Below are 54741 nucleotides of genomic sequence, written 5' to 3' on the forward strand. Positions count from 1 at the left end.
CGATCGCCGTGTCGGAGACGTCCTGGTACATCCGCTGCCTCTTGCGCTCGCGCAGCCCGCTCTCACCCATGCCCCGAGCCTCGCACACCGTCCGTCCGGGCCGCCCTTGACCTCAAGCCGACTCGAGGTCGAAGACTGCTGCGCACAAGCCGATCAGCGGCACGCCCGTCCACGAGGAGAGCACGATGCTGACAGCACAGGTGACGAAGTTCGGCGGCCCCGAGGTCCTGGCACCGGTGGACGCGCCCGACCCGGTCCCGGGCCCGGACGAGGTCGTGATCGACGTCGCCTACGTCGACACGATCTTCGTCGAGACCCAGATCAGGAGCGGCTGGGGGCGCGAGTTCTTCCCGGTGGTCCCGCCCTACGTGCCCGGCGGCGGGGTGGCGGGAGTGGTGAGCGCCGTCGGGCCCGGGGTGCCGGCCGAGTGGCGGGGCCGCCGGGTGACCGCCTTCGTGACGGGCGCCTACGCGGAGCGTGCGGTGGCGGCGGTCCCCGCCGTGGTCCCGGTGCCGGACGGGCTCGACCTCCGTACGGCGGCGGCCCTGATCCACGACGGCGTGACGGCGGCCGGCCTGATGGAGCTGACGGCCGTCGCCGCCGGCGACCGCGTGCTCGTCCTCGGCGCCTCGGGAGGCATGGGCACCCTGCTCGTCCAGCTGGCGCACGCCCGCGACGCCCGGGTCGTGGCGATGGCCCGGGGACCGGAGAAGCTCGCGCTGGTACGGGAGCTGGGGGCCGACGCGGCCGTCGACGCGACCCTCCCGGACTGGACGTCGGCCGCCGCCGCGGCCCTCGGGGGCGACGACCGCGCCGCCGACGTGGTCCTCGACGGCGTCGGCGGGAGTCTCGGCACCGCCGCCTTCCCGCTGACGGCGGACGGTGGGCGCTTCTCGGCCCACGGCGCCCCCACCGGCGGCTTCACCCCGGTCGACCCCGAGGAGGCGGCCCGCCGCGGCATCACCCTGTTCGGCATCGGCGACCTCCAGTTCGACACCGCCGGGCGGACTCGCCTCGCGACGACCGCCCTCGCCGAGGCGGCGGCGGGCCGGCTGCGCCCGGTGATCGGCGGGACGTTCCCGCTGAGCCGCGCGGCCGAGGCCCACACGGCGATCGAGGAGCGGGGACTGGTGGGGAAGGTGGTGCTGAAGGTCTGAGGCCCCCCTGGTGCCGGCCGCCCCGGACACACCGCCCGTAGGGGACCGCTCACCCCCGCCGCCAGCACCGCTCACCCCCGCCCGGCAGCAGCCCAGCGGGGTCTCTGGCGCCGCACCAGTGCCAGTACCGGTAGCAGCGAGTTGACCAGCGGGCCCGCGCCCGCCTCGCGCAGCGCCTTCTCCTTCGCCTCGTTGCGCGCGTAGCCGAGGAAGGCGACGCCCGCCGCCCGCGCGGCCGCGAGGTCGGCCGGGGTGTCGCCGATCATCAGGGCGGCGGCGGGATCCGCCGCGCCGAGGCCGTCGAGGGCGCTGTTCAGGCAGTGGGGGTCGGGCTTGAGCAGGCGCAGGGCGTGGGTGCGGCCGTGGACGTGCGGGCCGAAGCAGTCGGCGAGGCCCCGGGTCCGCAGGTACGCGCGGGCCGCCACGGGGGAGTTGTTCGTGGCGACGGCGAGCCGGGCGCCGACCGCCGTCCACGTGCGGACCAGCGGATCCGCGTACGGGGTCGGCATGGCGGAGGCCGCGGCGCGCAGCTCCTCCCGGGTGAGGCGCTCCTCCAGCTCCGCCACGAGGTCGCTCCCGGGGTGGCGGCGGTCGACGGCGCGCAGCACCTCGTGCGGGTCCGGCGACTCCCGTTCCCCGTCCGTGAGCAGACCGCCCAGCCCGCGCTCCTCCAGCCGGCTCACGAGGCCGGCCGCCACCCGCTCGGCCCTGTGGCCGGCGAACAGCGCGCAGATCGGCCCGTCGAAGTCGAAGAGCACGAAGCGCGCCTTCTCGGTCAACTCCCGCAGGGAATCCGTCTCTTCCGTCACTCGAACAGTCTGCGTCGACGCATCAGAAGTCACTAGGAGAGTGTCAGGTCCGTCGTGATGGTTTCCCAGAGGGCGTCGAACCACTTCTGGGATTCCTCCACGAAGGCCGCGTCCCGCTGCCCGGCGCGCTTCTCGAAGGAGAACAGGAGGGACTTGCCGCCGAGGGCGTCGTACATCTCCAGCATCCCGCTGCCGACCTCCTCCTCGCGCCTGGTCACCATGTAGTACGCGATCAGCGCCTCGGCCTCGTTCAGGAGGTACAGCTTCACGGGCGGGGTGAAGGGCAGCGCCCGGAAGGAGACGCGCACCTCGATGCCGTGCGAGGCGCGCAGCGACCGCAGGTTGTGCCGCAGGACCTGCACCTGGGCGTCCCGCTGGGCGAGCCAGCGCCGGTGCACCGGGTCGGGGTCGCCGTCCTCCCGGCTCTCGACGGGGACCGGGAAGGCGAGGTTGATCTCCCGGCTGGGCAGCAGGATCCGTACGTCGATGGACCGCGGGCGGATGCGGCCCTCGTGGATCAGCCGGACCGGTTCCGCGAGGGCCAGCATGAGTGTCTCGGCGGTGAGGCAGGCCGCGTCCACGCGCACGTGCGGGGAGGCGAACGCCTCGGCCAGCCGCGGGGCCAGCCCCACCATCGTGGGCTGCGGCGCCTCGGGGCGCGTGGACGCCTTGGCGATCCTCGGCGGGCTCCCCTTGCTGACGTTGCTGAGCAGCCCGTCCTCCTGGAGGACCCGCAGTGCCTGGCGGACGGTGCCCCGCTCGACGCCGAACTGCTCGGCCAGCTCGGCCTGCGTCGGCAGCCGGTCGCCGGCCTTGAGGTCGCCGCCGCGGATGCGGTCGCGCAGGGCCTCGGCGATCTCCTGGGGCGAACGCCTTCTGTCGCCGTTCACGGCACCGTTCTCCTGGGTCACGACCAAACGCTACAACTTCAGTCCATCTATGGGGAGTTGTTTGAAAGTTGTTTATAAGTAGCTACCAAGTGGGGACAACTCAATCAGAGTTGGCAGCCAACTTCCAGGAGTTGGCGGAAGGTTTGCCTCCTCTCGCGCACGCTTCGCAGCGCAGCCCGCACCGCAGTCCCGCGCAAGCCGTCGAAGGAGGAACCACCATGCCCGCCCTCGCCCTCATCTCCAGCGTCTTCGTGCTCGGCTTCGAGCAGACCGTCCAGTGGCGCTACGGCCCCATGGGCATCGTCGGACTCCTGCTGCTCACCGTGGGCCTCAAGGCGAAGAGCCCCGCCTGCAGCTCCGCCGGCGCCGTCCTGCTCGCGCTGATCGTCGCCGCTCCGGCCCTCTGACCCCCAGGACCTCAGTCCGAGATCCGCAGCTCCGAACTGATGGTCTCCCAAAGGGCGTTGAACCACAGGTGCGACTGCTCGACGAACGTCGTGTCCCGCGCTCCGGCACCCTGCCCGAAGGCGAACAGCATCGACTGCGTGCCGGTGGCGTCGTACATCTGCAGCGGCTCGTGGTCGATCTCCGCGTCGCGCTTCGAGAGCGTGTAGTACGCGAAGAGCGCCTCGGACTCGTTGAGCAGGTACAGCTTCACGGGCGGCGTGAAGGGCAGCGCCCGGAACGTGACGTGCACGTCGATGCCATGCGTGGACCGCAGCGCCAGCAGGTTGTGGCGCAGGACCCGCACCTGCGCGTTGCGCTGGGCCAGCCAGGAGCGCTGGAGGCGGTCGTCGCCGGTGTCGTCCACCCGCGCCGGGAACGCGAGGTCGATGTCGCGGCTGGGCAGCAGCACCCGCACGTCCACCCTGGCCGGTTTCGTACGCCCGGCGTGGATCTGGAGCAACGGCTCGCTCATGGCGAGCGTGAGTGACACCGCCGTCAGGCACAGCGCGTCGATCGCCACGTGCGGGGTCGCGAAGGCGGCGGCGATCCGCGGCGCCAGGGCCACCATCGTGGGCTGCGGCGGGGCCTCGGGCGCGGCCGGCCCACCGCCCGCGGCGGGCGCGACGATCGCCGGGCTGCCCTTGGACACGTTGGCGAGCAGGTCCTCCGCCTGGAGGATGCGCAGGGCCTGGCGCACGGCCCCCCGCTCGACGCCGAACTCGTCGGCGAGCCGGGCCTGCGTGGGCATGCGCTGGCCGGGCCGCAGCTCGCCGGACCTGATCCGGCTGCGCAGCTCGTCGGCCACCTCGCGGTGCGACCTCGGTGGCCGTGACGACCTCTCCCGCCCACCCGCGGCGGCCTGTTCCGGCTCCACGCCCGAACCCTACAACTTCGGGCCATCTTGCGGCAGTTACCAGGAAGGTGGTTATGAGACGCATCCAAGCGGAGATAACTCAGTTGGAGTTGGTCACCAACTTGAGCAACATGGTCAAGCTTCAGAGTGGTTGGCCGCCTCGGACGACGTACTCGACCAGGCGGCCGGCCCCTCACGGGGGATCCGTATCCCCATCCCGAAGGCGTCCCACAGACGTCCCGAAGGAGGGACCGTCATGCCGCTCCTCGCCCTCGCCGCCGCCGCACTCGCCATCGGATTCGAGTACCTCGTCCAGTGGAGGTACGGGCCCATGGGCATCATCGCGTTCGTCGCGCTGTCCGTCGGGCTCAAGGCCAGGAACACCGTGATCAGCGGCATCGGGGCCGTGATCCTCGTGATGCTGCTCGCCCAGTCCGGCTGACCGGACGCACCGTCCGGCAGTCCGGCCGGCCGGACTCCCTTCCGGAGGGGAGCCGGGAGCCCGGACCGGTCGCACCACCGCGCCGCCGCACCCCGTGCGGGGGCGCACCGCACCACGGGCGAACCGCGAACAGCCGGTTCGCCGCACCAGGGAATCGCCACGGATACGCACCACCGCCCACCGTCCGCCACGACGGGAAGGAGTCAGCGCCACGGCCGGCCGGGGGCCGCGCCGCACCACCGTCCGCAGTCCGTCAGAAGCTGTCCGGGCACCACGGTCGCCTGGACGTACGCAGCAGGGCGTCGGCCAGCACGGCGGCGCCCGCTCGTTCCTCCCGCACCCGGCCGAGCGCCGCGAGCCGCACCGCCGACTCGTCGCCCAGCCACAGGGACGCCAGCTCACGGACGTCCAGCGTGAGTTCGGCGTCCCGCGCGGTGGACACGCAGGACGCGCCGTCCGGCGCCGCGTCGAGCCGGTACCGCCCGGCCGACAGCCCGTCCGGGTCGGTGACCTCCAGGACCAGCGACCCGGTTCCCGCGTACGTACGCGCCTCCAGCGCCCGTACGACGTCCAGGATCCGCACCCACAGCCAGTCCGCCTGCGTCGTGATCCGGGCGGCCCGCGGGTCCGGCAGGAGGTGCGGGAGCAGGTCGTCGGGTGCGCGCCGGCCCGTTTTCACGCGGGTGATCCAGTCGATGGAGCACAGGTACCGCCACAGGGCGCGTTCCGCGGCCGGCGTCACCGCCGTCAGCCACCTCACCGACGCCGTGTTCAGCGGCTGCTTGGCGTCGCCCCAGTTGTCGTCCGCCTCGTACGCGGCCATGCCCTCGACCTCGCCGGACGCCGAGCGGTACACCGCGTAGAAGGGCTCCGTCCAGGGCGCGCGGTCCAGTTCCAGCACCCCGGTGTTCGCCTGCCACCAGCGGGCGTCGCGGCTGACGGCGCCGGGCTGGACGCGCCGGAGCCGGTCGTGCAGCTCGGGCCCGGCCTTGCGTACGTCCTCGCCGTCCACCAGGTCGACGCGGCCGCCGTCGCCCGGCCCCGACCAGTGGGGGTCGAGACCCGTCCGCGGCACGTCGACCGTCCACTCCGCGACGGTCGTGGCGGGCCCGAAGCCGTACCGTCCGTAGATCCGGTACTCGGCGGCGATCAGGGTCGCCACCACGTCACCGCGCTCCTTCGCCGCCGCGAGCTCGCGCGCCATCATGCGGCTGAGCAGGCCCCGGCGGCGGTGAGTGGCCGTGACGGTCACGTTCGTGATGGCGTCGGCGGGCACGGCCGTCCCGCCGACGGCGGTGAGCTCCTGCGGGAACGAGCGGAACGTCGCCACGCACCGGCCGCCGTCGAAGGCGCCCAGGGTCCGCTCCGGCACGATGTACGACGCCCGGTCGGCGATCTCCCCCTCCGAGACGGCCGGCGACCGGAGGAACCCGGTGTTCAGCGCTCGGATCCAGTCGGGGAGGTCGGTCTCGGTGATCGCTCGTACGTCGATGTCGTCACGATGGGTCATGAGGTCACGCTAGGTCTCCGGCCGGGCGGGTGTCGCCGGGTTTTCGCCGCCCGCCTCCGGTCCGGTGCACCACCGGCTGCCCGGCCCCCGCCCCGGCCTCGGCACCCCGCCCGACACCCGCCCCGGGACTCCGGCCCGCGCGCCCCGCAGCACCCGGACCGGCCCTGACCGGGACACCGAACGGGCAGGCCCCGGACCTCCGCGGTCAGAACGCCGCGCGGATCTCCCCCACCTCGCGGCCCGCGCCCAGCAGCGGTGCGTGGCCGATGCGGGCCAGCACCGGCGCGTCCACTCCCAGCAGGGCGAGCGCGCGGGACAGCACCGGGCCGAGCGCCCGGGTCGAACCGTCGTCGATCTTGAAGGCGAGGGCGCGGCCGTCGGGCAGGGCGACCGCCTGGACGGCCTCGGCGCCCATCTTGGACAGCGTGCCTGGCACCTCCCGCATGAGCCAGGTGTCGGGGCGCCGGGTGCCCGCGACGTACTCGGGGTGGGCGCGCATCGCGTCGGCGACCCGGCGCTCGGCGGTGCCGGGCGCGGCCAGCACGAAGGAGCGGAAGGCGCGGGCCAGACCGGTGAGGGTGACCGCCATCAGCGGGGCACCGCAGCCGTCCGTGCCGACGGCGGCGACCCGCTCGCCGGCCGCCTCCTCCACCACGGAGCGGATGAGCTGCTGGAGGGGGTGGGCCGGGTCCAGGTAGGAGTCCACGGGCCAGTCGCGCTGGACGCAGACCGCGAGCATCGCGGCGTGCTTGCCCGAGCAGTTCATGGTCACCCGGTCCCGGACCCCGCCCGCCGCCAGGTACGTCTCCGCCTCGACGGGGTCCAGCGGCAGGTCCGCCGGGCACTGGAGCTGCTCGGCCCGCAGCCCGTGCTCGGTCAGCATCTTCAGGACGAGGTCGCGGTGGAAGGGCTCGCCCGAATGGCTGGCGGCGGCCAGCGCGAGGCGCTCACCGCCGAGATCGAGGCCCGCCCGCAGGACACCGGCCGCCTGCATCGGCTTGTTGGAGGAGCGGGGGAAGACGGGCGCCGTCACGTCTCCCAGGGCCAGCTCCACCGAACCGTCCGCGGCCAGCAGGACCAGGCTGCCCCGGTGGCGGCCCTCCACGAAGCCGGAACGGACGACCTCGGCGAGGACGGGGGGTATGGCGGGGACGGACATCAGCGGCGGCCTTCCGGGGCGGGACCCGCCCCGGCGACGGCGGGGCGCGCTCCACGGGCGCCCGGTCGGGGCGCCGGGGTCACTCCGGCCGGGGGCGCCCGGGATCACCGGGGCCGCCGCGTCACATGAGCAGGTCGTCTACTTGTGCTTCTCCCTCACGGTACCTGCGGGCGATCTCCGCGCTGCAATCGTCCGCCGTGCGCTGGAGCCGCTGGCGCCGCCGGGAGACCTGCTGCTCGTAGCGGACGAGCCGGCCCATCCCGTCGTTCAGCTCGTCGTCCGTGCGGGCCTCCAGGTCCGACAGCTCGACCTCGGACAGCATGTCCGCGGCCAGCCGCCGGTACTCCTCGCCGTGCGGGGTGCCGACCGTCACGTGGCGGGCGGAGGAGCGGTGCCGGGCGGGTGCGTCGGTGAGGATCTCCGGGAGCCGGTCGACGAGCGAGGGCACCGCCAGGAGCCCGGGCGGCGCCGGAAGACCCCCGCGGCGCGCGAGTTCGGCCCGCAGGATGTCGATACGGCCCTGGAGCAGCCGCCGGACGTAGCTGAGGTCGGCCTCGTCCCGCTGGGCGTCGCGGCGCAGCGTGCGCAGCTCGGGCAGGCCCAGCACCGTGAGCTCCGGCTCGGGCGGGTCCACGGCCAGTGGGCTGTCGGTGCGCTGCACGGGTGGCCGCAGGGCGGCGCCCGTCTCCGCGGCGCCCCCGCGCGGGCTCGTACGGGTCAATGACACGGTCCCGGGCGGTCGCCCGGTGCTGCTCGGTGTGCTCATGTGCCTCTGCCGTCCCCTCGACCGGTGCGGTCCACCGCGTATGAGCTTCGCGGTACCCGCATGGTGCCACCCCAAGGGCCCGCTATGTGACCGAGTGCCCCCGAACGGCCCCAGATGGGGGGTTCGAACCCCCCGGAAATCACGCGAAGGGCCCGCACGGCATGATGGTCGGCATGCGAGCGGTGGTGCAGCGGGTGGACGGCGCGAGTGTCGTCGTGGACGGCGAGGACGGACCGGAGACGGTCGGCGCGATCAGCGGCGAGGGACTGTGCGTCCTGGTGGGGGTGACCCACGACGACACCAAGGAGAAGGCGGCCCAACTGGCCCGCAAACTCTGGTCCGTCCGGATGCTGAGCGAGGAGCGGTCCTGCTCGGACATCGACGCGCCGCTGCTGGTCGTCAGCCAGTTCACGCTCTACGGCGACGCCCGCAAGGGCCGCCGCCCCACCTGGAACGCGGCGGCCCCCGGGGAGGTCGCCGAGCCCCTGGTGGACGAGGTGGTCGCCCAACTCCGGGCGCTGGGCGCCACGGTGGCGACGGGCCGGTTCGGCGCGCGGATGCGCGTCTCGCTGACGAACGACGGCCCGTTCACGGTCCTGCTGGAGATGTGACCGGCGCGGGGCGCCCTACGGCTCCACGACGACTTCCTGGGCGGCCGCCGTGGTGTCGGCGAGGAGCCGCGCGTCCAGCGGGACGTTCCGCTTCACCAGGGCCAGCGCGATGGGGCCCAGCTCGTGGTGGCGTACGGCCGTCGTGACGAAGCCGATCTTGCGGCCGTCGGGGCCGTCGTCCGCGAGCCGCAGCTCGGTCCCGTGCGGCGGCAGATGGACCTCGCTGCCGTCCAGGTGCAGGAAGACCAGCCGGCGCGGGGGCTTGCCCAGGTTGTGGACGCGGGCGACGGTCTCCTGGCCGCGGTAGCAGCCCTTCTGGAGGTGAACGGCGCTGCCGATCCAGCCCAGTTCGTGCGGGATGGTGCGGTGGTCGGTCTCGAAGCCGAGCCGCGGCAGGTGGTGCTCGACGCGCAGGGCCTCGTACGCCAGCAGGCCGACCGCCGGGCCGTGCGCGCCGGTGTCCGCCGCGAACGCCTCCAGGTCCCCCCGCGGCAGGAACAGGTCCCGCCCGTACGGCGTCTCGCGCACGACGACACCGTCCGGGGCCTCGGCGATGGAGCCGGCGGGCAGGTGCACGACCGCGAACTCCTCCGTCCGGTCGGCGACCTCGACGCGGTAGAAGAACTTCATGGACTCCAGGTACGCGATCAGCGCGTCCTGCGTGCCGGGTTCGGTGTGCATCCACACCGTCTCGCCGTCGTCGACGAGGTACAGCGCGTGCTCGATGTGGCCGTTCGCGGAGAGGATCAGCGCCTCGGTGGCACGGCCGGCGGGGAGGTCGCTGACGTGCTGGGTGAGCAGCAGGTGCAGCCAGCTCAGCCGGTCGTCGCCGGAGACGGCGACGACACCGCGGTGCGAGAGGTCGACGAAGCCGGTGCCGTCGGCGAGGGTCCGCTGCTCGCGGAACAGATCGCCGTAATGGGCTGCGACACCTTCGTCCACGCCCTCGGCGTCGACGGCGCCGGGCAGGGACAGCAGGGGGCTCTTCATACGCCTAAGCCTACGACTCGGTAGTTGAAGTCTTGAGCGCGCAGGTCTCGCAGCGGCCGAAGATCGCGAAGTGCTTCATGTCCGTCTCGAAACCGAAGGTGTCCCGCAGCTTGGCGGTGAACTCGGCGGCCACCTCGATGTCGGCCTCGATGACGTTCGTGCAGTCCCGGCAGACCAGGTGGATGTGGTGGTGGCGGTCGGCCAGGTGGTACGTCGGAGCGCCGTGCCCGAGGTGCGCGTGGCTGACCAGACCCAGCTCCTCCAGGAGCTCCAGGGTCCGGTAGACCGTGGAAATGTTGACCCCCGACGCCGTCTTCCTCACCTCGATGAGGATGTCGTCGGGGGTCGCGTGCTCCAGGGTGTCCACTGCTTCCAGGACAAGCTGGCGCTGCGGCGTCAGGCGGTAACCGCGCTGCCGAAGATCGCTTTTCCAGTCGGTGCTCACCACACCACAGAGTCTAGGGCCTGCCGTTTGGGTCAAGCCGGCGTCGCGGGGTCTGGCACGCACATCTGCGGCGTTGTCGTCGGTCCTCGACGCTCCGCGTCGACTCCCTCCTCCGCCTTGCAGCTGCACGCACCAGACCCCGCTCGGGTCAGCCGGGAAGAACCGTCGGTCACGGCCGGCCTGACCCAAACGGCAGACCCTGGGCCTACTTGAAGAAAGCGATCCCGTCGTCCGGCATGTCGTCGGGGAGTGCCTTGGCCCAGCGCTCGACGTCCTCCGGGCTGACGACCTTCTTGAGGTGCGCCGACATGTACGGGCGGAGCTCGACGTCGGGCGTCTGCTTCTCGCCGACCCACATGAGGTCGCTCTTCACGTAGCCGTACAGGCGCTTGCCGCCGCTGTAGGGGCCGGAGGCCGCCGTCCGGGCCACGGCGTCCGTGACCAGGTCGATCTGCGGCTTCTTGTCGGCCAGGTCGCCGTACCAGATCTCGACCACGCCGTCGTCCCGGGTCATGACGACCTCGACCTTGCGGCTGCCGTCGATCCGCCAGAAGCCGGACTCGCTCTCCAGCGGCCTGACCTTGTTCCCGTCGGCGTCGAGGACCCAGGTGTGCGAGTGGTACTCCAGGAAGTCGCGCCCGTCGTGGCTGAAGGAGACCTCCTGCCCGAAGTTGCACTTCTCGGAGCCGGGGAAGTCGTGGACGCCCGCGCCCGCCCAGTTCCCGAGCAGGAAGGCGAGCGGGACGAGGTCCTTGTGGAGGTCGGACGGGATCTCGATCATGAGCAGCTTTTCGTCGGGGGCGTCTGGGGCGTCGTGGAGGTCAGGGACGGCGCGGGATCAGCGCTGGCCCTGGTAGAGCTTCTTCACGGTCAGCCCGGCGAAGGCGAGAACGCCGACGCAGACCAGGACCAGCAGGGCTTCGAAGAATGCCTCAAGCACGGGGTGCTCCTCGATTGAGCGGGGTGGAAGTACAAGAGCCGGGTCCCAGCTTAGTGGGCGGGGACCCGGCTCTCTCTGTGAGGTCGCCCTCGGCGGGGTCAGCTCAGCAGCTGGCCCTGCAGGGTCACCGTCTGCTGGAACGGCACGGCCTCGGCGTGCCCCTTACGGGACTGCACGATCAGCGCCATGGTGTCCCCGGCGGAGAGGTACGCATGCCTGACCTGCTCCGGGCCGTACGGCTTCGTCTCGGTGTAGACCGTGCGGCGGACGTCCTCGACGCGGGCGGCTGCGGGGTAGGCGTCGTCGGTGCCGGATTCGGTGGCGCCGCGCACGGCGTACTTCGGGGCCCGGAACGCGGTGAGGCCGTCGCCCCGGTAGACGTTCTCCTCGACGGCCGCGGTGCCGAACTGCAGCAGGTAGATCCGTGTGTGCGTGCCGTCCGGCGTGGTCCAGCCGCGGGCCGCGACGTGCCGCAGGCCGTTGTCGACGAGGGTCTGGGCGAACTCCTCGCGGTCCTCCTTCGAGGCGTACTCCGCCACGAAGTCCTTGGTCGGCAGCCAGCCGTCCTCGCCCTTCAGCGCCGGGTCGGTCCTGGCGCCGCGGGGCGCGGGCAGCACCAGTTCGCGCAGGTCGGCGAAATGGGCGCCGGCGAGGTTCTCCTCGGCGAACGGCCGCGGGCTGCCCTGCGGCAGCGGCGGCCGGGTGAGCCGCGGGTAGTCCCAGCGTCCGTCCGACTCCGTCGCGAGACCGGGCACGTCGGTGCGCTCCATCCGCGTGATGCCGTACGCCGTGGAGGCGCCGAGCGCGGCGAAGACGGTGACGGCGGCGGTCCAGCGCAGGACGGCCCGCAGCACCCTGCGGTCCTTCTTGACGGCCGGCGCGGGGGACGGCTGCCCCTCCGTGTACGGGGCGGGCGGGAGCCCGGGCATCGGCGGAGCGGCGAGAGGCGCGGGCTGCGGAGCGGGCGCCTCGACGGCCGGCGTCCCCGTCGCCCCGGCCGGCGTGGGCTCCCCGGTCGCGGGGGCCTGCCGTACGGTCGTCTCCGTGCCGGACACCTGCTGCTCGGTCATACCGCCTCCCCGGGGTCGCTGACGAGGTCGAGCTGCTTGCGGAGCAGTTCGGCCACGCCCTTCTTGTCCAGCGACTTGGTACCGGTCGCCGTGGCGCTGATCAGGATGTCGCCCTCGTAGGCGGAGCAGACCATCATGTCGAGCTTCTCGTCCGCGTCGGTGGGCGGCAGGAAGCACTGGGCGTTCTTGTGGCCCTCGATCTTCGGTCCCTTGCGGAAGACGCGCAGGGCGTCGAAGAAGTCCTGCTGGGCGGTGGCGACGGAGCGCACGGCGCCCCTGCTGCCCATCTGCGACAGCACGACGTCGACGACGAACAGCTTGTCGCCGTCGAAAGAGGACCCGGCGCTCGCGGTGCCGAGGTAGCTGCGCATCGCCATGCCCTTGATCCGCTGCCGGTCGATCTCCCGCTCCAACTGCCGGCGCTGGGAGCGCGGCAGGTCCTTGATCGACTCCTTGCGCAGCTCGGTGGCCTGGCGGCCGCTCAGCTCGGCGTCCGAACCGAACTCACCCATGTCGGGGCCGCGCCCGTAGCCGCTGCTTTCGCCGTAGGGCAGGAGCAGGCTGCCGAGGCCGGTCCTGTGGGCCTCGGCGGGCTTCTCGTCCGCAACCGCCTTCGGGAACTGCCACGCCGGCCGGCCGGGATCGCGGTCGGCGTCCCGCACGGTCACCACGGTGTACCCGGTGCCGCCCAGGACCGCGAGCAGCAGGATCCCGGCACCGGCGAGCGCGGCGACGCGGCCGCGTCGACGGGGCGTGCGGGGTGCCGACTGCGCTTCCGGGGCGGGCTCCGCCGCACCGGGCGCGTCGGCGTCGGCTTCCGCGGGGACAGGCGCGCCGGCCTCGGTTTCCGTGGCGTCCGGCGCGGGGGCCTCTGCTACCGCGGCGTCCGGTGCGGCTGCCTCGGGTGCCGGGGCTGGTGCGGGTGCCGCGGGTGCCGGGGCCGGTGCGGGTGCCGCGGGTTCCGCCGGAGCCGGGGGGACCGCGGGAGCGGGGGCCGGTGCGGTGTTCGCGGGCTGTACGGGCTCCTCGGGCCCGTTCCGGTCGTCCGTCACAGCCGCTCCATCTGCCGCTTGGCCAGGTCCATGATCCTCTTCTTGGGAATCGGCTTCGTGTCGTAGATGTAGATCTCCAGCGCCACGTCGCCGCGCCAGGCGTGCGCCTCGGCCGAGTACATCGGTACGTAGCCGGGCTTGGTCTCGGGCTTGGTGTCGACGTAGACCTCGCCGTCGCCGGTGCCGGGGATGGGCCAGCTGTCGGCGCCGCCCTTGCGACCCGCCCAGTAGTGGCCGTTGTCGGCGGAGCCGAGGGCCTCGGGGGCCTCCTCCTGGCGGAACTGCACGAGACGGACCTCGACGAACCGGGTGGAGTCCTCGCGCCAGCCGACGACGGCGGCGCGGCGGAACTCGTCCTCGTAGGACCGGTCGAACGCCACCTCGGGCTTGTTGAAATTCTCCGCGTAGCCGGCCAGGCTCATCCAGCTGTCGTCGCTGTGCTCGCCCAGCGGGTCCCGCGCTCCCTTCGGCCGCTTCACCAACAGCTTGCGCAGGTCGCCCTCGGTCCTGACCCGGCGGTCCTGCGCCGCGGACAGGGGCTCGACCTCGCCCTTGGCCTGCGGCATCTTCGGCTGCGAGAGCGGGGGCAGGGCGGTGGGCTCGCGGTCCGCCTGGACCAGGTAGCCGGCGCAGGTGCCCGCGACGACGCCGAGGACGGCGGCCGCGGCGATGAGCAGGGTGGTGCGTCCGCGCCGCCGGGGGCGCGTGCCGGGCGCGGCGGTGCCGGCGTCGTCGGCCGCCCCGGACCCGTCGGCCGGGACCGCCGCGACGAGCGTGACCTCGACGGCGGGCTCGGCGCCGGGCGCGTGCGGCTGCGGCTGCGGCTGCGGCTGCGGCTGCGGCTGCGGCTGCGGCTGCGGCGAAGGCTCCGGGGTGTCTCCGGGTCTTTCCGGCACTCCGGATCCTTCAGGTGATCGGGGTTCTATCAAGACGTCCCCCCACAGAACGTGAAGCACGGATTCCGTATCCGCGCGCACAGGAGACCCGTGGATGGTGCACCGAGTTGTACGAGGTTTGATCACGATTCGGACTACCATTCGGCCATGGCGAAAAAGCTCGTGATCAAGGTGACCGCGGGGGCCGATGCCCCCGAGCGCTGCTCGCAGGCGTTCACGGTCGCGGCGGTGGCCGTGGCCAGCGGCGTCGACGTGTCCCTCTGGCTGACCGGTGAGTCCGCGTGGTTCGCCCTGCCGGGCCGGGCGGCGGAGTTCGAGCTCCCGCACGCCGCCCCGCTGCCCGAGCTGATCCACTCGATCATGGCGGCCGGCCGCATCACGCTGTGCACCCAGTGCGCGGCCCGCCGGGACATCACGGAGAACGACGTCATCGAGGGCGTGCGCATCGCGGGCGCCCAGGTGTTCGTGCAGGAGGCGATGGCCGACGGGACGCAGGCGCTCGTCTACTGAGACACCCGCGGGGTACGGACGTGAACCCGGGAACGGGCTACGGCTGCCGGCGCCGCTTCCCGTCGAGTTCGTCCCACCACTCGTCGGACGTCGGGTCGCCCGAGGGGTCGTCCCACCAGCGGTCCTCGGGCCCGCGGCGGTTGGCCACCATCGCGGCCACCGGCGGGATCACCATCGCGACCACGCACATCCCGACGGCCACGGGGACGGACCAGAGCCGGACGACTCCCCAGGCCAGGACGAACAGGCCGATGCACGTCGCCATGAGGGCGAAGTAGGCGTGCCGCCGTCGCGCGTACATACGTCCAGCGTAGGACGGGAACAGCCGAAGGGCCGCACCCCGAGCGTCCAACCCGGGGGTGCGGCCCTCCGGCCGTTCATGTGGTGTCGTCAGACGGCGATCGCGACCTCGGCGAGGCCGCCCGTCTGCGCGACGACCGTGCGGTCCGCGGTGCCGCCGGGGACCAGCGCCCGGACGGTCCAGGTGCCCTCGGCCGCGTAGAAGCGGAACTGTCCGGTCGCCGAGGTGGGCACCTCGGCGGTGAACTCGCCCGTCGAGTCCAGGAGCCGGACGTAACCGGTGACGGGCTCGCCGTCGCGGGTCACCTGGCCCTGGATGGTGGTCTCACCGGGCTTGATCGTCGAGGCGTCGGGGCCGCCGGCCTTCGCTCCACACATAAGTTCTGTCCTTCGGGTGATGAGAGGGGTCGCGGAGGCCGCGGGTTACTTGTTGGCGCCGAGCTCGATCGGCACGCCGACCAGGGAGCCGTACTCGGTCCAGGAGCCGTCGTAGTTCTTGACGTTCTCGACACCGAGCAGCTCGTGCAGCACGAACCAGGTCAGCGCGGAGCGCTCGCCGATGCGGCAGTAGGCGATGGTGTCCTTGGCGAGGTCGACCTGCTCGGCGGCGTAGAGCTCCTTGAGCTCGTCGTCCGACTTGAAGGTGCCGTCGTCGTTGGCGTTCTTCGACCACGGGATGTTGCGGGCGCTCGGGACGTGGCCCGGACGCTGCGACTGCTCCTGCGGCAGGTGGGCCGGGGCGAGCAGCTTGCCGGAGAACTCGTCGGGCGAGCGCACGTCGACCAGGTTCTGCGAGCCGATCGCGGCGACGACGTCGTCACGGAAGGCGCGGATCGCCGTGTTCTGCGGCTTGGCCTTGTACTGGGTCGCCGGCCGGGTCGGGACCTCGTCGACCAGGTCGCGGGAGTCGAGCTCCCACTTCTTGCGGCCGCCGTCGAGCAGCTTCACGTTCTCGTGGCCGTAGAGCTTGAAGTACCAGTAGGCGTACGAGGCGAACCAGTTGTTGTTGCCGCCGTAGAGGACCACCAGCGTGTCGTTGGCGATGCCCTTCTCCGACAGGAGCTTCTCGAAGCCCTCCTGGTCGACGAAGTCACGGCGGACCGGGTCCTGGAGGTCCTTGGTCCAGTCGATCCGGATCGCGTTGCGGATGTGGTTCTTCTCGTACGCGGACGTGTCCTCGTCGACCTCGACGACGGCCACGTTCGGGTCGTCCAGGTGCTCCTGGACCCAGTCGGCGTCTACCAGGACGTCGCTGCGGCTCATGCTCGTTCTCCTCCGGGGCAGTTGCGGCGGGGCGGTGCGGTGGGGCGGAGTGCGCGGTACACGGTCACGACAGCGGTGGCGTACGCGGCGCACGAGTGGCCCTGACGGGGATGGCCGAGGGCCGGGAATGCGGAAGTACGCGGGCTTCCGCTCAGAAGGTGCGACAGAGCATGGCGGCGACGCGGCACAGGTCTACTGCCCGCCGCTTCGTGAGATCCGCCTGTCGCTTCATGACTGCGATCGTAGGGACGGACGGGCGCGGATGTCACCGGGGTGTCGCATGGTGAGACGCGATCGTCCGCATTGTGGGATGTGCGGCCCCGCCGGGTCCGCGACGCCCGTAAATCCCGGGCCCTCGGCGGTGGTCCGCGCCGCCGGCCGGACCGGGCATCTCGCCCTTCGGACACCTGTCCGAACGCGCCGGGGGCGGCTCGCGGCGCCTTCCCGGGTCGTACTCCCCTAGCCGACGAGCCGGACGTCCGAGCCCTTCACCTTGATGTCGACGCCGTTCTCGGCGGCCTCGACCTTGTCCAGCTCGACGCCGCCGGGGAGTTCGTCGATCTTCTGCTGGAAGTCGGTGATGGCACGGATCTTGCCCTCGGCGAGTTCGACACCGAGCTTGGGCAGCGAGTCGGCGTGCACCCGCACCTTGTCGCCCGCCACGCTGACCGAGCTGAGCACGGCGACCGGCTGGGGCAGCTTGGTGCCGAGGACGGTCGCCTCGACCTTGACCTTGATCTTGCCGTTCCCGCCGTCCGAGAGCCCGACGACCTTGGCGGTGACCCCGGGAGCCACCTGCACGGGCTCCGACTTGGCGGCCTTGAGCAGTTCGTCGTAGGCGATGGTGGCGGTGCCGGTGGCGCTGTCGGCGGTGGCCGAGCTGTAGTCGCCGCTGAACTCGACGCCGTGCATCTCGGCGTTCAGGTCGTCGATGCGGATCGAGTCGCCCGCGGCACCCGTGCCGTCGGTCGAGGCCTCGTAGTTCTGGATGCCGATCTCGACGTCGTCCAGCTTGCCGCCGGCGACCTGGGTCAGGAACGGGAAGCCCTTGATGGACACGTCCGGGGTCTCGGTCAGACCCTCGCTGCTCTTGATCCGGTCGGCCGCCTCGTCCTCGGCGAAGCCGACCGCGACACGGTCCGCGATCACGAAGAGACCGCCCAGGATCACGGCGACGATCAGAAGTATTCGCAGTGCGCGCATGCTCGGTGTTCTCCCAGTCGGCGGCCGGCCGACGACCTGGCCGGCCGTCCAGCGTGAGCCTAATCCCGCGGGGCCCCGGATCGGAGGGCCCCGCGGAGTTGTCGATCAGCTGTGACGAACACCCCTACTGACCGAGGGCGCGGCCCAGCAGGTAGACGGCCGGGGCCGCCGCGGTGAGCGGGAGCGCCACACCGGCCGTCATGTGGACGAAGCGGGACGGATAGTCGTACGAGGCGACCCGGTGGCCGATCAGCGCGCAGACGCCCGCGCCGAGGCCGAGGAGCGCGCCCCCGCTGCCCAGGTCCGTCAGTCCGCCGACCGCGATGCCGGCACCGGCGGCGGCCAGCAGCGCCACCACCACGGAGGCGGCCGTGGGCAGCGGCAGGGCGCGGGCCAGGACCGCGACGGCGACCGAGGCGGCGCCGACGGTGACCGCGTCCGGCGCGGCTGCGAGGTGGCCGGTCGCGACGATCGCCAGGGCAGCCGAGACGACCGTCGCCATCAGCCCGTACATCCGGGTGTCCGGGTCGGCGTGGCTGCGCAGCTGGAGGACGAGGGTGAGCAGCACCCACACGCCGAGCGTGCCGAGGATCGCCGCCGGCGCGTTCTCCCGCCCGGCCGCGAACAGCGCGGCGTCCGCGGCCAGCGCGCCGGCGAAGGCCAGGGCGATGCCCTGCCGGGCCGGCCACATGCCGTTCAGCCGGAACCAGCCGGCCGCGGTGACCGCCTGGAGCAGCACCAGCGGGACGGCGAGCGCGTACTGCCCGACCGCCGCGCCGCCGGCGAGCAGCAGCCCGAGCAGGGCGGTCAGGGCGGCGGGCTGCATGCCCGGCTCGATGACCGGCGAGCGGCCCTCGGCCCTGGCCCGCTGGGCGTCGGTGATCCGGGGGTTGCCGGTGACCGTCGGCGGCCCGTAGCCGGGCCCGGCCTCTCCGGCGGCCTGCGAGGCCGCGCCGACGGGCGGGACCGGATCGGCCGGGCCCTGCGCGCCGGCCGCCTGGTGTGCGTTGCCGTAGCCCGGCTCGGCGGACCCGTAGCCGGACCCGTCGGCGCCCGTCCACTGGGCGCCGGGGTCCGCGGCGCCGGTCCACCGGCCGTCCGCCGGGGCGCCACCGCTCCACTGCGCACCCGGGTCGCCCGCGTCGCTCCACGTACCGGCCGGGGCCTCCGGCGGCAGGGGCCGGCCGGCCGTGCCGTACGGGGACGGCTCGGCGTATCCCTGCGGGGGCAGGTAGGCGGTGTCCGCGGCGACGTGGGGCTGCGCCTGGGTCTCCCAGGTCCGGCCCTCCCACTGCTGGGTGTACTGCTGGGACTGCTGCGCCTCGTCGTACCCCTGCTGCCCGGGCCAGCCGGACTGCTGCGGCGCCGGCTGCTGCTGCTGCTGAGCCTGCTGGTACGGGTCGTACCCCTCGTACGGGGGCTCGTACGGGGGTTCGTACGGCTCGTAGGGCTGGTTGCTCATGCTCTCGGTCACCCTCCTGCGAACGGCGGGAGCACCTCGACCGTGCCGCCCTCGGCCAGCCGTACCGTCTCATGTGCGCGGGTGCCCACCGGGTCACCGTCGATGAGGAACGAGCACCGCTTCAGGACCCGGACGAGTTCGCCGGGGTGTCGCTCGCGCGCCGCGTCGAGCGCCTCGGCGAGCGTGCCCGCCTCGTACGGCTCCTCGGCGACGCCGGCCGCGGCCTTGGCGGCGGCCCAGTACCGCACCGTGCCCTTTGCCATCTGGTTCCTCGATCAGTGGATGAAGTCGGCGCCGGCGTCGTCGGTGACACCGGCACCGCCAGGCTAGCCCGCGTGCTTCGCGACCCAGCGCCCGATACGGTCCAGCAGCTCGTCGCCGGCCGCGTTCTCGGCGTGGCCCATCCCGTGCTCCAGCCACAGTTCGGCGTTGTCGCCGGCCGCCTCGGCCAGCATCCTCGGGTGGTCGACGGGGAAGTAGCCGTCTCGGTCGCCGTGCACGATCAGCAGCGGGGTGGGGGCGATCCGCGGGACCGACTCGACCGGGGACGGCGGGACCGGGTCCCAGTCGCGGTGATGGATGCGGGTGCGCAGGCCCACCCGGCCGACAGCCCGGCCCACCGGACGGGTTACCAGCCAGTGCAGGCGCCGCATAGGGGCCGTACCGCGGTAATACCAGCGAGCGGGGGCACTCACCGCCACCACGGCGTCGACCCGCGCCTCCGTGCGCCCCTCGTGCTGCGGGGCCGCCGGGGCGTCGTCCACGGCGGCATGGCGCAGGACCACCGAGCCACCCATCGAGAAACCGACGGTGGCGACCCTGGTGTGCCCGAGTTCACGTGCCCAGGCGACCGCCGCCGCGAGATCGAGGACCTCGCGGTCGCCGACCGTGGAGCGGCCGCCGGAGGCTCCGTGGCCTCGGAAGGAGAACGTCACGACAGCCGCGTGACCGGCGAGGACGTCCGCCGCGCGGCGCAGGTGCGGGCGTTCCAGATCGCCCGTGAATCCGTGCGCGACGACGATGACGAGCTCCTCGGACGTCCCCCTTCCGGGGGTGTACGCCGCGTCGATGCTGACGCCGTCGGAGGTGCGCAGAAACCTCCGCAAAGGGGCGGGAGCGCCTGTCTCACCTGGTGGAATTCTGTGAGATCGCGTCACACGACCTGCCGGACCTGAGCTCATGTGGGCTATTCTGCTGGGCAGAGGACTCGGGCAGTGAAGCCCCCGGGTCCTTTTGTGCTTTCCGAAGCGTTGTATACGAAGCCGGTATACGAAAGCGTTTCGGTTCCGGTGCAGCGGATTCCAGGGCGCGGGATCCGCATCGCAGTACGAAGCAGTGCCGCAGACTCCCCCACCGCCCCCAAGGCGTGGGAGGTGCCCCCATCAGGGACCGAGGAGGAACCAGACGTATGGGCGAGCGAACCGTGCACGAACGTAGGACGACCCAGGCAGGTGGGGCGCGATGAGTTCTCTGCTGCTCCTGACGAACGCCCTCCAGCCGTCGACGGAGGTGCTGCCCGCTCTCGGCCTGCTCCTGCACACCGTGCGCGTGGCTCCGGCGGAAGGGCCCGCACTGGTCGACACCCCGGGTGCCGACGTCATCCTCATCGACGGGCGCCGCGACCTCCCCCAGGTCCGCAGCCTGTGCCAGCTGCTGCGGTCCACCGGGCCCGGCTGTCCGCTGATCCTCGTCGTCACCGAGGGCGGCCTCGCGGCCGTCACCGCGGACTGGGGCATCGACGACGTCCTCCTCGACACCGCGGGACCCGCGGAGGTCGAGGCGCGGCTGCGGCTGGCCATGGGCCGCCAGCAGATCGTCAACGACGACTCCCCCATGGAGATCCGCAACGGCGACCTCTCGGTGGACGAGGCGACGTACAGCGCCAAGCTCAAGGGCCGGGTCCTGGACCTGACCTTCAAGGAGTTCGAGCTCCTGAAATACCTCGCGCAGCACCCGGGCCGCGTCTTCACCCGCGCCCAGCTGCTCCAGGAGGTCTGGGGCTACGACTACTTCGGCGGCACCCGCACGGTCGACGTCCACGTACGGCGGCTGCGCGCCAAGCTCGGACCCGAGCACGAGTCGCTGATCGGAACCGTCCGGAACGTCGGTTACCGGTTCGTCACCCCGGAGAAGGCCGACCGGACCGCAGCGACCCCTGCCCGGCCGGGCGCCGCCGAGAACGGGGGCGAGAACACGGCGGGGACGGCGCGCTCAAAGGCGGACGAGGCGGACGAGACCGCCCACCTCGACGCCGTGGACGCCCCCGAGGTCGCGGCGACGGCGCAGGAAGCGGCCGTACGGCCTGCCCAGAGGTAGGTCCATCCGCGTAGACTCCGCCCGTGGCCAAGGTGACTCGGGATGACGTGGCGCGACTGGCGGGTACCTCCACCGCCGTCGTCAGCTATGTCATCAACAACGGACCCCGGCCGGTCGCCCCGGCCACGCGCGAGCGTGTCCTCGCCGCGATCAAGGAGCTGGCGTACCGCCCGGACCGGGTCGCCCAGGCCATGGCCTCGCGCAAGACCGAGCTCATAGGCCTGATCGTCCCGGACGCGCGCCAGCCCTTCTTCGGGGAGATGGCGCACGCGGTCGAGCAGGCGGCCGCCGAGCGCGGCAAGATGGTGCTGGTCGGCAACTCGGACTACATCGCGGAGCGCGAGGTCCACTATCTGCGGGCCTTCCTCGGCATGCGGGTCTCCGGGCTGATCCTCGTGAGCCACGCCCTGAACGACAACGCGGCAGCCGAGATCGAGGCGTGGGACGCCCGGGTGGTCCTGCTGCACGAGAAGCCCGAGGCCATCGACGACGTCGCCGTCGTCACCGACGACACGGGCGGCGCCCAGCTCGCCACCCGCCACCTGCTGGAGCACGGCTACGAGTACGTGGCCTGCCTGGGCGGTACGGCCGAGACGCCCGCGGTGGGCGACCCCGTCTCCGACCACGTCGAGGGCTGGCGGCGCGCGATGCAGGAGGCCGGCATCCCCACCGAGGGCCGCCTCTTCGAAGCCCCGTACAACCGCTACGACGCCTACCAGGTGGGCCTCCAGCTGCTGGCCGGGCCCGACCGTCCGCCGGCCATCTTCTGCTCCACCGACGACCAGGCGATCGGCGTGCTGCGGGCCGCCCGCGAGCTGCGCATCGACGTCCCCGGCGAGCTGGCCGTGGCCGGCTTCGACGACGTCAAGGAGGCGGCGCTCACCGACCCGCCGCTGACGACCATCGCCTCCGACCGCTCCGCGATGGCCCGCGCCGCCGTCGACCTCGTCCTGGACGACGGTCTGCGGGTGGCCGGATCGCGGCGGGAGCGGCTGAAGCAGTTCCCGTCCCGGCTGGTCGTACGACGCTCCTGCGGCTGCGAGTAGCGGGGACCCGCGGGGCCGGTCACGGCCGTCCGCGGATCCCCGGCACCCCTAGAACAGCAGGTTGTACTGGTTGAAGCCGGTGCCCAGGGTGATCCGCGTGCCGAACAGGCCGCTGGACGCCTTGTTGGTGCCCGGGTAGAGCCAGAGCGTGCCGCCGGAGTCGCGGGCCATGACGTCGGCGATGCCGTCGCCCGTCACGTCGCCGTTCGCCACGTACGAGGTGAAGTTCCAGCCGGTACGGGCCTGGATCCGCGCGGACCACGGGGTGTGCTCCTGCTGGGTGCCCCGGTACAGGTACAGGACGCCCGAGGTGTTGCGGACCAGCAGGTCGGCCCGGCCGTCGCCGGACAGGTCGCCGTGACCGAAGATCTTCACGTTCTTCCAGGCCCGGTCCACGACCTTGACGCGGGCGTAGAACTGGCCGTTGCCCTTGCCCGGGTACAGGTAGACCGAGCCGTCGGCGTCCACCGCGACCAGGTCGGGGCGCGCGTCACCGGTCATGTCGCCGGGGATCGCGTACGACTTGTAGCCGCCCCACACCGAGCTGACCTGCATCCAGGCGTACTCGCCGGAGGCGTGGTCCAGGTACTCGCGGTAGATCTTGCCGTCGGTCTTGTCGCGGACGATCCAGTCCTGGAAGAAGTCGCGGTCCAGGTCGGCCTGGAGGCCCCAGCTGATGGTCTCCCAGCCGCTGCCCAGGAACTTCCGCTGGGTGAGCGAGGTGCCCCTGCTGTCCTGCTCGAAGAGGCCGCCGGACGGCGTACGGGCCAGCAGGTCGGCGCGTCCGTCGAACGACTCGTCGGTGTCGTCGATGCGCGGCTGGGCCGCCCAGGTGTACGACGAGACCTTGGTGAACACCGGGTAGGCGCCCTCCGCGGTGCAGCCCGCGACACCCCAGGAGACGATGCCGACGACCTTGCCGCCGACCACGACCGGGCCGCCGGAGTCACCGTTGCAGGGGCTCTTGGTGCCCTCGTCGGTGCCCGTCGCCGGGGTGCCGGCACAGAACATCGAGCCCTCGATGAAGTCGTCCTCGCCGAGGACCGACCGCATCGCGGAGTCGCAGGTCGCGTCGGCGACCACCGGCAGGCTCACCTTGCGCAGCGTCGCCGACAGGTCGGCGTCGGGGGCGCCGGAGGTCAGGCCCCAGCCGTAGACCGTGGCGTTCTGCCCCGGGGCGTACCAGGGCGTGTCGTTGGCGGCCGCCAGCCGCATCCAGGGCTGTTCCAGCGGCCGGTCCAGGGTGAGCACCGCGATGTCGTTCTGGATGGTGTCGGGGTTGTAGCGCGGGTGATTCCACTGGCGCCAGACGCCCGCGACGGTGCCGTTCGTGTCGTCGAGGAGACCGGCGGTGCCGGCCACCACGGCGCCGTTGCCGACCCAGTCGAGGTCCGCGACGCAGTGCGCGGCGGTGAGGACCTTGTTCGGGGCGACCAGGGTGCCGCCGCAGAAGTAGCCGTCGCCGGTGGCCGGGTCGTAGTAGGAGAGCTGGACCATCCACGGTGCCGCCGAGATGCCGGTCGTGCCGCCGCCGATGATGAACGGGGTCTTCAGGGGCGTCTTCGCCGGGGTCGCCTGGTCCCGGACGGCGTTCAGGTAGCGGGCGCGCAGCTCCGCGTCGGAGGCGGTGGGCGCGGGGGCCGCGGGCTGGGCGAGGCCCGCCTCGGGCAGTCCGGGCGGGGCGTCGGCCGCGGTGGCGGGCTGCGCCGCCAGGACTCCGGCGCAGCTCAGCGCCAGCGCGAGTGCGGCCGCGGGAAACGCCGTGGCGGGGCGTCTCAGACGGGCGCGCAGGGCACGTATCACTCAGGGCTCCTGGTGGGTGGGTGCGTCCGGGCCCTTCGAGAGTGCGGGCCCGGGAAAGGACTGACGGGACCCGAGAAGGGCGTACGACGCACCGGCCCGGACCGCGCATGGCAGTCGGGCGAAACCGCGGAGCCCCCCTCCGGCGCGGTGATCGTAGGCCGCGCGCACCACCAAGCACACGGGCCGCACAGCGGGCAGACAAGTATTCGCCCCGCGCGTTCCGTGCCATCACGCCCCCGCAACCCGCCGTTCGCCCGGCCGGAGCGTCTTCATATCGGGCATACGAGGTTCTGTCGGGCTTCTCAGCGGTCCCTCAGCCGCCTCTCATGATGGGGAGCGAGTCTGCTTTCCATGACCGAGAGCTTCCGCCGCAGCGGCGAGTACGAGCACCCCCAGCAGGGCGACCAGTCCGGGTACGTGCAGGGCGGCCACCAGCCCGCGTACCCCGGGCAGCAGCACGCCTCCTCCCCCGTCGACCCCGAGTGGCCGCCCCCGCCGGCCCACGCGCCCGGCACCCCGGTCGCCGTCGCGCCGGGCACCACGGTGTGGCCGGGCGCGGGCCACCGGACCGGCGACGCCGGCCACGGCGGCGCGGACGGCTTCGGGCACCCCGGCCCCCCGCCCTTCCCGCCGGCCCCCGGCGCCGGGCCCGCCCCGGCCCCCAGGAGGCGTGCCCGGGGCCCGCTGGCCCTGCTCGCCGCCGTGGCGATCGCGGCGGCGGCCGTGGGCGGCGGCACCGCGTTCGCCTTCCAGGAGCTGACCGGCCCGGACACCGTGGCGAGCGCTACGAGCACGACCGTGGTCCCGGCCGCCAAGAAGGGCACCGTCGCCGGGGTCGCCGCGGCGGTCAGCCCGAGCATCGTGGAGATCAGCGCCACCTCGAACGCGGGCCGGTCCACCGGCTCGGGCGTGATCATCACCTCGGGCGGCGAGATCATCACCAACAACCACGTCATCTCCGGCGCATCCTCGATCAAGGTGACGACGAGCACGGGCAAGACCTACACCGCGAAGGTCGTCGGCACGGACAGCAAGAAGGACCTCGCGCTGATCGGGCTGGAGAACGCGCCGTCCGGGCTGAAGGCGGCGAGCCTCGGCGACTCCGACGCCGTCCGGGTCGGCGACGACGTCGTCGCGATCGGCTCCCCGGAGGGTCTGACCGGCACCGTCACCAGCGGCATCGTCTCCGCGCTCGACCGCGACGTCACCGTCTCCACGGACGAGAGCCAGGGCCAGCAGGGCGGCGGCAGCGGCCAGTGGCCCTTCGAGTACGGGGGCCGGGAGTTCAACGGCGACACCGGCTCGTCCACGACGACGTACAAGGCGCTCCAGACGGACGCCTCGCTGAACCCGGGCAACTCCGGCGGCGCGCTGATCGACATGAACGGCAACATCATCGGCATCAACTCCGCCATGTACTCGGCCGCCTCGGACTCCTCGTCCGGCTCGACCGACGCGGGCAGCGTCGGCCTCGGCTTCGCCATCCCGGTCAACACCGTCAAGTCCGACCTGGACACCCTGCGCGCCGGCGGCTCCGACAGCTGAGCCGCCCCCGTGCGGGGGCCAGTGACCCAGGAGGTCGACATGATCACGCGTGTTCCGTTCCGGCAGGTCGCCCACTCCGCGGCGGGCGGTGACCCGGCCGGGCTCGGCCTCGCCCTCGCCGTCGCCCGCCGGCTGCACCCGCCGCTCACCCGGGCCCCCGAGGTGGCCCCGGCCGCCGCCCGGCCCGCCCGCGCCGACCGGATCCGCCGCCGTACCGCCCCGCGGGCCTGACCGGACGGTGCCGCGCGAGTCCGCCCCCGCCGGTGTGCGGGGCGGCTCCCGGCCCGCCCGGTCCCGCACCCGGCCGGCCCTGCGGGAGGAGCCGCGGACGTGCGACGCTGAACGTCCCGACCCGCCTCCCCTCGCATCCCCCATCGCACCCGAGGAACAGAACGCCGATGAGCCCCGCCGAAGGCGACCGTGAACCCCAGCGCATCCTGATCGTCGACGACGAGCCCGCGGTGCGCGAGGCGCTCCAGCGCAGCCTCGCCTTCGAGGGGTACGGCACCGAGGTCGCCGTGGACGGCGCGGACGCCCTGGAGAAGGTCACCGCGTACCGGCCCGACCTGGTCGTCCTCGACATCCAGATGCCCCGGATGGACGGCCTGACGGCGGCCCGCCGGATGCGCGGCGCGGGCACCACCACGCCGATCCTCATGCTCACCGCCCGCGACACCGTCGGCGACCGCGTCACCGGCCTCGACGCGGGCGCCGACGACTACCTGGTCAAGCCCTTCGAGCTCGACGAACTCTTCGCCCGCATCCGGGCGCTGCTGCGCCGCAGCTCGTACGCGGCGGCGGCGATCGGCACCGCGGAGGACGACGCGCTCACCTTCGCCGACCTGCGCATGGACCTGGCGACCCGCGAGGTCACCCGGGGCGGGCGGCAGGTCGAGCTGACCCGCACGGAGTTCACGCTCCTGGAGATGTTCCTCGCCCACCCGCGCCAGGTCCTCACCCGCGAGCAGATCCTCAAGGCCGTCTGGGGCTTCGACTTCGAGCCGAGCTCCAACTCCCTGGACGTGTACGTGATGTACCTGCGCCGCAAGACCGAGGCGGGCGGCGAGCCGCGGCTCGTCCACACGGTGCGGGGCGTCGGGTACGTGCTGCGCTCGGGCGGCGCCGAGTGAACCGAGTCCTGCGCCGGTTCCGGTCCCTGCCGATCCGGTCCCGGCTCGCGCTGCTGGTCGCGGCGGCGGTGGCGTTCGGGGTGGCCGCGGTGTCGGTGACGTGCTGGTTCATCGTGCGGGGGAAGCTGTACGACGAGGTGGACAGCGATCTGCGTGCGGCCGGCGGTCCCCTGCGGTCCGAGCTGGTGGACGCCGTCGTGGCGAACTGCACCACGACGCCCTCCCAGCAGGAGGACCCCGGCCCGCAGCCGGCCACGTACTACATCCAGGTGATCAAGTCCGACGGCACGGCATGCGTCTTCTCGAACTCCGCGGGCGCGGTGAAGGTGACCGGCAGCGACACCGCCGTCGCCGAGAACCCGACCCGGGGCACGGGACCGATCCACAACAGCACCGACGAGGACGGCGACCCCGTACGGGTGCTGACCTCTCCCCTGATCGGCAGCGGTCCGAGCGGCGCCCGCCTGTACAAGGACGCCGCTCTCCTCATCGCCTTCCCTCTCCAGGACACCGACAAGACGCTCGACGAACTCGCCCTGCTGCTCCTCCTCGTCTCCGGGATCGGTGTCGTCGGTGCCGGGGCCGCCGGTCTCGCCGTGGCCCGCGCCGGGCTCAGGCCCGTCGACAAGCTCACCGAGGCGGTCGAGCACGTCGCGCGCACCGAGGACCTCACCATCCGTATCCCGGTGGAGGAGGACGGCGAGGACGAGATCGCCCGGCTGTCCCGCTCGTTCAACTCGATGACCGCCTCGCTCGCGAACTCCCGCGAGGTGCAGCAGCAGCTCATCGCGGACGCCGGGCACGAACTGCGCACGCCGCTCACCTCGCTCCGCACCAACATCGAACTGCTCGCCCGCAGCGAGGAGACGGGCCGCGCGATCCCCCCGGCCGACCGCAAGGCGCTGCTCTCCTCCGTCACCGCGCAGATGACCGAACTCGCGGTACTGATCGGTGATCTGCAGACGCTCTCGCGGTCGGAGTCGGCCCAGTCGGGGGACCGCGTGCAGGTGGTCGCGCTGCGGGACGTCGTGGACGCTGCGCTGCGCCGGGCCCGGCTGCGCGGACCAGAGCTGACGATCTCGGCGGACCTCCACCCGTGGTTCGTCCGGGCGGAGCCGTCCGCGCTGGAGCGGGCGATCGTCAACGTGCTCGACAACGCGGTGAAGTTCAGCCCGGAGGGCGGCACCGTCGAGGTCGCGCTCGACGGCGGCGTCCTCACCGTCCGGGACCACGGCCCCGGCATCCCCGCCGACGAACTCCCCTACGTCTTCGACCGGTTCTGGCGCTCGCCGTCGGCGCGCGCGCTGCCCGGTTCGGGCCTCGGCCTGTCCATCGTGGCCCGCACCGTCCAGCGGTGCGGCGGCGAGGTCTCGCTGACCCCGGCGGAGGGCGGCGGCACGGTCGCGACCGTCCGGCTCCCCGGCGCGCCGACACCCCCGCCGGAAGCCCCTTAGGCACAAGTCGTCCCCAACTGCTTCCATGGGGAACTGCGTTGCCGCCGCATGCGTCTCTTTGGTACGAATGATCGGCCATTGCCGAGACAACGTGTCTGATGAACGTGACTGTCAAAGGCTTTACGGGGGCTGGAATGACAGCTTGGGACATCGATCCCGTCGGCGTGCAGGCCACGCTGACGACGACGGGCGAGGCGGGCGGGGACCTGGAGAAGGCCGCCACCTCGCTGGTGACGAACATGGCGAGCGCGGCGTCCTCGGCGGGGACGGCCGTACCGGGCGGGCAGTTCAGCGGGCCGATGATCGGCCCGGTGCCGGCCGGGACCCCGCGCGTACCGGTCGGCCCGGTCGCCGCCGCGCTGAGCCAGTACCTGGAGGAGCGGCAGAAGAAGCTCGCCTACATGGCGCAGCGGACCGTGAACTCCCTGAAGGGCGCGGTGGAGGCGACCAACGCCTACAACCAGGGTGACCTGGACATGGCCGCCGAAGCACAGGCGGCGGCCCTCAAGGAACCGAAGATCGACCTGCCGGGCGCTCCCGCGGGCGGTGCCAAGTGAGCGACCAGACGGCACTGAACCCGGCGGAGATACCGAAGTTCACCGGCAACCTGGAGCAGCTGGAGAAGGACGTCTCCGCGCTGAGCACGGACGCGTTCAACCTGTGGGACGCCGGATCGCAGATCGACACCCGCTTCAAGGGGCTGTCCGCCTACTACGAGGCGCCCGAGGCGGAGAAGCTGTTCGCCACCACCGCCCCGGTGGCCAAGGCGGGCGACGAGCTGTGCACCGAGGTGGGCACGGTCGCCTCGGCGCTGAGCGCCTACGCGTCGGAGATCCGGCCCCTCGTTGCCAAGTTCGAGAGCCTGCGCCATGACGCGGCGGCCTTCGCGAGCAGCATCGCGGACGACGACGACTGGCGCGAGGACGCCGACCTGGTCGACGAGAACAACGCCCGGCGCAACGAGGTCAACGCGGCCTGGGCGGCCTTCCAGGCGGCGGAGCGCACCTGCTACGGCAAGATCGTCGCCCTGATCGGCGGGGCCCCGCTCACCGTGAACGACGGGTCCAACAAAGAGGGCATGTACGGCTACCGGGCCGAGGACCTGAACAACGCCCAGGGCCTGCCGTGGGGCGACCCGGTCGAGGAGTCCACGCCCTGGTACCAGATCCACGAGCACCTGTGGGACTTCACCAAGGGCTTCTTCGTCGACGGCGTGTGGGGCACGATCAAGGGCCTCGGCACGCTCGTCGGCTTCGACGGCTGGGACGCGGCGGGCCAGGCCTGGACCGGCCTGGGCAAGCTGCTGACCGGCCTGGTCATCACCGGCATGCCGATCGTCGGCACCGCCTACTGGCTGGTCCCGGACGACAAGCTGCCGTCCTGGCTGCGCGACTCGCGCACCGCCGTCGTGGAGACGGGCAAGGCCCTGATCGCGTACGACGAGTGGGGCAAGAACCCCTCGCGCGCGGCCGGTGCGGTCACCTTCAACGTCCTCACCACGATCTTCACCGGCGGTACGGGCACGGCCGCGAAGACCGGCGCCATCGCCAAGGCCATCTCCTTCGCCGGCAAGGCGGGCCGCATCGTCGACCCGATGACGTACGTCGCGAAGGGCGTCGGCGTCGGCATCACCCGTCTCGGCGACGTGATGGCGAGCCTCAAGGCCGTCACCAACGGCACGTACATCAAGCTCGCCGACAGCACTTTCAAGATCACCGACCAGCCGCTGAAGACCGACGTGCTGCCCGCGGGCCTCACCCCCGAGAACACGGTCCGCATGGAGACCCCGAAGGGCGAGGTCGTCTACCTCGACACCAAGACGCTGGTGATGCACAACGCGGACGGCACCGTGCGGGAGTCCCTGGCGGACATCGCGCACGAGAGCACGGCCGCCGAGCGCGCCACCTCCGAGCACGGGGCGACCCCCGGCCGGGACGGCGAGCTGGTCGGCGTCGGCGCGCACACCGCCGACACGGCCGGCACGGTCGGACGGGGCGGCGACCCGGTCGGCACCGGCGGCACCGGCTCCCACCTGCCGGGCGGCCACGGCACCGACACCCTGCCGCCGCGCAACGGCGGCACGGGCGGCACCGGCACGGGCGGCACCGGCGGGTTCGACGGCCTGGACGACCTGGGCCGCGGCGGCGACGACGGCCTCGGCGGCGGCAGCCACGCGGACGACACCGCCGGACCCACCGGCGGCGACCACACCCCCGGGGACCCCCAGGGCGGGCGCCCGGCGGAGGGCACCCCGCGCGAGATCATGCAGCGCCACGTCGACCTCGCCAACAACGACCCGTCGTGGTTCAAGGATCACTACCGGTCCAACGGCTACCGCCGGTTCGCCGACGAGGAGGTGTTCGGCCAGCGGCTGCCCACCCTGGTGCCCGACCCCGCCAACCCCGGCAAGTGGATCTCCAAGAGCGACCTGCCGCCGGCGACCCCGGCGAAGTACCTCGACCCGAAGCCCGCGGTAGGCACGCGGGTCGACGTCCCGAAGGACACCCTGGAGCAGCTCGACAAGTGGGCCGAGGCGCGCCAGTCGGCGATCGATGCCGACAACATCGCCGAAACGGACCTCAAGCACGCCGAGGAGGCCTACAAGGCCCATCCCACCGCGGAGTTGGACGCGGCCAGGGACGCGGCCGAGACCGCGCACTCACCACTGCACGGCCAGATGCTCAGGCAGAGCGAGATGTTCGGCGAGAACGTCGCGGAAACGCACGCGATCCCCGAGCACTACAAGAACGCGACCCGGGTGGACAACGGCGCGCTCGGCAACAACCGCTTCGACCAGGTCTACCGGACGCAGGACGGCCGATACGTCGTCGTGGAGGCGAAGGGCTCGCTCAAGGCCGGCCTCGGTGACCGGACGAGCTACCTGGGCAACCGGGTCCAGCAGGGCACCAGGGAGTACTTCGAGACGATTCTCCGGGAGATGGAGAAGCGCTCCCTGAGGACACGGGACGTCGCCGAGAAGGACCTGGCGAAAAGCCTGCGCGAGGCCCTCGCCGCAGGAAAAGTAGAGTATGTGGTGGTCAAGGCCGACGCCGCGCCGGGCGGCAAGTACGCCGGCTACGAGATGAAGAAGTTCGACCTCAGCGAAACCAGGAGCCCATGATGCCCGAGCGCGTTGTCCGCGAGGAATTGCCTTCGTCCGGGGATCCGACCGAGTTCATCGCGAGCGTCGACCGCGACCTGATCGAATCCGTCGAGTCGCTCTCGGACTCCCCCGAGATGTTCGGGCTGACCTTCAGCAGTGTGCTGAGCACGGCGAACCTGCACTGCCTGCACGACCCCACCGCCAACACCTCCGAGACGTGGGAGGCGTGGGTCGCGGCGACGCAGGTCGGCTCCGCGCTGTTCGCGGCGGCCACCACCGACGCGGACACCGTCGAGTGCGTCATCGCGCACAAGACGCGGACGATCCCGGCAACCGGCCCGCGGCACTTCACCGACGCGGGCAACTGGATCACCGCGTTCTGGCTGGCGGTCGTCTGCCGCGACCAGGACCGCATGACCCGGCTCGCCGGGGTGCCGATCGACGTGCTGCGGGCGTCCGGCGCGGTCTACGACGACTACGTCTACGACTGGGTGGACGCGCTCCAGACGTACTGGACGGAGCGGCCGGGGCTCGGCGACAAGTTCTCCGCCGCCTTCCGCGGCACCGACCCGGACGTCCTCCGGGTCGCCGACCGGGAGCTGATGCTGCAGATCCTCTACCCGCCGCTGAACCTGTTCCTTCAGTTCCTCAAGCGGGACACGGAGCAGTTCAACGAGGGGCTGGCGCAGGCGCTGCGGCTGCACAAGGCGTACTGGACCAAGGACGAGGACCGCAGGATGACCACCGACGGCGCGGTCGCTCTGGGCCCGCTGGCCGTGGCCTGCCTCGCCCTGGACGTCGGCATGCCGGTCGAGGTCGAGTCCGAGTACCTGCCCGAGCACCTGCTCCGGCGCAGCTGGCTCGGGGAGTTCCCCACCTGAGGAATCCCGGCGGCCCGGCCCCGGCGTGAATGCGGGGCCGGCGCGTTCCGGGGCATTCCGGAAACGGCGCGTCGACCGCCGGGAATGCACGGCGGCTTCCCGCACGAATGCGGCGGGGATTGCGACGGGAAATGAAGAGGGGGCCCGCATTTCGCGGGCCCCCTTTTCCGTCGGCCCGCGCGGTGCGGGCCTCCGGTGTGCTACTTCACGACCGTGATCCGGTCCGCCTTCGGCACCGGGTACGGCGCCGCGGCCGAGGAGTTGGCGGTCAGGTACGCCTCGAACGCGGCCAGGTCGTCGCCGCCGACCAGCACGTTGCCGCCCTTGCCCAGCTCGGTGAAGCCGTCGCCGCCGCCCGCGAGGAACGAGTTCATCGCGACGCGGTAGGTGGCGTTCGGGTCGATCGCCGCACCGTTCAGGCGGATCGAGTCCGCGACCACCCGGGCGGCGCCCGTCTTGGTCAGGTCCAGCGTGTAGGTGAGGCCCGAGGAGATCTGGAGGACCTTCGGGGCGGCCTCGTTCGCGCCGCTGACCTGCTGCTGGAGCCCGGTGACGAGCTGCGAGCCCTTGAGGTCGACCAGGTTCACCGTGTTGGCGAACGGCTGGACGGTGTACGCCTCGCCGTACGTCACCACGCCGTCGCCCTCGCCCGCGCTGGACGCGTAGGTGAGGCCGGCCCGGATGCCGCCCGGGTTCATCAGCGCGACGTCGGCCTCGGGGTCGACGGACTTGGCGTACGCGAGCTGCGCGTCGGCGATCATGTCGCCGAGCGGGGACTCGGTGCCCGCGTTCGGGATCTCACCGGCGATGTAGCCGATCGGGCGCGAGGCGACCGGGGCGGCCAGGGTCTTCCACTTCGTGATCAGCCCGGTCATGTCCGCGGCCTTCGCCACGTCACGGGTGACCACGTGGTTCGCGGACTTCACCGCGGTGCGCGCGATGTCGCCCGTCCAGCGGTCGTAGGTCAGCGTGGTGTCCGTGTAGAGGCGGCCGAAGGACGCGGCCGAGGTGACCATGCGCGGGTTGCCCGCCGGGTCCGGGATGGTGCAGGCGTAGGCCTGGTGGGTGTGGCCGGTGACCAGCGCGTCGACGGCCGGGGTGACGTGCTTGGCGATGTCGACGATCGGTCCGGAGATGCCGTCGCCGGCGCCCGGGCTGTCGCAGTCGTAGTTGTACGCCGCCGAGGCGGGCGCGCCGCCCTCGTGGATCAGCGCGACGATCGAGTTGACACCCTGGGCGCGGAGCACCTTGGCGTACTTGTTGATCGTCTCGACCTCGTCGCCGAACTTCAGGCCCTTGACGCCCTCGGCGGACACGATGTTCGCGGTGCCCTCCAGGGTCACGCCGATGAAGCCGACCTTGACGCCGTTCTTCTTCCAGACCCAGTAGGGCTTGAGGAGCGGCTTGCCGGTGGTCTCCTTGGTGACGTTCGCCGCCAGGTAGGGGAAGTCGGCGCCCGCGAACTCCTCGCTGTCGTCGTAGCAGCCGTCCTTCGGGTGGCAGCCGCCGTTCTGCAGGCGGGCCAGCTCCGCGGCGCCCTCGTCGAACTCGTGGTTGCCGACGCTCGTGACGTCCAGGTCGAGCTTGTTCAGCGCGTCGATCGTGGGCTCGTCGTGGAAGAGACCCGAGATCAGCGGCGAGGCGCCGACCATGTCACCGGCGGCGGCCGTGATCGAGTACGGGTTGCCCGTGCGGGCCTGGCGCAGGTGCGTGGCGAGGTACTCGACCCCGCCCGCGTCGATGGTCCTGGTGGTGCCGTCCTCGTTCAGGTGCGTGACCCGGCCGGAGGAGCCGGTCGGCGGCTCCAGGTTGCCGTGCAGGTCGTTGAAGGACAGCAGCTGTACGTCCTGGTAGCGGCCGCTGCCCGCGTGGTGGCCGGCGGTCGAGGTGTCCGGGCCGGCGCTCGCGGGCATCGCGGCGGCCAGCGCACCGACGGTGGCGAGGCCTGCGGCGGCGGCGAGTATGCGACGGGTGCGTCTGTGCCGGGGCGTCGGCAGCATGGTTCCCCCTGTGGGAGCGTCGTACGGCTGTGGCTTGGGCGCAGCCTAGAATCAACGCGCGTAGCGCAACAGGGGGTTCGGGTTACGGACTGATTGCCATCGGCCCACGCCTGCCCGAATCGCGCTCTTTGCGAGGGGTGCGCGGAGCCGCCCGCCCGCCGGTGCGCCGCCACGCGGGACCCGGCCGCGCCCGGCTCCTTGTCCGGAAATCTTCGCGCCGTACCCTCGTATCCATGACCAGCGACGACACCGCACCCGCCGCCTTCTCCCGCTCCATCGAGACCTGTGCGCAGCTCTCCCCCGAACAGGCGGGGGCCGTGCTCGACCTGCTCGCCGAGGCCGCGCGGACCGACGGCCAGCAGGCGGTGTCCGAGCAGGGGCGGCTGCAACTGGGCGGCGGCGAGCGCGAGGGCGTACGGCACCTGCTGCTGACGGTGGGCGAGACCCTCGTCGGATACGCGCAGTTGGAGGACACCGACCCGGTGGAGGCACCGGCCGCCGAGCTGGTCGTGCACCCCTCCCACCGCGGACGCGGGCACGGGCGGGCGCTCGGCACCGCGCTGCTCGCGGCCTCGGGCAAGCGCCTGCGGGTGTGGGCGCACGGCGCGCACTCGGCCGCACGGCACCTCGCGCAGGTGCTCGGGCTGACCCTGTTCCGCGAACTGCGTCAGATGCGGCGGCCGTTGACCGGCCTGGAGCTGCCCGAGCCGGTGCTCCCGGCCGGGGTCACCGTCCGCACCTTCGTGCCCGGCGAGGACGACGCGGCGTGGCTCGCGGCCAACGCCGACGCTTTCGCCCACCACCCCGAGCAGGGCTCCCTCACCCAGCGGGACCTGGACGACCGGACGGCGCAGCCCTGGTTCGACCCGGCGGGCTTCTTCCTCGCCTTCCGCGACGGCGAACTGGCCGGTTTCCACTGGACGAAGGTGCACGCGGAGGAGCGGCTGGGCGAGGTGTACGTCGTCGGGGTGCGCCCCGGCGCGCAGGGCGGCGGCCTCGGCAAGGCCCTGACGGCGATCGGCCTCCGCCATCTGGCCGCGCAGGGCCTGCCGACCGCCATGCTCTACGTGGACGCGGACAACAAGGCCGCGGTGACCGTGTACGAGCGGCTGGGGTTCACGGTCCACGAGGCGGACCTGATGTACCGCACGGAGTCCTGAGCCGGGCCCGCCCCGGCCGGAGTCATCCGGCCGGGGCGGGTGCCCGGCGGGCCGGAGTCATCCGGCCGGGACGGGTGCCCGGCGGGCCGGAGTCATCCGGCCGGGACGGGTGCCCGGCGGCCGGACGCGGGACGCCGGCGCGGGGGTTCGCGCGTCCAGGCGGCGCAGGCCGCGGCCCCGGCGGCGAGGAGCAGTGCCCACTGGTGGTGCGCCGCGGCCCACCGGTCGTCGTCCACGCCGACGAACGGGGTCCACCCGTCCGGGATCAGCAGCGGTGCCGCGACCGCCGCGATCAGGAACGTCACGGCCGCTCCGGTGCCCGGCTCGGCCCGGTCGGAGAAGCGCACGCCCGCCGCGGCGACGGCCAGCGCGAGGACGGCCGCGGCGGCGGCCTCCAGGGTGAGGGCGCCGACGGGCGGGCGGCCCGCCTCGGGCACGAGGGCGAGGGCCGCCGCCCACCAGAGCGCGGCGAACGGCGCCACGAGGGCCACGCGCAGGCCGGTGCGCAGCGGGCGCCCCGCCGGGACGGCCGCCGTGGTGTGCCGGGCGGGGTCGTCCAGGAGGAACGCCAGCCCGAGGGCGAAGGCCAGCGCCGCCGCCCGCAGGAGCATCAGGCACAGCCACGGGTCGGGCCGGCCGGGAAGCGTGCGGGGCAGGCCCGCGAGCAGCAGTCCGAGGGCTCCGCCCGCCGCCAGCGCCCCCAGCGGCAGGGTCCGCGTGACGGGCCGCACCAGGGCCCGGGTCATCCCCGGCACGTGTCGGCTCCCTTCGGCACCGGCACGTCCAGCAGCTCGGCCGCGCGTGCCGTGGTCGTCTTCGGCGAGGTCAGTTCCGCCCAGTGGGCCTTCACCTTGGCGGTGACGGCGTAGCGGGGCTTCTCCAGCAGTGCGCGGACGACGTCAGTCTGCTGGGCGGTCAGGGAGAGCGGGTTCGTCGGGGTGAGCACGATGCCGGAGCCGCTGACGGAGTCGTCCAGGCGCACGTGCCGGAAGGCGGACATCGGGTCGGGCCCGGCGCCGAGCGCGAGCCACATCACGGTCACCTTGCGGGCGTCGCACGCCTCGCCCAGGGCGTACTCGTCGCCCGCCACCAGGACCGAGGCGACGCCGACCGCGAACTCGGGCACCCGGTTGCCGCCCCAGCGCGTGCCGACGGTCACCCGGCCGGGGGTACGGGACGGCTGCAGCGCGGCGTCGCCGTTCAGGCCGTGCCGTGCGTCGACGCGCTGGCGCACGGTCAGCCGGGTGCCTCCGGCGCCGCCGCCGGCGAGGGACCGCACGCGCCCGACGACCTCGGCCCACTCGTCGGTCCGGCCGGACCACTCGGGGTAGGCGCAGTACGCGTCGTTGCCCTGGGTGCGGCAGGACTGCACCTTCTCCGGGGCGGTGGACGCCTTCTCGCGGGCGGCGGCCAGCCCGGCCGGCTCGCCGGACGACTGTCCCGCCACGCCGGCGCCGGTGGCGGCGAGCGCGGCGACGGTCACCGCGGCGACCAGCCGGGTCCGGCCGCCGGAGACGAGGACCGCCGTGCAGGCCAGGGTCAGGGCGAGTCCGGCCAGGTACAGGGCGTGCCAGGCGGCGGGGCGGCCCAGCAGGTCCGAGGGGAAGGGTTCCGTGCCGGCCTCGTCGACGACGGGCCACAGCCAGCGCTGCCAGTCGGCGTCCTCCATCCCGGCGGCCACCAGGGTGGCGAGGACCAGCCCGGTGACCACGAGGAGCGGCGCGGCGAACGCGGAGGGGACCAGGCGGGCCATCAGCACGCCGAGGACCCCGGCGAGCAGGACGACCAGCGGCCCGACGGCCAGTTCGGCGGGCGAGCCGTGGCCCGCCGCGCCGGGCTTGAGAGCCGTCCAGGTGAAGTCGAGGGCGACGACCAGCGCGGTGAGCGCGGCGACCGGGACGGCCGACAGCGCGTGCGCGGCCGTGCGCCGCCAGGGCTCCACGACCAGCACGTCGAAGGCCTGGTCGGTGCCGCGCCGCCGGGAGCGCAGGGTCGCGCGATTGGTGCCGAGGAGTACGGCGACGGCGACGAGCAGGGGACGGTCCTGGGTGGCCCGGTCGGCGTCCTGGAGGACCGGGAAGTCGTCCATGGGCTCACCGCCGCCCCACAACTGCCAGCAGGTGTAGGCGACGTACAGGGCGAACAGGCCGAAGACCGGTATCTGGAGCAGCAGTTCGCGGGACTCGAAGCGGGCCAGCGCGAGCACGGCCGCCACGCGGGTCCGCCGGCCGGGGCGGGCGGCGGGAGCGGTCCCCGCGGGGGCCGGGTCCAGGACGGTGGCGCTCATGCCGCCACCTCCGCGGGCTCGCCGTCGAGGGTGAGCAAGTAGCCGTCCTCCAGAGTCGGTTCGAGCAGTTCCGCGCCGGGCGGCGGGTCGCCGACGTTGCGGAAGGTGCCGGTGCCGGTGCGCCAGCCGGCCTTCGCGTGGGGCGCGCGTTCCGTGCCGCTCCACACCCGGCCGGCCGCGCGGGCGGTCAGCTCGGCGGGGGTGCCCTCGAAGCGGATCCGGCCGCGGGCCATGACGATCACCCGCCGGCAGAGCATGGCCACGTCCTCGGTCTGGTGGGTGGAGAGCAGCACCGTGCGGCCCTCCCCCGCCCGGGCGATCAGTTCCCGGAAGCGCATCCGCTGCTCGGGGTCGAGCCCGACGGTCGGCTCGTCCAGGACGAGGAAGCCGGGGTCGCCGACGAGGGCGGCGGCGAGGGCGACGCGCTGCCGCATCCCGCCGGACAGCTTCTTGATGCGCCGGCCGCGGACGTCGGAGAGGCCGACGGCGTCGAGCACCCGCCGCACCTCGGCGTGGCGGGCGGCGCGGTCCGTCAGTTCCTTCAGGATCGCCACGTAGTCGACGAACTCGAAGGCGCTGAAGTCCGGGTGGAAGCCGGGGGTCTGCGGCAGGTAGCCGAGCGTGCGGCGCACGTCCTGCCGGCCGGCGGTCGTGCCGGGGTCGCGGCCGAGCACCGTGAAGGAGCCGCGGTCGGCGGGCAGGGCGGTCGCGAGCACCCGCAGCAGCGTGGTCTTGCCGGCGCCGTTGGGCCCCAGCAGGCCGGTGACGCCGTCCGTGAGCCGCAGCGACACGTCGTCGAGGGCGTGGGTGCTGCCGTAGCTCAGGGTCAGCCCGGCGGCCGAGACGGTGGGGGCGCCCCCTGGGAAGGCGGAGGTCATGCGGCACTCCTGTGGGTCGTGGCGGTGGATGAGTCGAAGCGGTCGCGGACGGCGTACAGCAGTCCGGCGGCGAGCAGGGCGACAGCGGCGGAGACGCCCTGGCCGGCCGCGGTGAACGGCGCGAGGATTCCCTCGGTCCTGCTCTCGGCGAGCAGCAGGAGCCCGGTCCACGCGCCGCCGACGAGGGCGGGCGCGGTGACCGGACCGAGCCGGGGGGTCAGCGCGAGGGCGAGGCCGGTGAGGGCGAGCGCGGGCAGCAGCCAGGCCACCGCGCGCAGGCCATACGAGGGCAGCGCGAGCGAGGCCAGGCCGTTGAGCGCCGTCCCGGTGGCCAGGACGGCGACCGTACGGATCATCAGCAGCCGGAACCCGTGGGTCGGTGCGACGACGGCCATCTCGTACGTCGGGTCGAGGGCCGGCCCGTAGGACAGGGCGACCCCGGCGAGCGGGAGCAGCGGCGCGAGGGCGAGGAACAGGGTGGGCGACTGCCCGCTGCGCAGGGCGGACGCCGCGGCGAGGGTCGTCATCAGGACGGCGACGACGGCGACGAGCCAGGCCCGGCGCAGCACGGGGGTGGCGGCGAGCAGGCGGGCCGTGTGGTCGGCGACGCCGATCCGCACCAGCAGGGACTCGGCGAGTCCGGGCCGCGGGGCGTCGAGTTCGGCGTCCAGCCGGGCCCATCCCTCGTCCAGCGCCACGGGGTCGGTGACCTCGGCCAGCGCCTCGCGGCACCGGGCGCACGCGGCGAGGTGGGCGTCGGCGGACCACAGCCGGGGAGGCGTCAGCTCACCGCCCGCGTAGGCCCGCAGGTCGTCCCCCGGCACGTGCCAGGTGGTGTCGTTTCCGCTCATGCCAGCGCCTCCCGCAGCTGCTTGCGGGCGCGTGAGGCCCGTGTCTTGACCGTGCCGGGCGGAATGCCGAGCAGGACGGCCGCCTCCCGGGTCGTGAGGCCGTCGACCACGGTGGCCTGGAGGACCGCCCGCAGTTCCGGCGAGAGCCGGGTCAGCGCGCCGGCCAGGTCGCCGTGCTCGACGCCCGCGAGGACCCGCTCCTCGGCGGAGTCCTCGTTCCGGTGGCGCAGCCGGCCCAGTGCCTGGCGCAGCCGCCCGCGCGCGCCGTCGCCGCGCAGGGTGTCGATGAGCCGGCGCGAGCCGACGCGCCACAGCCAGCCGGCCGCGTCCCCCTCCTCGCGGTAGCGGGCGGTGCCGCGCCACACGGCGAGGAACGTCTCCTGCACCACGTCGTCGACCACACCCGCGTCCGCGCAGCGGCCCCGCAGCCGTGCGGTCAGCCACGGCGCGAACCGCCGGTACAGCTCCTCGAAGGCGCGCCGGTCCCCGTCCGCCGCGATGGCCCGCAGCAGCTCCCCGTCGCTTCTCGTATCCCTCACGCCCCATCATCGGACGAGCCCCCCGGATCGGTTCACGACGGGTTCGACGGATTTCCACGGGGCGGATTCCCGCAGGTCGGGCGGGGGGCGACCGTCCTCGGTTGACACCGGCGGCCCTCTTGCACCACCCTTTCACTACTCAATTAGTGAAAGGGTGGTTGGTCCGAGTGGTCGAGTACCGCATCGACCGGCGCAGCGGCGTCGCCACCTACGTGCAGATCGTCCAGCAGACCAAGCAGGCACTGCGCCTGGGACTGCTCGAACCGGGCGACCGGCTCCCCACGGCCCGCGAGGTCGTGGAGGCCACGGCGATCAATCCGAACACCGTCCTGAAGGCCTACCGCGAGCTGGAGCGCGAGGGCCTCGTCGAGGCCCGCCGGGGCCTCGGCACCTTCGTCCGCCGCTCGCTGGGCGCCGCCCCGGCGGACTCGCCGCTGCGGGCGGAGCTGGACGACTGGGCGGCCCGCGCCCGGGCGGCCGGCCTGGACCGGGACGACGTCTCGGCGCTCTTCACCGCCGTACTGGAACAGTTCACGCACACCGAGGGGGAACAGCACATGAGCACCGAGGGGGGCCGGGAATGACGGACACCGCCATCGAGGCGGCCGGACTGGGCAAACGGTTCGGCCGCCGGGGAGACTGGGCCCTGCGCGAGTGCGCGCTGCGGCTGCCCGCCGGACGCGTCTGCGCCGTCGTCGGCCCGAACGGCGCGGGCAAGTCGACGCTGCTCGCCCTCGCGGCCGGCGTCCTCGGCCCGACCGAGGGCACGCTCACCGTGCTCGGCACGGACCCGGCCGCGGCCCGCGAGCGCATCGCGTACGTCGCCCAGAACAAGCCGCTGTACCCGCAGCTCACCGTCGCCGAGACGCTTCGCCTGGGACGCGAGCTCAACCCGGCCCGCTGGGACCCCGCGGTCGCCGAACGGATCGTGACGGCCGGCGGCCTCGCCCCGAAGGCCCGGATCCGCTCGCTGTCCGGCGGCCAGCGCACCCGGGTCGCGCTCGCCTTCGCGCTCGCCAAACGGCCCGAACTGCTGCTCCTGGACGAGCCGATGGCCGACCTCGACCCGCTGGCCCGCCACGAACTGATGGGCGTCCTGCTGGCGGAGTCCGCCGAGCACGGCACCAGCGTCGTGATGTCCTCGCACGTGGTCGCCGAGCTGGAGAACTCCTGCGACCACCTGATCATGCTCGGCGGCGGCCGGGTACGGCTCGCGGGCGACCTGGACGACCTGCTCGCCGCGCACGTCCTCACCACGGGCCCGAGCCGCGACCTGGCCCCGCACACCGTCATCGAGTCCCGCACCACCGGACGGCAGCAGACCGCCCTCGTCCGGCCCCGGGGCCCGCTCACCGGCGCCGGCGAGACCACCGCGCCCTCACTGGAGGAAGTGCTGCTCGCGCACCTGCGCAGCCCCGGGGCCCCCGACCTGATCCTCACCCCGTCCCCCCACGCCAACGACCAGGAGTCCGCCGCATGACCGCCCTCGCCCCCGCCAGGACCCAGGACGGGCCCGACCCCGCCACGCCGCGCCTCGGCACCGCGCGCGCCGTGCTGCGGCTGCACCGCGCCGCCCTGTACGGGTGGACGGTCCTGGTCGCCGCCGCGGCCGGGCTGACGCTGTGGGCGTACGCCTCGCTCGCCGGACCCGCGGTCGCGGCGTACCGGCACCTGCGGGCCTGCGACTACTCCTGCGCCTACGACCAGGACGCGTACCTGGCCTTCAAGGACGCCTCCCTGTACGCGCACTACACCGTCACGTTCCTGCCGCTGGTCGTCGCGGCCTGGGCGGGCGCCGCACTCACCGCCCGCGAGCTGGAGAACGGCACCGCGCAGCTCGCCTGGGCCCAGTCGGTCTCCCCCGCCCGCTGGCTGGCGGCCAAACTCACCGTCCCGGCACTCCTCGTCGGCTCGGGGACCGCCCTCCTGGTCGTACTGCACCACCTCATGTGGGACGCCGGACAAGGGGGCAACGGCCTCGCCTGGCACGACATCCTGGTCTTCCAGGCGAACGGCCCGACCACGGTGGCGCTCTCCCTGTTCGCCCTGGCCGCGGGCGCCCTCGCCGGACTGCTGCTGCGCCGCTCCCTGGCCGCCCTCGCCGTCACCGTCGCGGCCACCGGACTCCTCTGGTACGCGCTCAACGGCTACCGCGCCTTCTTCTGGCCGCCGGTCACCCGGACCACCTCCCTCCGGCAGGGCCCCTGGTACGGCGGGCTCGCCACCGACCGCGGCGTCCTCGACTCCTCCGGAGCCCAGCTGCCCCAGCCCGGCTGCGCCCTCGCCTGGAATCCCGCCAAGGCCTGCGCCGGCACCTTCGAGCGGCTCCACCTCACCGCCTTCTACAGCGACGTGCAGCCCGCCTCCCACTACTGGCCCCTCCAGCTCACGGCGACCGCCGCCGCCCTCGCCCTCACGGCGCTCACCGCCCTGGCCGCCTTCCGGGTGCTGAAGCGGCGTACCGAGGGTGCCCGCGCCACGGAGACCGCCGGATGAGCGGGCCCGCCCCCCTGCACGGCCTGTCCTGGGCCGTGCTGCGGCTGCACCGGCCCGCCCTGCGGGTCTGGCTGGGGCTGGTCCTCGTGGTGTCCGCGGCGCTGCTGTGGGCGCACGGCCCCGGCTTCGAACAGGCCCTCGCGGAGTCCCGCTCCGACTGCCTCGTGGGGACGGACTTCTGCGACACGGTCTCCGGCCCGTGGTGGAGCCAGAACTCCTGGGCCGTCGGACTCAGCACCCTCACGATCTCCTACCTGCCCCTGCTGATCGCCGTCTGGGCGGGCGCGACCCTGACCGCGCGCGAACTGGAGAGCGGCACCGCGCAGCTCGCCTGGACCCAGTCGGTCACCCCGGCCCGCTGGCTGACCGCCAAGCTCGCCGTCCCGGCCCTGCTCGTCACCGCCGGCACCGCTCTCCTCGTGGCGCTGCACCGGTGGGTGTGGGAGGACGGCCGGGAGGTGCTCTGGAGCAGCTGGTACGACGCGGACACCTTCCGCGCCAACGGCGTCGTGACCCCCGCCTACGCCCTGTGCGGCCTGGCCCTCGGCGCCCTCGCGGGCCTGCTGACGCGCCGTGCACTCCCCGCCCTGGCCGCCTCCTTCGGCGCCCTGCTCACGGTGTACGTCCTCGGCAACGTCAACCGCGCGAGCCTGTGGCCCACCGAGACGCTCACCGGCAGGCGAGCACTCGACCCGCCCGAGAGCGTCCAGGTCCTGGAACACGGCGTGACCACCGTGGACGGCGCCCGCGTCGGCGGCGACGCCTGTACGCAGTTCGGCGACCCGGCCCGGCTCAGGCACTGCATGACGGACAAGGGCATCGCCGACTTCTGGGTCACCTACCACCCCGCATCCCATGCATCGCCGCTCCAGCTCGTGGAGTCCGGGACCGTCCTCGCGGTCGCCGCCCTCGCGGTCGCCTGGTCGTACGCCCTGCTGAGGCGCCGGACGGCCTGAGTCCCGCCCGGGTGCGTCCCCACGGGGGTGGGACGCGCCCGGGCTCCCGGGGCCCCCGACGCCGCCCCGGACGCCCGGGAGCCGCCCCCCGATAGCCCGCACGTCATGTCGCCGTAACCATCGATTCAGACGGGCTTGCGACCCTCACCGAATGAACCCCGCCGTGCCCGAGCCCTCACCTCCGCCGGAGAACGGGAAGACCGGGGGGAGCGGCCGTTTCGCCCTGACGCTCCCGCCCGCCCTCTCCGACGCGCCCGTCACGCCCCTGGCGCGGAACAATGGGTCCATGAAGCAGCCCAGCGCCCAGGCACAGGTCCAGCACCCGCAGCCCTCCGTGGGCTCCATCGCCGCGCACCGGCCCCACACCGTGGCGGCCAACGTCTCCGACCTCGAGCCGGACCTCGACGCCGACCTCGACGTGTACGAGGACACCGTGCAGGACGGGGTCCAGCTGCCCCAGGGCCGCTTCCTGGACCGGGAGCGCAGCTGGCTGGCGTTCAACGAGCGGGTGCTCGAACTCGCCGAGGACCCGAACACGCCCCTGCTGGAACGCGCGAACTTCCTGGCGATCTTCGCGAGCAACCTGGACGAGTTCTTCATGGTCCGGGTGGCGGGACTCAAGCGCCGCATCGCCACCGGCGTCGCCACCCGCTCCGCCTCCGGCCTCCAGCCCCGCGAGGTGCTGGAGATGATCTGGGCCCGCTCGCGCGAGCTCATGGCCCGGCACGCGGCCTGCTACCAGGAGGACGTCGCCCCCGCGCTGGCCGAGGAGGGCATCCACCTGGTCCGCTGGAACGAGCTGACCGAGAAGGAGCAGGCCCGCCTCTTCACGCTCTTCCGGCACCAGATCTTCCCGGTCCTGACCCCGCTGGCGGTCGACCCCGCGCACCCCTTCCCGTACATCTCGGGCCTCTCCCTGAACCTCGCGGTCGTGGTACGGAACCCGGTCAGCGGCCACCGCCACTTCGCGCGCGTCAAGGTCCCGCCGCTGCTCTCCCGCTTCCTGGAGGCCTCCCCGGACCGCTACGTCCCCATCGAGGACGTCATCGCCGCGCACCTGGAGGAGCTGTTCCCGGGCATGGAGGTCCTGGAGCACCACACCTTCCGCCTCACCCGCAACGAGGACCTGGAGGTCGAGGAGGACGACACCGAGAACCTCCTCCAGGCCCTGGAGAAGGAGCTGATGCGGCGCCGCTTCGGGCCGCCGGTGCGCCTGGAGGTCGAGGAGTCGATCGACCGGTACGTGCTCGACCTCCTCGTCCGGGAGCTGAAGATCAGCGAGGCCGAGGTGTATCCGCTGCCGGGTCCCCTGGACCTCACCGGCCTCTTCGGCATCAGCCACCTCGACCGGCCCGAGCTGAAGTACCAGAAGTTCATCGCCGGCACCCACCGCGACCTCGCGGAGGTCGAGTCGGCGTCCGCGCCCGACATCTTCGCCGCCCTGCGCGAGCGCGACGTCCTGCTGCACCACCCGTACGACTCCTTCTCCACCTCCGTGCAGGCGTTCCTGGAGCAGGCGGCCGGCGACCCGGACGTGCTGGCGATCAAGCAGACGCTGTACCGGACCTCCGGCGACTCGCCCATCGTGGACGCGCTGATAGACGCGGCCGAGTCCGGCAAGCAGGTCCTCGTCCTGGTGGAGATCAAGGCCCGCTTCGACGAGCAGGCCAACATCAAGTGGGCCCGCAAGCTGGAGGAGTCGGGCTGCCACGTGGTCTACGGGCTCGTCGGCCTCAAGACGCACTGCAAGCTCTCCCTCGTGGTCCGTCAGGAGGGCGACACGCTGCGCCGCTACTCCCACGTGGGCACCGGCAACTACCACCCGAAGACGGCCCGGCTCTACGAGGACCTCGGCCTGCTCACCGCCGACCCGCAGGTCGGCGCGGACCTCTCGGACCTCTTCAACCGGCTCTCGGGCTACTCCCGCCGGGAGACCTACCGCCGTCTGCTCGTCGCCCCCAAGTCCCTGCGCGACGGCCTGATCTCGCGGATCAACAAGGAGGTCCAGCACCACAACGCCGGACGTCCCGCCCACGTCCGCATCAAGGTCAACTCGATGGTGGACGAGGCGATCATCGACGCCCTGTACCGCGCCTCGCAGGCCGGCGTCCCCGTCGACGTGTGGGTGCGCGGCATCTGCGCCGTCCGCCCGGGCGTCACCGGCCTGTCCGAGAACATCCGCGTCCGCTCCATACTCGGGCGCTTCCTGGAACACTCCCGGGTCTTCGGCTTCGGCAACGGCGGCGAGCCCGAGGTGTGGATCGGCAGCGCCGACATGATGCACCGCAACCTCGACCGCCGTATCGAGGCGCTGGTCAGGGTCACCGACCCGGCCCACCGGGCCGCCCTGAACCGGCTGCTGGAGACCGGCATGTCCGACACGACCTCCTCCTGGCACCTGGGCCCCGACGGCGAGTGGACCCGGCACGCGACCGACGCGGACGGCCAGCCCCTGCGCAACGTCCAGGAGATGCTCATAGACGCCCGGAGGCGCCGGCGTGGCACAGCGACACCTTGACCCCACGGGCCCCACCGCGGGGCCCTCCGCAGGGCGGGCCCCGTCCGGCGGGGACCTCGAAGAGCTGCGGGGCGCACCCACCGGGGAGGCACTCGCGGGTTATCTGCGGGCCCAGGCCACGGAGTTCCTGCGCTCGCTGCGGCAGCACCGCGAGGCGGGCGGGGACGGCGGCCCCGCCGCGCGGGCCAAGCCCAGGCCCGGGGGCAACGGTTCGCAGGAGACCGTCGACGCGGCGCGCGCCCTGCGCCGCTCGGCCCGCCGCATCAGCGGCACCCTCCACACCTTCCGGCCGCTGCTCGACGCCGAGTGGTCGGAGTCCATGCGGCCCGAACTGGCCTGGCTGTCCGGCACGCTGGCCCGCGAGCACGCGTACGCGGCCCGGCTGGAGCGCCTGCTGCTGGCCCTGCACCGGCTGTCCGGGTCCGTGGCCTTCCCCACCCAGTCCGCCTCCTCCGCCGGCCGGACGGCCCCCGCCGCGGCCGGCCGGCTCGCCGCGGCGGACGGGGCGGCCGGCACGGGCCCGGCCCTGCCGGCCCCCGGGCTCCCGGACCGCGGCCACCTCACCGTGGGCGCCGCGAAGGCGGGCGCCCTGCTGGAACGGCAGCTGACCCTCGCCCGGACGCGCGCCCACTCGGCGGCCCTCCAGGCACTCGGGTCGAGCCGCTTCCACGCGGTCGCCGACAGCGTCGCCGTCCTCGCCAGCGAGGTCCCCCTCACCCCCGGCGCGGCCTCCGCCGACCTGCGCCGCCCGGCCGCCGCCGCCGAGGACCGCCTGTGCGACGCGGTCACCGCCCTGCCCCTCATCACGGCGGGCCACCCCTACAACGCCGAGGCCCTCGTGCACGGACTCTCCGCCGACACGGCGCCCCAGCCGCAGGACGCGCCCTGGCACCAGGTCCGCCTGCTGCTGCGGCTGCACCGCTACGCGCGTGAGGTGCTGCACGGCGGCGAGGGACCCCTGGACGTCCGCCTGCTGAACGCGGGCCGGGCCCTGAACCAGCACCGGGACGCGGCGGAGGCGGCCTCGGCCGCCGCGTCGGCGGCCCGCACCCCGCGCATCGCCCCGGCGACGGCGTACGCCCTCGGCGTGCTCCACGCCGACCAGCGGCACGAGGTCGAGGCGGCCAGGTTCGCGTTCCAGCAGTCCTGGCAGAAGGCCGCGGTGGGCACCGCCTGACCGCGCGATCGAGCCACGCACGGCCGGCTCCGGCCGGAGCGGGGCGGGAGGAGGCCGTGACGCATGACCGACACCACGATCCGGGCGGCGGGCTGCGTGCTCTGGCGCCGTTTCCCCGGCACCGGCGACCTGCGGCTCTGTCTGGTCCACCGGCCCAAGTACGACGACTGGTCCCACCCGAAGGGCAAGCTGAAGCCGGGTGAGGACCCCCTCGCCGGCGCGTTGCGCGAGGTCGAGGAGGAGACGGGCTACGCGGCCGAGCCCGGCGCCGCCCTGCCCGTCCTGCGCTACGTCGCCGGCGGCCGTCCCAAGGAGGTCCGCTACTGGGCCGCCGAGGCACGGGCCGGCGGCTTCACGCCGAACCGCGAGGTCGACCGGATCCTGTGGCTCTCCCCCGCGGAGGCCCGCGCCCGCCTGACGCAGCCCCGCGACCGCGACCTGGTCGACGCCCTGCTCTCCGCGCTGCACCTGACCTGAGCCCGGCCGGCGCCCCTGCCGTCGCGCCGGCCCGGGGGCGCCCGGGCACCCGGGCACCCGGACGGCCGTGCGGGTACGCCGGACGGGGGTACCCGGGCGCGGAGACGGCCGGGTCCGTACACCGGGCGGCGGCGCTCCGCGAGCCGGGGCGACCGCACGGACGTACGGCAGGCGGAGGTATCCGGGCCCCCGCACGGCCGCCGGCGAGCGTGGAAACCCGGATGTCGGTGTCCGGTTGCCTAGTGTTTCCGCGGCGACCGGAGTCACCCGAGTTGTCCGAAACCGACCCGTGTCCTCGACGTAAGCGTTCCGTGACCTCACCGCACCGCCCTCAGGGGTTCACCCCCCGTTCACTCACGCCAGTCGGCGGCTTCACCTGTTCTGCCTAATTTCGGCCTTACCCGGTGCGGACCGCTTCCTGGAAGCGGTGCCCGCATGACACCGATCTCGCGCGCCGCCAGCAGTAGGCGGCTCCTGGAAGGAACTCCCGAAAGTGAAGCTTCAGCGCAAGAACCGGCTTCGCGCCCTCTCCCTCGGTGCTGTCGCCGTCTCCGGCGCCCTGGCCCTCACGGCGTGCGGCTCGGACGACACCGGCAAGAGCAACGAGGGCAGCTCCTCGGCCACGGCCGGCAACAGCGCCATCAAGTGTGACGACGCCAAGGGCCAGCTCCAGGCCTCCGGGTCCTCCGCGCAGAAGAACGCGATCGACGCCTGGATCAAGGCGTACTCGGCCTCCTGCAAGGGCGTGCAGATCAACTACAACCCGACGGGTTCGGGCGCCGGCATCACGGCGTTCACCCAGGGCCAGACGGCCTTCGCGGGCTCCGACTCGCCGCTGAAGCCCGAAGAGGTCACCGCGGCCAAGAAGGCCTGCGACAACAACGCGGCCATCGACCTGCCGATGGTCGGCGGCCCGATCGCGGTCGGCTACAACGTCCCGGGCGTCGACAGCCTGACGCTGGACGCCGCCACGCTGGCCAAGATCTTCGACGGCAAGATCACCAAGTGGAACGACGAGGCGATCGCCAAGCTGAACGCCGACGCCAAGCTCCCGAGCACCAAGATCCAGACGTTCCACCGCTCGGACGACTCCGGCACCACGGACAACTTCACCAAGTACCTGAAGGCCGTCGCCCCCTCCGACTGGAAGTACGAGGGCGGCAAGGCCTGGCAGGCCAAGGGCGGCCAGTCCGCTCAGGGCTCCTCCGGCCTGGCCCAGCAGGTCAAGCAGACCGAGGGCGCCATCTCGTACTTCGAGCTCTCGTACGCCGGTGACGGCATCAGCACGGTCGACATCAAGACCGAGGCCGCCGAGCCCGTCAAGGCCACCGTGGAGAACGCCACCAAGGCGATCGCCACCGCCAAGGTCGCCGGCACCGGCAAGGACCTGGCGCTGGAGCTGAACTACAAGCCGACCGAGGAGGGCGCCTACCCGCTCACCCTGGTCACCTACGAGATCGTCTGCGAGAAGGGCAACAAGGCCGACACCCTGGCCGCCACCAAGTCCTTCCTCACCTACATCGCGAGCGAGCAGGGCCAGCAGCAGCTGACCGACGCCAAGTACGCCCCGATCCCCGACGAGATCATCACGAAGGTCCGCGAGACCATCGCGGGCCTGAGCTGACCTGAGTGTGCGGCCCGCCTCCCCGAGGCGGGCCGCACCGTCCGGTGCACCGCCGCCTGGAGCCGCCACCCGAACCGGCTCCGCAGACCGGAGAATCCTGATGGACATATCGACACGTACCGCAGAGGCACCGCCTCCTGCCCCCCAGCCTTCCGCGGCCGAGCAGAAGAATGCCGCCCGCGGTGCCACCCGCCCCGGAGACCGGATCTTCCTCGGCTTCTCCCGCGGGTCCGGCATCTTCCTCCTGGTGATCATGGCCGCCATCGCGGCCTTCCTCACCTACCGCGCGTCCATTGCGATCAGCAAGGACGACGCCAACTTCTTCACCACCTTCGAGTGGAACACCAACGTCACGCCGCCGTACTTCGGCATCGCGGTCCTCGCCTTCGGCACGGTCGTCTCGGCGATCATCGCCATGGCGCTCGCGGTCCCGGTCGCGGTCGGCATCGCGCTGTTCATCACGCACTACGCGCCGCGCAAGTTCGGCGGGACCATCGCGTACGTGATCGACCTGCTCGCCGCCGTGCCGTCCATCGTGTACGGCCTGTGGGGCGCCCTCGTCCTGGTGCCGCACATGAACGGCCTCTTCGGCTGGCTCGACCACTACTTCGGCTGGACCGGCGTCTTCGAGTGGCAGGGCGGCGCCCCGCGCTCGATGCTCACCGTCGGCATCCTGCTCGCGATCATGATCCTGCCGATCATCACGAACGTGAGCCGTGAGGTCTTCCGCCAGGTCCCGCAGATGCACGAGGAGGCCGCGCTGGCCCTCGGCGCCACGCGCTGGGAGGTCATCCGCATGTCGGTGCTGCCCTTCGGCCGCTCCGGCGTGATCTCCGCCTCGATGCTGGGCCTCGGCCGCGCGCTCGGCGAGACGATGGCCGTCGCCACGGTCCTCTCCCCGACCTTCGACATCAACGCCAGCCTGCTCGACCCGGGCGGCGGCACCTTCGCACAGAACATCGCGAGCAAGTTCAGCGAGGCCACCGAACTGGGACAGGACGCGCTCATCGCCTCCGGTCTCGTCCTGTTCGTCATCACCCTGCTGGTCAACGGCGCGGCGCGCATGATCATCAACCGCCGCAAGGAGTACTCGGGGGCCAACGCATGAGCCACGCACCCGTCACCGACAAGCGCCCCAGCAGCCTGCGCGGCGCGCAGCTGCCGAAGTGGTCCCCGTGGGGGATCGCCGTGGGCTCCGTCGTCCTCGCGGTGGTCATCGGCCTGGCAGGCGGCCTCGACAGCCGCGTCCAGTGGGGCCTGATCGCCGCGCTCCTGTTCGTGTTCGGCACGTACGCCATCGCGGCGCGCGTCGAGGGCCGCCGGCAGGCCAAGGACCGCGTCGCCACCAGCCTGGTCTGGGTCTGCTTCCTGATCGCCGTCATCCCGCTGGCCTCCCTGATCTGGGAGACCGTCAAGCGCGGCATCAAGGTCTTCGACGTCTACTTCCTGACCCACTCGATGGGTGTGGTCGCCGACACCGAGCCCGGCGGCGGTATCTACCACGCCATCCTCGGCACCCTGGAGCAGGTCGGCATCGCCACCCTGATCGCCGTGCCGGTCGGTGTCCTCACCGCGATCTACCTGGTCGAGTACGGGCGGGGCGGGCTCGCCAAGGCCGTCACCTTCTTCGTCGACGTCATGACGGGCATCCCGTCGATCGTCGCCGGCCTCTTCGTCCTCAGCTTCTGGATCCTCATCCTGGACATGGGCTACTCCGGCTTCGCCGGTTCGCTCGCCCTGGCGATCCTGATGATGCCCGTGGTGGTCCGTTCCACGGAGGAGATGCTCAAGCTCGTCCCGAACGAGCTGCGCGAGGCCTCCCTGGCGCTCGGCGTGCCGAAATGGCGCACCATCATCAAGGTGGTCCTGCCGACCTCCATCGGCGGCATCATCACCGGTGTGATGCTCGCCGTGGCGCGCATCACGGGTGAGACCGCGCCCGTACTGCTGCTGGTGTGGGGTACTGGATTCATCAACAGCAACCCCTTCAAGGACCCGCAGGCCTCGCTGCCGCTGTACATCTACCAGCAGTACGCGAACAGCGCCGGTTCCGGCGCGGCCTACGACCGGGCCTGGGCGGCGGCACTCGCCCTCATCGCCTTCGTCATGATCCTGAACCTCGCGGCCCGCGGCATCGCCCGCTGGAAGGCCCCGAAGACGGGCCGCTGACGCGGCCATCAGCGACCCGAACCTTTCGAAAGAAGCAGTGATCCACATGGCCAAGCGAATCGACGTAAGCGGGCTGACCGCCTACTACAGCGCCCACAAGGCGATCGAAGACATCTCGATGACGGTCGAGCCGCGCTCGGTGACGGCCTTCATCGGCCCCTCCGGCTGCGGCAAGTCGACCTTCCTGCGCACGCTGAACCGCATGCACGAGGTCACCCCCGGCGGCCGCGTCGAGGGCAAGGTCCTCCTGGACGACGAGGACCTGTACGGACAGGGCATCGACCCCGTCGCCGTGCGCCGCACCGTCGGCATGGTCTTCCAGCGCCCCAACCCCTTCCCCACCATGTCGATCTTCGACAACGTGGCGGCGGGCCTGCGCCTGAACGGTTCGTACAAGAAGTCCGAGCTGAACGACGTCGTGGAGAAGTCCCTCAAGGGCGCGAACCTCTGGAACGAGGTCAAGGACCGCCTCAACAAGCCCGGCTCGGGCCTGTCCGGCGGCCAGCAGCAGCGTCTGTGCATCGCCCGCGCCATCGCGGTCGAGCCCCAGGTCCTGCTGATGGACGAGCCCTGCTCGGCCCTCGACCCGATCTCCACCCTCGCCATCGAGGACCTGATCGGGGAGCTCAAGGAGCGCTTCACGATCGTCATCGTGACGCACAACATGCAGCAGGCCGCCCGCGTCTCCGACCGCACCGCCTTCTTCAACCTGGCCGCGGTCGGCCGCCCCGGCAAGCTGATCGAGATAGACGACACGGAGCGGATCTTCTCCAACCCGTCCGTCCAGGCCACCGAGGACTACATCTCCGGCCGCTTCGGCTGAGCCGGACCTCCTCCCCCAGCCCCTCGCGGTGCTGCATGGCGGTGCCACCGCGAGGACAAAGAAGCGGGCCCTCCCCTGATCCGGGGGAGGGCCCGCTTCCTGTTCCATGGGGAGCGCCCGCTGTCCGCTCCAGGGGAGCGCCGGCTTTCGGTCGCAGAGGAAGGCCCGCTTCCCCGCTTGAGGGGAGCGCCCGCTTCCCGCTCCGGGGGAAGGCCCGCTTCCCACTTGCGGAGCAGGACGAGCGAGAAGCGCGCCGGGGGCGCGGGTGCGCAGCCCGCGACCGGGACGACAGGGCACGGGAAACGGAAGGGCACGCGAAAGGGGCGGCACCGGCGGTATCCGCCTGTGCCGCCCCTTCCTCCGTGGCGCTACAGCACCGCCACGTTCACGATCCAGAAGCTCACCGCGGCCATGACACCGGCCGCCGGCATGGTGATGAACCATCCCAGGATGATGTTCTTGGCGACGCCCCACCGCACGGCGTTGACGCGCTTCGTCGCGCCGACGCCCATGATCGCGGAGGTGATGACGTGCGTGGTCGAGATCGGCGCCTTGAAGAGGAACGCGGTGGCGAACATGATCGACGCCCCCGTCGTCTCGGCGGCGAAGCCCTGCGGCGGGTCCAGCTCGATGATCTTGCGTCCCAGCGTCCGCATGATCCGCCAGCCGCCGGCGTACGTACCGAGCGACAGCATCACGGCGCAGGCGATCTTCACCCAGACCGGGATCGGGTCGTCCGCGCCCTGCACGTCGCCGATGACGAGGGCCATCACGACGATGCCCATCGTCTTCTGGGCGTCCTGCAGACCGTGCCCGAGCGCCATGCCGGCCGCCGAGACCGTCTGCGCGATCCGGAAACCGCGCTTGGCCTTGTGCGGGTTGGACCGGCGGAACAGCCACATGATCGCGCACATCACCAGATAACCGGCGATCAGGCCGACCACCGGTGAGATGAACATCGGGATGACGACCTTGTCCAGGACGCCGGACCAGATGACTCCGGTGCCGCCCGCCAGCGCGGCGCCCACCAGGCCGCCGAACAGGGCGTGGGACGAGGACGACGGCAGCCCGAAGTACCAGGTGATCAGGTTCCAGGCGATGGCGCCGATGAGCGCCGCGAAGAGGATGCCCATCCCCTTCGAGCCCTCGGGCGTCTCGATCAGGCCCTTGCTGACGGTGTGCGCGACCCCGCTGCCGAGGAAGGCGCCCGCGAGGTTCATCACGGCGGCCATGGCGAGCGCGGCCCGCGGGGTCAGCGCCCGCGTGGAGACCGACGTGGCGATGGCGTTCGCCGAGTCGTGAAAGCCGTTCGTGTACGTGAATCCGAGCGCGACCCCGATGGTCACGATCAGCGCGAAGGTGTCCATGAAGAGGTCAGGACTCCTTGACGGCGATGGTCTCCACCGTGTTCGCCACGTGCTCGAACGCGTCCGCCGCTTCCTCCAGGACGTCCACGATCTGCTTGAGCTTCAGCACCTCGATGGCCTCGTACTTGCCGTTGAAGAGCTGGGCGAGCAGCTTGCGGTGGATCTGGTCGGCCTGGTTCTCGAGGCGGTTGACCTCGATCCAGTACTCGGTCAGGTTGTCCATGGTCCGCAGGTTGGGCATGGCCTCGGCGGTCAGTTCCGCCGCCCGGGCCAGCACCTCGATCTGCTGCTCCACGCCCTTGGGGAGCTCCTCGACCTGGTAGAGCACGACCAGGTCGACGGCCTCCTCCATGAAGTCCATGATGTCGTCGAGGGACGAGGCGAGGTTGTAGATGTCCTCGCGGTCGAACGGCGTGATGAACGAGGAGTTCAGCTGGTGGAAGATCGCGTGCGTGGCGTCGTCACCGGCGTGTTCCGCGGCCCGCATACGCTCTGCGATCTCGGCCCGGGCGGAGGAGTCCGCCCCGAGCAGTTCCATGAGGAGCTTCGAGCCCGTGACGATGTTGTCCGCGGATGCGGCGAACATGTCGTAGAAGCTCGTCTCCCTGGGGGTCAGACGAAAGCGCACGTGGGGTCCTCGGGGTCCTTTTGTTTCGGTCAGGCTGATGCTAGGCGCATCATCCGGCCACGGCTAACCGGCCGTCCCCCAGTGTCGCCCATCGGGCACAGTGGTCGGCACGGGGTCCCGGTCCCGGCGCCGGGCAAGGGCCACATACCCCGCGAAGTTCGATACCATATACCTACCAGGGGTATATGTAACCGGCGAACCGGACGGGTTTGCCGCCGGATCCACAGGAGGACGCGATGACGACCACCGAGGCCGGCGCGACGGCGCCCTCCGGCCAGCCCGAGGACACCCTGACCGACCACGACCGGGGCGTGCACGGGTACCACAAGCAGAAGGACGAGCACCTGAAGCGGCTGCGCCGGATCGAGGGCCAGATCCGCGGCCTCCAGCGCATGGTCGACGAGGACGTCTACTGCATCGACATACTCACCCAGGTCTCGGCCTCCACCAAGGCCCTCCAGTCCTTCGCGCTCCAGCTCCTGGAGGAGCACCTGCGCCACTGCGTCGCGGACGCCGCCGTGAAGGGCGGCGCCGAGATCGACGCGAAGGTCGAGGAGGCCACGAAGGCCATCGGCCGCCTGCTGCGCACCTGAGCCGCGGCGCCGTCGCCCCGGAGCGGGACCCGAGGGGCGGGACGGGCGAGGGAAGGACCGAAGAGGGGCGCGGACCGTGCCGCGCCCGGGAGGGCCGGCGCCGTGCCCCGCACTACCTCGGCGGCACCGCCCAGGTCGCGGACGC

General features: G+C 72.6%; 56 protein-coding genes and 1 pseudogene (1 of these 57 only partly in view). 27 read left to right on the forward strand and 30 right to left on the reverse strand.

Annotation, left to right across the window (positions count from 1 at the left end; translation table 11 throughout):
- On the reverse strand, positions 1-70 hold the start of the coding sequence (locus ACWGIS_RS20085; RefSeq protein ID WP_453363781.1) for a TetR/AcrR family transcriptional regulator. It extends 554 nt beyond the left edge of the window; only the first 70 of its 624 coding nucleotides appear in the window; the start codon lies at positions 68-70; its stop codon lies beyond the left edge, outside the window.
- Positions 71-185: 115 nt separating this feature from the next.
- Between ACWGIS_RS20085 and ACWGIS_RS20090 the strand changes: the two genes are divergently transcribed.
- Positions 186-1157 (forward strand): zinc-binding dehydrogenase, encoded by a 972-nt coding sequence (locus ACWGIS_RS20090; RefSeq protein ID WP_453363782.1) that lies wholly within the window; start codon positions 186-188, stop codon positions 1155-1157.
- Between the two features lie 71 nt (positions 1158-1228).
- Here the strand turns inward: ACWGIS_RS20090 and ACWGIS_RS20095 are convergent, their stop codons facing one another.
- Positions 1229-1966: an HAD family hydrolase gene (locus tag ACWGIS_RS20095; protein ID WP_453363783.1), complete on the reverse strand. Its 738-nt coding sequence runs from the start codon at positions 1964-1966 to the stop codon at positions 1229-1231.
- Positions 1967-1998: 32 nt separating this feature from the next.
- Positions 1999-2883, reverse strand: coding sequence for a GntR family transcriptional regulator (locus ACWGIS_RS20100; protein ID WP_453363784.1), 885 nt, complete (start codon positions 2881-2883; stop codon positions 1999-2001).
- A gap of 191 nt (positions 2884-3074) precedes the next feature.
- Here ACWGIS_RS20100 and ACWGIS_RS20105 point away from each other — a divergent pair, with 191 nt between their 5' ends.
- Entirely contained in the window at positions 3075-3263 is a 189-nt protein-coding gene (locus ACWGIS_RS20105; RefSeq protein WP_453363785.1) for a hypothetical protein, read from the forward strand.
- An 11-nt stretch (positions 3264-3274) separates the two neighbouring features.
- On the opposite strand, the gene ACWGIS_RS20110 is transcribed toward ACWGIS_RS20105, so the two are convergent.
- On the reverse strand, positions 3275-4177 hold the full coding sequence (locus ACWGIS_RS20110) for a winged helix-turn-helix domain-containing protein (protein ID WP_453363786.1): 903 nt from the start codon (positions 4175-4177) through the stop codon (positions 3275-3277).
- Between the two features lie 235 nt (positions 4178-4412).
- Between ACWGIS_RS20110 and ACWGIS_RS20115 the strand changes: the two genes are divergently transcribed.
- Positions 4413-4598 (forward strand): hypothetical protein, encoded by a 186-nt coding sequence (locus tag ACWGIS_RS20115; RefSeq protein ID WP_453363787.1) that lies wholly within the window; start codon positions 4413-4415, stop codon positions 4596-4598.
- Between the two features lie 253 nt (positions 4599-4851).
- On the opposite strand, the gene ACWGIS_RS20120 is transcribed toward ACWGIS_RS20115, so the two are convergent.
- The 3 genes from ACWGIS_RS20120 to ACWGIS_RS20130 all read right to left on the reverse strand — a co-directional run bounded on the left by ACWGIS_RS20120 (position 4852) and on the right by ACWGIS_RS20130 (position 8033).
- Positions 4852-6108, reverse strand: coding sequence for a GNAT family N-acetyltransferase (locus ACWGIS_RS20120; RefSeq protein ID WP_453363788.1), 1257 nt, complete (start codon positions 6106-6108; stop codon positions 4852-4854).
- Positions 6109-6313: 205 nt separating this feature from the next.
- Positions 6314-7267: an asparaginase gene (locus ACWGIS_RS20125; protein WP_453363789.1), complete on the reverse strand. Its 954-nt coding sequence runs from the start codon at positions 7265-7267 to the stop codon at positions 6314-6316.
- 121 nt (positions 7268-7388) lie between these two features.
- Positions 7389-8033 carry an RsiG family protein gene (locus ACWGIS_RS20130; protein ID WP_453363790.1) on the reverse strand — a complete coding sequence of 215 codons (645 nt, stop codon included), beginning with the start codon at positions 8031-8033 and terminating at the stop codon, positions 7389-7391.
- Positions 8034-8206: 173 nt separating this feature from the next.
- Between ACWGIS_RS20130 and dtd the strand changes: the two genes are divergently transcribed.
- A complete protein-coding gene (dtd, locus tag ACWGIS_RS20135; protein WP_453363791.1) occupies positions 8207-8644 on the forward strand; it encodes a D-aminoacyl-tRNA deacylase in 438 nt (145 codons plus the stop codon).
- A gap of 15 nt (positions 8645-8659) precedes the next feature.
- On the opposite strand, the gene ygfZ is transcribed toward dtd, so the two are convergent.
- The 6 genes from ygfZ to ACWGIS_RS20165 all read right to left on the reverse strand — a co-directional run bounded on the left by ygfZ (position 8660) and on the right by ACWGIS_RS20165 (position 14037).
- Positions 8660-9634, reverse strand: a complete 975-nt coding sequence (gene ygfZ, locus ACWGIS_RS20140) for a CAF17-like 4Fe-4S cluster assembly/insertion protein YgfZ (protein ID WP_453363792.1) — start codon at positions 9632-9634, stop codon at positions 8660-8662.
- A gap of 10 nt (positions 9635-9644) precedes the next feature.
- Positions 9645-10082 (reverse strand): Fur family transcriptional regulator, encoded by a 438-nt coding sequence (locus tag ACWGIS_RS20145; protein ID WP_453363793.1) that lies wholly within the window; start codon positions 10080-10082, stop codon positions 9645-9647.
- Between the two features lie 202 nt (positions 10083-10284).
- Positions 10285-10860: an FABP family protein gene (locus tag ACWGIS_RS20150; RefSeq protein WP_453363794.1), complete on the reverse strand. Its 576-nt coding sequence runs from the start codon at positions 10858-10860 to the stop codon at positions 10285-10287.
- Between the two features lie 257 nt (positions 10861-11117).
- The gene (locus tag ACWGIS_RS20155) at positions 11118-12089 is read right to left on the reverse strand and encodes a hypothetical protein (RefSeq protein ID WP_453363795.1); all 972 of its coding nucleotides are present in this window, start codon (positions 12087-12089) and stop codon (positions 11118-11120) included.
- Positions 12086-13141, reverse strand: coding sequence for a hypothetical protein (locus ACWGIS_RS20160; protein WP_453363796.1), 1056 nt, complete (start codon positions 13139-13141; stop codon positions 12086-12088). The genes ACWGIS_RS20155 and ACWGIS_RS20160 overlap by 4 nt, the downstream gene beginning before the upstream one ends.
- The gene (locus tag ACWGIS_RS20165) at positions 13138-14037 is read right to left on the reverse strand and encodes a hypothetical protein (RefSeq protein ID WP_453363797.1); all 900 of its coding nucleotides are present in this window, start codon (positions 14035-14037) and stop codon (positions 13138-13140) included. The genes ACWGIS_RS20160 and ACWGIS_RS20165 overlap by 4 nt, the downstream gene beginning before the upstream one ends.
- A 147-nt stretch (positions 14038-14184) precedes the next feature.
- On the opposite strand from ACWGIS_RS20165, the gene ACWGIS_RS20170 reads away from it, so the two are divergent.
- On the forward strand, positions 14185-14547 hold the full coding sequence (locus ACWGIS_RS20170) for a DsrE family protein (protein WP_453363798.1): 363 nt from the start codon (positions 14185-14187) through the stop codon (positions 14545-14547).
- A gap of 37 nt (positions 14548-14584) precedes the next feature.
- On the opposite strand, the gene ACWGIS_RS20175 is transcribed toward ACWGIS_RS20170, so the two are convergent.
- From ACWGIS_RS20175 to ACWGIS_RS20210, 8 genes are all read right to left on the reverse strand, one after another.
- On the reverse strand, positions 14585-14848 hold the full coding sequence (locus tag ACWGIS_RS20175; protein WP_453363799.1) for a DUF3099 domain-containing protein: 264 nt from the start codon (positions 14846-14848) through the stop codon (positions 14585-14587).
- An 89-nt stretch (positions 14849-14937) separates the two neighbouring features.
- On the reverse strand, positions 14938-15225 hold the full coding sequence (locus ACWGIS_RS20180; protein ID WP_054232391.1) for a DUF1416 domain-containing protein: 288 nt from the start codon (positions 15223-15225) through the stop codon (positions 14938-14940).
- A 45-nt stretch (positions 15226-15270) separates the two neighbouring features.
- Complete coding sequence (locus ACWGIS_RS20185) at positions 15271-16110, reverse strand: sulfurtransferase (RefSeq protein ID WP_453363800.1); 840 nt, start codon at positions 16108-16110, stop codon at positions 15271-15273.
- Between the two features lie 151 nt (positions 16111-16261).
- Complete coding sequence (locus ACWGIS_RS20190) at positions 16262-16342, reverse strand: putative leader peptide (protein WP_350310325.1); 81 nt, start codon at positions 16340-16342, stop codon at positions 16262-16264.
- A gap of 227 nt (positions 16343-16569) precedes the next feature.
- Complete coding sequence (locus tag ACWGIS_RS20195) at positions 16570-17313, reverse strand: LmeA family phospholipid-binding protein (protein WP_453363801.1); 744 nt, start codon at positions 17311-17313, stop codon at positions 16570-16572.
- A 124-nt stretch (positions 17314-17437) separates the two neighbouring features.
- Complete coding sequence (locus ACWGIS_RS20200) at positions 17438-18775, reverse strand: hypothetical protein (protein ID WP_453363802.1); 1338 nt, start codon at positions 18773-18775, stop codon at positions 17438-17440.
- An 8-nt stretch (positions 18776-18783) separates the two neighbouring features.
- A complete protein-coding gene (locus tag ACWGIS_RS20205; RefSeq protein WP_355793193.1) occupies positions 18784-19038 on the reverse strand; it encodes a MoaD/ThiS family protein in 255 nt (84 codons plus the stop codon).
- A 63-nt stretch (positions 19039-19101) separates the two neighbouring features.
- The gene (locus tag ACWGIS_RS20210) at positions 19102-19956 is read right to left on the reverse strand and encodes an alpha/beta hydrolase (RefSeq protein WP_453363803.1); all 855 of its coding nucleotides are present in this window, start codon (positions 19954-19956) and stop codon (positions 19102-19104) included.
- Between the two features lie 280 nt (positions 19957-20236).
- Here ACWGIS_RS20210 and ACWGIS_RS20215 point away from each other — a divergent pair, with 280 nt between their 5' ends.
- Complete coding sequence (locus ACWGIS_RS20215; protein WP_453363804.1) at positions 20237-21091, forward strand: winged helix-turn-helix domain-containing protein; 855 nt, start codon at positions 20237-20239, stop codon at positions 21089-21091.
- A 23-nt stretch (positions 21092-21114) separates the two neighbouring features.
- Entirely contained in the window at positions 21115-22137 is a 1023-nt protein-coding gene (locus tag ACWGIS_RS20220; protein ID WP_453363805.1) for a LacI family DNA-binding transcriptional regulator, read from the forward strand.
- Positions 22138-22185: 48 nt separating this feature from the next.
- Here ACWGIS_RS20220 and ACWGIS_RS20225 read toward each other — a convergent pair whose 3' ends face one another.
- A complete protein-coding gene (locus tag ACWGIS_RS20225; protein ID WP_453363806.1) occupies positions 22186-23940 on the reverse strand; it encodes a trypsin-like serine protease in 1755 nt (584 codons plus the stop codon).
- Between the two features lie 351 nt (positions 23941-24291).
- Between ACWGIS_RS20225 and ACWGIS_RS20230 the strand changes: the two genes are divergently transcribed.
- The 7 genes from ACWGIS_RS20230 (at position 24292) to ACWGIS_RS20260 (ending at position 32053) form a co-directional block, all read left to right on the forward strand.
- On the forward strand, positions 24292-25485 hold the full coding sequence (locus tag ACWGIS_RS20230; protein ID WP_453363807.1) for a S1C family serine protease: 1194 nt from the start codon (positions 24292-24294) through the stop codon (positions 25483-25485).
- 39 nt (positions 25486-25524) lie between these two features.
- Positions 25525-25716, forward strand: coding sequence for a hypothetical protein (locus tag ACWGIS_RS20235; protein WP_453363808.1), 192 nt, complete (start codon positions 25525-25527; stop codon positions 25714-25716).
- Between the two features lie 167 nt (positions 25717-25883).
- Positions 25884-26615 (forward strand): response regulator transcription factor, encoded by a 732-nt coding sequence (locus ACWGIS_RS20240; RefSeq protein WP_453363809.1) that lies wholly within the window; start codon positions 25884-25886, stop codon positions 26613-26615.
- Complete coding sequence (locus ACWGIS_RS20245; RefSeq protein ID WP_453363810.1) at positions 26612-28069, forward strand: sensor histidine kinase; 1458 nt, start codon at positions 26612-26614, stop codon at positions 28067-28069. Before ACWGIS_RS20240 ends, ACWGIS_RS20245 begins: the two co-directional genes overlap by 4 nt.
- A 134-nt stretch (positions 28070-28203) precedes the next feature.
- Positions 28204-28626, forward strand: a complete 423-nt coding sequence (locus ACWGIS_RS20250; RefSeq protein WP_453363811.1) for a DUF6507 family protein — start codon at positions 28204-28206, stop codon at positions 28624-28626.
- A complete protein-coding gene (locus ACWGIS_RS20255; RefSeq protein ID WP_453363812.1) occupies positions 28623-31190 on the forward strand; it encodes a hypothetical protein in 2568 nt (855 codons plus the stop codon). Before ACWGIS_RS20250 ends, ACWGIS_RS20255 begins: the two co-directional genes overlap by 4 nt.
- Complete coding sequence (locus ACWGIS_RS20260) at positions 31190-32053, forward strand: immunity 49 family protein (RefSeq protein ID WP_453363813.1); 864 nt, start codon at positions 31190-31192, stop codon at positions 32051-32053. The genes ACWGIS_RS20255 and ACWGIS_RS20260 overlap by 1 nt, the downstream gene beginning before the upstream one ends.
- Positions 32054-32253: 200 nt before the next feature.
- Here the strand turns inward: ACWGIS_RS20260 and ACWGIS_RS20265 are convergent, their stop codons facing one another.
- Positions 32254-34053 (reverse strand): bifunctional metallophosphatase/5'-nucleotidase, encoded by a 1800-nt coding sequence (locus tag ACWGIS_RS20265; RefSeq protein ID WP_453363814.1) that lies wholly within the window; start codon positions 34051-34053, stop codon positions 32254-32256.
- A gap of 233 nt (positions 34054-34286) precedes the next feature.
- On the opposite strand from ACWGIS_RS20265, the gene mshD reads away from it, so the two are divergent.
- Positions 34287-35213 (forward strand): mycothiol synthase, encoded by a 927-nt coding sequence (mshD, locus tag ACWGIS_RS20270; RefSeq protein ID WP_453363815.1) that lies wholly within the window; start codon positions 34287-34289, stop codon positions 35211-35213.
- Between the two features lie 92 nt (positions 35214-35305).
- Here mshD and ACWGIS_RS20275 read toward each other — a convergent pair whose 3' ends face one another.
- Genes ACWGIS_RS20275 through ACWGIS_RS20295 form a run of 5 tightly spaced genes read right to left on the reverse strand, consistent with a single transcriptional unit; the run spans position 35306 to position 39768 of the window.
- Positions 35306-35959 (reverse strand): ABC transporter, encoded by a 654-nt coding sequence (locus tag ACWGIS_RS20275; RefSeq protein ID WP_453363844.1) that lies wholly within the window; start codon positions 35957-35959, stop codon positions 35306-35308.
- Positions 35956-37500 carry an ABC transporter permease gene (locus ACWGIS_RS20280; protein ID WP_453363816.1) on the reverse strand — a complete coding sequence of 515 codons (1545 nt, stop codon included), beginning with the start codon at positions 37498-37500 and terminating at the stop codon, positions 35956-35958. The genes ACWGIS_RS20275 and ACWGIS_RS20280 overlap by 4 nt, the downstream gene beginning before the upstream one ends.
- Entirely contained in the window at positions 37497-38378 is an 882-nt protein-coding gene (locus ACWGIS_RS20285) for an ABC transporter ATP-binding protein (RefSeq protein ID WP_453363817.1), read from the reverse strand. Before ACWGIS_RS20285 ends, ACWGIS_RS20280 begins: the two co-directional genes overlap by 4 nt.
- Positions 38375-39229, reverse strand: a complete 855-nt coding sequence (locus ACWGIS_RS20290; RefSeq protein ID WP_453363818.1) for a zf-HC2 domain-containing protein — start codon at positions 39227-39229, stop codon at positions 38375-38377. Before ACWGIS_RS20290 ends, ACWGIS_RS20285 begins: the two co-directional genes overlap by 4 nt.
- Positions 39226-39768, reverse strand: coding sequence for an RNA polymerase sigma factor (locus ACWGIS_RS20295; protein ID WP_453363819.1), 543 nt, complete (start codon positions 39766-39768; stop codon positions 39226-39228). The genes ACWGIS_RS20290 and ACWGIS_RS20295 overlap by 4 nt, the downstream gene beginning before the upstream one ends.
- Before the next feature lie 167 nt (positions 39769-39935).
- On the opposite strand from ACWGIS_RS20295, the gene ACWGIS_RS20300 reads away from it, so the two are divergent.
- The 11 genes and pseudogenes from ACWGIS_RS20300 (at position 39936) to pstB (ending at position 52008) form a co-directional block, all read left to right on the forward strand.
- Complete coding sequence (locus tag ACWGIS_RS20300; protein WP_453363820.1) at positions 39936-40352, forward strand: GntR family transcriptional regulator; 417 nt, start codon at positions 39936-39938, stop codon at positions 40350-40352.
- Positions 40349-40844, forward strand: a pseudogene (locus tag ACWGIS_RS20305) (ATP-binding cassette domain-containing protein); the annotation flags it as partial. The gene ACWGIS_RS20300 and the pseudogene ACWGIS_RS20305, both read left to right, overlap by 4 nt.
- 400 nt (positions 40845-41244) lie before the next feature.
- Positions 41245-42264 (forward strand): ABC transporter permease, encoded by a 1020-nt coding sequence (locus ACWGIS_RS20310; protein WP_453363821.1) that lies wholly within the window; start codon positions 41245-41247, stop codon positions 42262-42264.
- Positions 42261-43220, forward strand: a complete 960-nt coding sequence (locus ACWGIS_RS20315; RefSeq protein ID WP_453363822.1) for a hypothetical protein — start codon at positions 42261-42263, stop codon at positions 43218-43220. Before ACWGIS_RS20310 ends, ACWGIS_RS20315 begins: the two co-directional genes overlap by 4 nt.
- A gap of 151 nt (positions 43221-43371) precedes the next feature.
- Positions 43372-45738, forward strand: coding sequence for an RNA degradosome polyphosphate kinase (locus tag ACWGIS_RS20320; RefSeq protein WP_453363823.1), 2367 nt, complete (start codon positions 43372-43374; stop codon positions 45736-45738).
- Positions 45719-46915, forward strand: coding sequence for a CHAD domain-containing protein (locus ACWGIS_RS20325; protein WP_453363824.1), 1197 nt, complete (start codon positions 45719-45721; stop codon positions 46913-46915). Before ACWGIS_RS20320 ends, ACWGIS_RS20325 begins: the two co-directional genes overlap by 20 nt.
- Positions 46916-46978: 63 nt before the next feature.
- Positions 46979-47392 (forward strand): NUDIX hydrolase, encoded by a 414-nt coding sequence (locus tag ACWGIS_RS20330; protein WP_453363825.1) that lies wholly within the window; start codon positions 46979-46981, stop codon positions 47390-47392.
- Positions 47393-47885: 493 nt separating this feature from the next.
- Positions 47886-49016, forward strand: a complete 1131-nt coding sequence (gene pstS, locus ACWGIS_RS20335) for a phosphate ABC transporter substrate-binding protein PstS (protein WP_453363826.1) — start codon at positions 47886-47888, stop codon at positions 49014-49016.
- A gap of 100 nt (positions 49017-49116) precedes the next feature.
- Entirely contained in the window at positions 49117-50124 is a 1008-nt protein-coding gene (pstC, locus tag ACWGIS_RS20340) for a phosphate ABC transporter permease subunit PstC (protein ID WP_453363827.1), read from the forward strand.
- On the forward strand, positions 50121-51185 hold the full coding sequence (pstA, locus tag ACWGIS_RS20345) for a phosphate ABC transporter permease PstA (RefSeq protein WP_453363828.1): 1065 nt from the start codon (positions 50121-50123) through the stop codon (positions 51183-51185). The genes pstC and pstA overlap by 4 nt, the downstream gene beginning before the upstream one ends.
- Positions 51186-51231: 46 nt before the next feature.
- On the forward strand, positions 51232-52008 hold the full coding sequence (gene pstB / locus ACWGIS_RS20350; RefSeq protein ID WP_453363829.1) for a phosphate ABC transporter ATP-binding protein PstB: 777 nt from the start codon (positions 51232-51234) through the stop codon (positions 52006-52008).
- 368 nt (positions 52009-52376) lie between these two features.
- Here pstB and ACWGIS_RS20355 read toward each other — a convergent pair whose 3' ends face one another.
- Positions 52377-53375, reverse strand: coding sequence for an anion permease (locus tag ACWGIS_RS20355; protein WP_453363830.1), 999 nt, complete (start codon positions 53373-53375; stop codon positions 52377-52379).
- Between the two features lie 7 nt (positions 53376-53382).
- Positions 53383-54003, reverse strand: coding sequence for a DUF47 domain-containing protein (locus ACWGIS_RS20360; protein WP_355783925.1), 621 nt, complete (start codon positions 54001-54003; stop codon positions 53383-53385).
- A gap of 236 nt (positions 54004-54239) precedes the next feature.
- On the opposite strand from ACWGIS_RS20360, the gene ACWGIS_RS20365 reads away from it, so the two are divergent.
- Positions 54240-54596 (forward strand): metal-sensitive transcriptional regulator, encoded by a 357-nt coding sequence (locus ACWGIS_RS20365; RefSeq protein ID WP_453363831.1) that lies wholly within the window; start codon positions 54240-54242, stop codon positions 54594-54596.
- Positions 54597-54741: the final 145 nt, after the last annotated feature.

The organism is Streptomyces sp. NPDC054842, assembly GCF_053611025.1.

Bases quoted from the DNA above. Each gene is read 5' to 3' on its own strand.
- ACWGIS_RS20090 (WP_453363782.1), top strand. From the start codon at position 186: ATGCTGACAGCACAGGTGACGAAGTTCGGCGGCCCCGAGGTCCTGGCA.
- ACWGIS_RS20105 (WP_453363785.1), top strand. From the start codon at position 3,075: ATGCCCGCCCTCGCCCTCATCTCCAGCGTCTTCGTGCTCGGCTTCGAG.
- ACWGIS_RS20115 (WP_453363787.1), top strand. From the start codon at position 4,413: ATGCCGCTCCTCGCCCTCGCCGCCGCCGCACTCGCCATCGGATTCGAG.
- ACWGIS_RS20120 (WP_453363788.1), bottom strand. From the start codon at position 6,108: ATGACCCATCGTGACGACATCGACGTACGAGCGATCACCGAGACCGAC.
- ACWGIS_RS20125 (WP_453363789.1), bottom strand. From the start codon at position 7,267: ATGTCCGTCCCCGCCATACCCCCCGTCCTCGCCGAGGTCGTCCGTTCC.
- ACWGIS_RS20130 (WP_453363790.1), bottom strand. From the start codon at position 8,033: ATGAGCACACCGAGCAGCACCGGGCGACCGCCCGGGACCGTGTCATTG.
- dtd (WP_453363791.1), top strand. From the start codon at position 8,207: ATGCGAGCGGTGGTGCAGCGGGTGGACGGCGCGAGTGTCGTCGTGGAC.
- ygfZ (WP_453363792.1), bottom strand. From the start codon at position 9,634: ATGAAGAGCCCCCTGCTGTCCCTGCCCGGCGCCGTCGACGCCGAGGGC.
- ACWGIS_RS20150 (WP_453363794.1), bottom strand. From the start codon at position 10,860: ATGATCGAGATCCCGTCCGACCTCCACAAGGACCTCGTCCCGCTCGCC.
- ACWGIS_RS20155 (WP_453363795.1), bottom strand. From the start codon at position 12,089: ATGACCGAGCAGCAGGTGTCCGGCACGGAGACGACCGTACGGCAGGCC.
- ACWGIS_RS20170 (WP_453363798.1), top strand. From the start codon at position 14,185: ATGGCGAAAAAGCTCGTGATCAAGGTGACCGCGGGGGCCGATGCCCCC.
- ACWGIS_RS20175 (WP_453363799.1), bottom strand. From the start codon at position 14,848: ATGTACGCGCGACGGCGGCACGCCTACTTCGCCCTCATGGCGACGTGC.
- ACWGIS_RS20180 (WP_054232391.1), bottom strand. From the start codon at position 15,225: ATGTGTGGAGCGAAGGCCGGCGGCCCCGACGCCTCGACGATCAAGCCC.
- ACWGIS_RS20185 (WP_453363800.1), bottom strand. From the start codon at position 16,110: ATGAGCCGCAGCGACGTCCTGGTAGACGCCGACTGGGTCCAGGAGCAC.
- ACWGIS_RS20190 (WP_350310325.1), bottom strand. From the start codon at position 16,342: ATGAAGCGACAGGCGGATCTCACGAAGCGGCGGGCAGTAGACCTGTGC.
- ACWGIS_RS20195 (WP_453363801.1), bottom strand. From the start codon at position 17,313: ATGCGCGCACTGCGAATACTTCTGATCGTCGCCGTGATCCTGGGCGGT.
- ACWGIS_RS20200 (WP_453363802.1), bottom strand. From the start codon at position 18,775: ATGAGCAACCAGCCCTACGAGCCGTACGAACCCCCGTACGAGCCCCCG.
- ACWGIS_RS20205 (WP_355793193.1), bottom strand. From the start codon at position 19,038: ATGGCAAAGGGCACGGTGCGGTACTGGGCCGCCGCCAAGGCCGCGGCC.
- ACWGIS_RS20210 (WP_453363803.1), bottom strand. From the start codon at position 19,956: ATGAGCTCAGGTCCGGCAGGTCGTGTGACGCGATCTCACAGAATTCCA.
- ACWGIS_RS20215 (WP_453363804.1), top strand. From the start codon at position 20,237: ATGAGTTCTCTGCTGCTCCTGACGAACGCCCTCCAGCCGTCGACGGAG.
- ACWGIS_RS20230 (WP_453363807.1), top strand. From the start codon at position 24,292: ATGACCGAGAGCTTCCGCCGCAGCGGCGAGTACGAGCACCCCCAGCAG.
- ACWGIS_RS20235 (WP_453363808.1), top strand. From the start codon at position 25,525: ATGATCACGCGTGTTCCGTTCCGGCAGGTCGCCCACTCCGCGGCGGGC.
- ACWGIS_RS20240 (WP_453363809.1), top strand. From the start codon at position 25,884: ATGAGCCCCGCCGAAGGCGACCGTGAACCCCAGCGCATCCTGATCGTC.
- ACWGIS_RS20250 (WP_453363811.1), top strand. From the start codon at position 28,204: ATGACAGCTTGGGACATCGATCCCGTCGGCGTGCAGGCCACGCTGACG.
- ACWGIS_RS20260 (WP_453363813.1), top strand. From the start codon at position 31,190: ATGCCCGAGCGCGTTGTCCGCGAGGAATTGCCTTCGTCCGGGGATCCG.
- ACWGIS_RS20265 (WP_453363814.1), bottom strand. From the start codon at position 34,053: ATGCTGCCGACGCCCCGGCACAGACGCACCCGTCGCATACTCGCCGCC.
- mshD (WP_453363815.1), top strand. From the start codon at position 34,287: ATGACCAGCGACGACACCGCACCCGCCGCCTTCTCCCGCTCCATCGAG.
- ACWGIS_RS20275 (WP_453363844.1), bottom strand. From the start codon at position 35,959: ATGACCCGGGCCCTGGTGCGGCCCGTCACGCGGACCCTGCCGCTGGGG.
- ACWGIS_RS20280 (WP_453363816.1), bottom strand. From the start codon at position 37,500: ATGAGCGCCACCGTCCTGGACCCGGCCCCCGCGGGGACCGCTCCCGCC.
- ACWGIS_RS20285 (WP_453363817.1), bottom strand. From the start codon at position 38,378: ATGACCTCCGCCTTCCCAGGGGGCGCCCCCACCGTCTCGGCCGCCGGG.
- ACWGIS_RS20290 (WP_453363818.1), bottom strand. From the start codon at position 39,229: ATGAGCGGAAACGACACCACCTGGCACGTGCCGGGGGACGACCTGCGG.
- ACWGIS_RS20310 (WP_453363821.1), top strand. From the start codon at position 41,245: ATGACCGCCCTCGCCCCCGCCAGGACCCAGGACGGGCCCGACCCCGCC.
- ACWGIS_RS20315 (WP_453363822.1), top strand. From the start codon at position 42,261: ATGAGCGGGCCCGCCCCCCTGCACGGCCTGTCCTGGGCCGTGCTGCGG.
- ACWGIS_RS20320 (WP_453363823.1), top strand. From the start codon at position 43,372: ATGAACCCCGCCGTGCCCGAGCCCTCACCTCCGCCGGAGAACGGGAAG.
- ACWGIS_RS20330 (WP_453363825.1), top strand. From the start codon at position 46,979: ATGACCGACACCACGATCCGGGCGGCGGGCTGCGTGCTCTGGCGCCGT.
- pstC (WP_453363827.1), top strand. From the start codon at position 49,117: ATGGACATATCGACACGTACCGCAGAGGCACCGCCTCCTGCCCCCCAG.
- pstA (WP_453363828.1), top strand. From the start codon at position 50,121: ATGAGCCACGCACCCGTCACCGACAAGCGCCCCAGCAGCCTGCGCGGC.
- pstB (WP_453363829.1), top strand. From the start codon at position 51,232: ATGGCCAAGCGAATCGACGTAAGCGGGCTGACCGCCTACTACAGCGCC.
- ACWGIS_RS20355 (WP_453363830.1), bottom strand. From the start codon at position 53,375: ATGGACACCTTCGCGCTGATCGTGACCATCGGGGTCGCGCTCGGATTC.
- ACWGIS_RS20365 (WP_453363831.1), top strand. From the start codon at position 54,240: ATGACGACCACCGAGGCCGGCGCGACGGCGCCCTCCGGCCAGCCCGAG.